General features: G+C 59.2%; 60 protein-coding genes and 5 tRNA genes (2 of these 65 cut by a window edge). 61 read left to right on the top strand and 4 right to left on the bottom strand.

What is annotated here, in order from left to right; all coding sequences use genetic code 11:
• The 59 genes from HY962_17620 to HY962_17330 all read left to right on the top strand — a co-directional run.
• Nucleotides 1–584 carry the 3' end of a hypothetical protein gene (locus HY962_17620; protein MBI5648751.1) on the top strand. Its footprint begins 1,684 nt before the window's first position, so 584 of the gene's 2,268 nt are visible here — the last part of the coding sequence; its start codon lies beyond the left edge, outside the window; the stop codon is at nucleotides 582–584.
• 80 nt (nucleotides 585–664) lie between these two features.
• Complete coding sequence (gene hutU / locus HY962_17615) at nucleotides 665–2,332, top strand: urocanate hydratase (GenBank protein MBI5648750.1); 1,668 nt, start codon at nucleotides 665–667, stop codon at nucleotides 2,330–2,332.
• 268 nt (nucleotides 2,333–2,600) lie between these two features.
• Nucleotides 2,601–6,191: a T9SS type A sorting domain-containing protein gene (locus tag HY962_17610; protein ID MBI5648749.1), complete on the top strand. Its 3,591-nt coding sequence runs from the start codon at nucleotides 2,601–2,603 to the stop codon at nucleotides 6,189–6,191.
• A gap of 294 nt (nucleotides 6,192–6,485) precedes the next feature.
• Entirely contained in the window at nucleotides 6,486–9,119 is a 2,634-nt protein-coding gene (locus tag HY962_17605) for a T9SS type A sorting domain-containing protein (protein MBI5648748.1), read from the top strand.
• Between the two features lie 241 nt (nucleotides 9,120–9,360).
• Nucleotides 9,361–12,144 carry a T9SS type A sorting domain-containing protein gene (locus HY962_17600; GenBank protein ID MBI5648747.1) on the top strand — a complete coding sequence of 928 codons (2,784 nt, stop codon included), beginning with the start codon at nucleotides 9,361–9,363 and terminating at the stop codon, nucleotides 12,142–12,144.
• Nucleotides 12,145–12,494: 350 nt separating this feature from the next.
• On the top strand, nucleotides 12,495–13,274 hold the full coding sequence (gene folP / locus HY962_17595; GenBank protein MBI5648746.1) for a dihydropteroate synthase: 780 nt from the start codon (nucleotides 12,495–12,497) through the stop codon (nucleotides 13,272–13,274).
• A complete protein-coding gene (locus tag HY962_17590; GenBank protein ID MBI5648745.1) occupies nucleotides 13,274–14,098 on the top strand; it encodes a TIGR00159 family protein in 825 nt (274 codons plus the stop codon). Before folP ends, HY962_17590 begins: the two co-directional genes overlap by 1 nt.
• A gap of 5 nt (nucleotides 14,099–14,103) precedes the next feature.
• Nucleotides 14,104–14,745 carry a protein-L-isoaspartate(D-aspartate) O-methyltransferase gene (locus tag HY962_17585; protein MBI5648744.1) on the top strand — a complete coding sequence of 214 codons (642 nt, stop codon included), beginning with the start codon at nucleotides 14,104–14,106 and terminating at the stop codon, nucleotides 14,743–14,745.
• Nucleotides 14,746–14,798: 53 nt separating this feature from the next.
• Nucleotides 14,799–15,737, top strand: a complete 939-nt coding sequence (gene miaA / locus HY962_17580; GenBank protein ID MBI5648743.1) for a tRNA (adenosine(37)-N6)-dimethylallyltransferase MiaA — start codon at nucleotides 14,799–14,801, stop codon at nucleotides 15,735–15,737.
• A 98-nt stretch (nucleotides 15,738–15,835) separates the two neighbouring features.
• Complete coding sequence (locus tag HY962_17575) at nucleotides 15,836–16,627, top strand: alpha/beta fold hydrolase (protein MBI5648742.1); 792 nt, start codon at nucleotides 15,836–15,838, stop codon at nucleotides 16,625–16,627.
• Between the two features lie 235 nt (nucleotides 16,628–16,862).
• Nucleotides 16,863–16,935, top strand: a tRNA-Thr gene (locus HY962_17570).
• 6 nt (nucleotides 16,936–16,941) lie between these two features.
• Nucleotides 16,942–17,024, top strand: a tRNA-Tyr gene (locus HY962_17565).
• A 35-nt stretch (nucleotides 17,025–17,059) separates the two neighbouring features.
• Nucleotides 17,060–17,132: transfer RNA gene (locus HY962_17560), tRNA-Gly, on the top strand.
• Nucleotides 17,133–17,139: 7 nt separating this feature from the next.
• A tRNA-Thr gene (locus HY962_17555) sits at nucleotides 17,140–17,212 on the top strand.
• A gap of 33 nt (nucleotides 17,213–17,245) precedes the next feature.
• Nucleotides 17,246–17,395: a 50S ribosomal protein L33 gene (gene rpmG, locus HY962_17550; protein MBI5648741.1), complete on the top strand. Its 150-nt coding sequence runs from the start codon at nucleotides 17,246–17,248 to the stop codon at nucleotides 17,393–17,395.
• 13 nt (nucleotides 17,396–17,408) lie between these two features.
• Nucleotides 17,409–17,481: transfer RNA gene (locus HY962_17545), tRNA-Trp, on the top strand.
• A 51-nt stretch (nucleotides 17,482–17,532) separates the two neighbouring features.
• Complete coding sequence (gene secE, locus HY962_17540; protein MBI5648740.1) at nucleotides 17,533–17,721, top strand: preprotein translocase subunit SecE; 189 nt, start codon at nucleotides 17,533–17,535, stop codon at nucleotides 17,719–17,721.
• 79 nt (nucleotides 17,722–17,800) lie between these two features.
• Nucleotides 17,801–18,328 carry a transcription termination/antitermination factor NusG gene (gene nusG / locus HY962_17535; protein MBI5648739.1) on the top strand — a complete coding sequence of 176 codons (528 nt, stop codon included), beginning with the start codon at nucleotides 17,801–17,803 and terminating at the stop codon, nucleotides 18,326–18,328.
• A gap of 20 nt (nucleotides 18,329–18,348) precedes the next feature.
• Nucleotides 18,349–18,774 (top strand): 50S ribosomal protein L11, encoded by a 426-nt coding sequence (gene rplK, locus HY962_17530; protein ID MBI5648738.1) that lies wholly within the window; start codon nucleotides 18,349–18,351, stop codon nucleotides 18,772–18,774.
• A 13-nt stretch (nucleotides 18,775–18,787) separates the two neighbouring features.
• Nucleotides 18,788–19,486, top strand: a complete 699-nt coding sequence (locus HY962_17525; GenBank protein MBI5648737.1) for a 50S ribosomal protein L1 — start codon at nucleotides 18,788–18,790, stop codon at nucleotides 19,484–19,486.
• A gap of 140 nt (nucleotides 19,487–19,626) precedes the next feature.
• On the top strand, nucleotides 19,627–20,157 hold the full coding sequence (locus HY962_17520) for a 50S ribosomal protein L10 (GenBank protein ID MBI5648736.1): 531 nt from the start codon (nucleotides 19,627–19,629) through the stop codon (nucleotides 20,155–20,157).
• Nucleotides 20,158–20,213: 56 nt separating this feature from the next.
• Entirely contained in the window at nucleotides 20,214–20,594 is a 381-nt protein-coding gene (gene rplL / locus HY962_17515; GenBank protein ID MBI5648735.1) for a 50S ribosomal protein L7/L12, read from the top strand.
• Between the two features lie 260 nt (nucleotides 20,595–20,854).
• Entirely contained in the window at nucleotides 20,855–24,619 is a 3,765-nt protein-coding gene (gene rpoB, locus HY962_17510; protein ID MBI5648734.1) for a DNA-directed RNA polymerase subunit beta, read from the top strand.
• Nucleotides 24,620–24,683: 64 nt separating this feature from the next.
• Entirely contained in the window at nucleotides 24,684–29,033 is a 4,350-nt protein-coding gene (gene rpoC, locus HY962_17505; GenBank protein ID MBI5648733.1) for a DNA-directed RNA polymerase subunit beta', read from the top strand.
• 216 nt (nucleotides 29,034–29,249) lie between these two features.
• Nucleotides 29,250–29,621 (top strand): 30S ribosomal protein S12, encoded by a 372-nt coding sequence (locus HY962_17500; protein ID MBI5648732.1) that lies wholly within the window; start codon nucleotides 29,250–29,252, stop codon nucleotides 29,619–29,621.
• 37 nt (nucleotides 29,622–29,658) lie between these two features.
• Entirely contained in the window at nucleotides 29,659–30,126 is a 468-nt protein-coding gene (gene rpsG / locus HY962_17495) for a 30S ribosomal protein S7 (GenBank protein ID MBI5648731.1), read from the top strand.
• Nucleotides 30,127–30,162: 36 nt separating this feature from the next.
• Nucleotides 30,163–32,259 carry an elongation factor G gene (gene fusA / locus HY962_17490; protein MBI5648730.1) on the top strand — a complete coding sequence of 699 codons (2,097 nt, stop codon included), beginning with the start codon at nucleotides 30,163–30,165 and terminating at the stop codon, nucleotides 32,257–32,259.
• Between the two features lie 64 nt (nucleotides 32,260–32,323).
• Nucleotides 32,324–33,535 (top strand): elongation factor Tu, encoded by a 1,212-nt coding sequence (gene tuf / locus HY962_17485; GenBank protein ID MBI5648729.1) that lies wholly within the window; start codon nucleotides 32,324–32,326, stop codon nucleotides 33,533–33,535.
• A gap of 72 nt (nucleotides 33,536–33,607) precedes the next feature.
• Nucleotides 33,608–33,916 carry a 30S ribosomal protein S10 gene (rpsJ, locus tag HY962_17480; protein ID MBI5648728.1) on the top strand — a complete coding sequence of 103 codons (309 nt, stop codon included), beginning with the start codon at nucleotides 33,608–33,610 and terminating at the stop codon, nucleotides 33,914–33,916.
• A 20-nt stretch (nucleotides 33,917–33,936) separates the two neighbouring features.
• Nucleotides 33,937–34,563: a 50S ribosomal protein L3 gene (gene rplC / locus HY962_17475; protein ID MBI5648727.1), complete on the top strand. Its 627-nt coding sequence runs from the start codon at nucleotides 33,937–33,939 to the stop codon at nucleotides 34,561–34,563.
• A gap of 10 nt (nucleotides 34,564–34,573) precedes the next feature.
• Nucleotides 34,574–35,203, top strand: a complete 630-nt coding sequence (gene rplD, locus HY962_17470; GenBank protein MBI5648726.1) for a 50S ribosomal protein L4 — start codon at nucleotides 34,574–34,576, stop codon at nucleotides 35,201–35,203.
• A 15-nt stretch (nucleotides 35,204–35,218) separates the two neighbouring features.
• Entirely contained in the window at nucleotides 35,219–35,506 is a 288-nt protein-coding gene (rplW, locus tag HY962_17465) for a 50S ribosomal protein L23 (GenBank protein ID MBI5648725.1), read from the top strand.
• 37 nt (nucleotides 35,507–35,543) lie between these two features.
• Nucleotides 35,544–36,383: a 50S ribosomal protein L2 gene (gene rplB / locus HY962_17460; GenBank protein MBI5648724.1), complete on the top strand. Its 840-nt coding sequence runs from the start codon at nucleotides 35,544–35,546 to the stop codon at nucleotides 36,381–36,383.
• Nucleotides 36,383–36,664, top strand: coding sequence for a 30S ribosomal protein S19 (gene rpsS / locus HY962_17455; protein ID MBI5648723.1), 282 nt, complete (start codon nucleotides 36,383–36,385; stop codon nucleotides 36,662–36,664). The genes rplB and rpsS overlap by 1 nt, the downstream gene beginning before the upstream one ends.
• Nucleotides 36,665–36,682: 18 nt before the next feature.
• Nucleotides 36,683–37,027: a 50S ribosomal protein L22 gene (gene rplV / locus HY962_17450; protein MBI5648722.1), complete on the top strand. Its 345-nt coding sequence runs from the start codon at nucleotides 36,683–36,685 to the stop codon at nucleotides 37,025–37,027.
• A gap of 15 nt (nucleotides 37,028–37,042) precedes the next feature.
• Complete coding sequence (gene rpsC, locus HY962_17445) at nucleotides 37,043–37,696, top strand: 30S ribosomal protein S3 (protein MBI5648721.1); 654 nt, start codon at nucleotides 37,043–37,045, stop codon at nucleotides 37,694–37,696.
• 39 nt (nucleotides 37,697–37,735) lie between these two features.
• Nucleotides 37,736–38,158, top strand: a complete 423-nt coding sequence (gene rplP / locus HY962_17440; GenBank protein MBI5648720.1) for a 50S ribosomal protein L16 — start codon at nucleotides 37,736–37,738, stop codon at nucleotides 38,156–38,158.
• Nucleotides 38,159–38,174: 16 nt separating this feature from the next.
• Nucleotides 38,175–38,378 (top strand): 50S ribosomal protein L29, encoded by a 204-nt coding sequence (gene rpmC, locus HY962_17435; GenBank protein MBI5648719.1) that lies wholly within the window; start codon nucleotides 38,175–38,177, stop codon nucleotides 38,376–38,378.
• A gap of 2 nt (nucleotides 38,379–38,380) precedes the next feature.
• The gene (rpsQ, locus tag HY962_17430) at nucleotides 38,381–38,662 is read left to right on the top strand and encodes a 30S ribosomal protein S17 (protein ID MBI5648718.1); all 282 of its coding nucleotides are present in this window, start codon (nucleotides 38,381–38,383) and stop codon (nucleotides 38,660–38,662) included.
• Nucleotides 38,663–38,676: 14 nt separating this feature from the next.
• Entirely contained in the window at nucleotides 38,677–39,045 is a 369-nt protein-coding gene (gene rplN, locus HY962_17425; GenBank protein MBI5648717.1) for a 50S ribosomal protein L14, read from the top strand.
• Nucleotides 39,046–39,074: 29 nt separating this feature from the next.
• Entirely contained in the window at nucleotides 39,075–39,401 is a 327-nt protein-coding gene (gene rplX, locus HY962_17420) for a 50S ribosomal protein L24 (GenBank protein ID MBI5648716.1), read from the top strand.
• A gap of 16 nt (nucleotides 39,402–39,417) precedes the next feature.
• A complete protein-coding gene (gene rplE / locus HY962_17415; GenBank protein MBI5648715.1) occupies nucleotides 39,418–40,062 on the top strand; it encodes a 50S ribosomal protein L5 in 645 nt (214 codons plus the stop codon).
• A gap of 41 nt (nucleotides 40,063–40,103) precedes the next feature.
• The gene (locus tag HY962_17410) at nucleotides 40,104–40,289 is read left to right on the top strand and encodes a type Z 30S ribosomal protein S14 (protein MBI5648714.1); all 186 of its coding nucleotides are present in this window, start codon (nucleotides 40,104–40,106) and stop codon (nucleotides 40,287–40,289) included.
• A gap of 48 nt (nucleotides 40,290–40,337) precedes the next feature.
• The gene (gene rpsH, locus HY962_17405; protein MBI5648713.1) at nucleotides 40,338–40,727 is read left to right on the top strand and encodes a 30S ribosomal protein S8; all 390 of its coding nucleotides are present in this window, start codon (nucleotides 40,338–40,340) and stop codon (nucleotides 40,725–40,727) included.
• 40 nt (nucleotides 40,728–40,767) lie between these two features.
• Nucleotides 40,768–41,307: a 50S ribosomal protein L6 gene (gene rplF / locus HY962_17400; protein ID MBI5648712.1), complete on the top strand. Its 540-nt coding sequence runs from the start codon at nucleotides 40,768–40,770 to the stop codon at nucleotides 41,305–41,307.
• Nucleotides 41,308–41,342: 35 nt separating this feature from the next.
• Nucleotides 41,343–41,720, top strand: a complete 378-nt coding sequence (locus HY962_17395; protein ID MBI5648711.1) for a 50S ribosomal protein L18 — start codon at nucleotides 41,343–41,345, stop codon at nucleotides 41,718–41,720.
• Nucleotides 41,721–41,754: 34 nt separating this feature from the next.
• The gene (gene rpsE / locus HY962_17390; GenBank protein MBI5648710.1) at nucleotides 41,755–42,273 is read left to right on the top strand and encodes a 30S ribosomal protein S5; all 519 of its coding nucleotides are present in this window, start codon (nucleotides 41,755–41,757) and stop codon (nucleotides 42,271–42,273) included.
• Between the two features lie 9 nt (nucleotides 42,274–42,282).
• Nucleotides 42,283–42,468 (top strand): 50S ribosomal protein L30, encoded by a 186-nt coding sequence (gene rpmD, locus HY962_17385; GenBank protein MBI5648709.1) that lies wholly within the window; start codon nucleotides 42,283–42,285, stop codon nucleotides 42,466–42,468.
• A gap of 34 nt (nucleotides 42,469–42,502) precedes the next feature.
• On the top strand, nucleotides 42,503–42,967 hold the full coding sequence (gene rplO / locus HY962_17380) for a 50S ribosomal protein L15 (protein MBI5648708.1): 465 nt from the start codon (nucleotides 42,503–42,505) through the stop codon (nucleotides 42,965–42,967).
• A 13-nt stretch (nucleotides 42,968–42,980) separates the two neighbouring features.
• Nucleotides 42,981–44,327 (top strand): preprotein translocase subunit SecY, encoded by a 1,347-nt coding sequence (secY, locus tag HY962_17375; GenBank protein MBI5648707.1) that lies wholly within the window; start codon nucleotides 42,981–42,983, stop codon nucleotides 44,325–44,327.
• A 22-nt stretch (nucleotides 44,328–44,349) separates the two neighbouring features.
• Nucleotides 44,350–45,135, top strand: a complete 786-nt coding sequence (map, locus tag HY962_17370; GenBank protein ID MBI5648706.1) for a type I methionyl aminopeptidase — start codon at nucleotides 44,350–44,352, stop codon at nucleotides 45,133–45,135.
• A complete protein-coding gene (gene infA / locus HY962_17365; GenBank protein ID MBI5648705.1) occupies nucleotides 45,128–45,346 on the top strand; it encodes a translation initiation factor IF-1 in 219 nt (72 codons plus the stop codon). The genes map and infA overlap by 8 nt, the downstream gene beginning before the upstream one ends.
• An 18-nt stretch (nucleotides 45,347–45,364) precedes the next feature.
• Nucleotides 45,365–45,478, top strand: coding sequence for a 50S ribosomal protein L36 (gene rpmJ, locus HY962_17360; protein ID MBI5648704.1), 114 nt, complete (start codon nucleotides 45,365–45,367; stop codon nucleotides 45,476–45,478).
• A 32-nt stretch (nucleotides 45,479–45,510) separates the two neighbouring features.
• A complete protein-coding gene (gene rpsM, locus HY962_17355) occupies nucleotides 45,511–45,891 on the top strand; it encodes a 30S ribosomal protein S13 (GenBank protein MBI5648703.1) in 381 nt (126 codons plus the stop codon).
• Nucleotides 45,892–45,948: 57 nt separating this feature from the next.
• The gene (rpsK, locus tag HY962_17350) at nucleotides 45,949–46,335 is read left to right on the top strand and encodes a 30S ribosomal protein S11 (GenBank protein ID MBI5648702.1); all 387 of its coding nucleotides are present in this window, start codon (nucleotides 45,949–45,951) and stop codon (nucleotides 46,333–46,335) included.
• Between the two features lie 28 nt (nucleotides 46,336–46,363).
• The gene (gene rpsD, locus HY962_17345) at nucleotides 46,364–46,993 is read left to right on the top strand and encodes a 30S ribosomal protein S4 (GenBank protein ID MBI5648701.1); all 630 of its coding nucleotides are present in this window, start codon (nucleotides 46,364–46,366) and stop codon (nucleotides 46,991–46,993) included.
• Between the two features lie 69 nt (nucleotides 46,994–47,062).
• On the top strand, nucleotides 47,063–48,067 hold the full coding sequence (locus HY962_17340) for a DNA-directed RNA polymerase subunit alpha (GenBank protein MBI5648700.1): 1,005 nt from the start codon (nucleotides 47,063–47,065) through the stop codon (nucleotides 48,065–48,067).
• A gap of 18 nt (nucleotides 48,068–48,085) precedes the next feature.
• A complete protein-coding gene (gene rplQ, locus HY962_17335; protein ID MBI5648699.1) occupies nucleotides 48,086–48,703 on the top strand; it encodes a 50S ribosomal protein L17 in 618 nt (205 codons plus the stop codon).
• 107 nt (nucleotides 48,704–48,810) lie between these two features.
• Nucleotides 48,811–49,404: a YihA family ribosome biogenesis GTP-binding protein gene (locus tag HY962_17330; GenBank protein ID MBI5648698.1), complete on the top strand. Its 594-nt coding sequence runs from the start codon at nucleotides 48,811–48,813 to the stop codon at nucleotides 49,402–49,404.
• A gap of 35 nt (nucleotides 49,405–49,439) precedes the next feature.
• Here HY962_17330 and polA read toward each other — a convergent pair whose 3' ends face one another.
• Nucleotides 49,440–52,148: a DNA polymerase I gene (gene polA / locus HY962_17325; protein ID MBI5648697.1), complete on the bottom strand. Its 2,709-nt coding sequence runs from the start codon at nucleotides 52,146–52,148 to the stop codon at nucleotides 49,440–49,442.
• A 167-nt stretch (nucleotides 52,149–52,315) separates the two neighbouring features.
• Here polA and HY962_17320 point away from each other — a divergent pair, with 167 nt between their 5' ends.
• Nucleotides 52,316–53,170 (top strand): SPFH domain-containing protein, encoded by an 855-nt coding sequence (locus HY962_17320; protein MBI5648696.1) that lies wholly within the window; start codon nucleotides 52,316–52,318, stop codon nucleotides 53,168–53,170.
• On the top strand, nucleotides 53,170–53,352 hold the full coding sequence (locus HY962_17315; protein ID MBI5648695.1) for an Arc family DNA-binding protein: 183 nt from the start codon (nucleotides 53,170–53,172) through the stop codon (nucleotides 53,350–53,352). The genes HY962_17320 and HY962_17315 overlap by 1 nt, the downstream gene beginning before the upstream one ends.
• On the opposite strand, the gene xth is transcribed toward HY962_17315, so the two are convergent.
• The 3 genes from xth to dnaX form a co-directional block, all read right to left on the bottom strand.
• Nucleotides 53,353–54,123, bottom strand: coding sequence for an exodeoxyribonuclease III (xth, locus tag HY962_17310; protein MBI5648694.1), 771 nt, complete (start codon nucleotides 54,121–54,123; stop codon nucleotides 53,353–53,355).
• Nucleotides 54,124–54,211: 88 nt separating this feature from the next.
• A complete protein-coding gene (locus tag HY962_17305) occupies nucleotides 54,212–56,779 on the bottom strand; it encodes a hypothetical protein (protein ID MBI5648693.1) in 2,568 nt (855 codons plus the stop codon).
• A gap of 72 nt (nucleotides 56,780–56,851) precedes the next feature.
• Nucleotides 56,852–57,671: the 3' portion of a DNA polymerase III subunit gamma/tau gene (gene dnaX, locus HY962_17300; GenBank protein ID MBI5648692.1), read on the bottom strand. Its footprint extends 680 nt past the window's final position; 820 of the gene's 1,500 nt are visible here — the last part of the coding sequence; its start codon lies off the right edge, out of view; it ends in the stop codon at nucleotides 56,852–56,854.

Below are 57,671 nucleotides of genomic sequence, written 5' to 3'. Positions count from 1 at the left end.
GCACCGCGGAGAAAATCACGGCGATGCAGGCGGCCGGTGTCGACTCCACATACGCAGGCCGGCTCGACGAGTACATCGAGCTTGCGGGCGAGAGTATACTCCAATGCCGCAGTCTCCCGCCGCAGTGGGGATTCGACGACGCCTATGTCGAAGGGCAGTACAGCCGCTTTGCGGCGATGCTGCCGGCCTCCCCGGTCCTCGCCCTCGTGCGCGCGCAGCTCGAAGCGGCACGCACGGGCGTCATCGCCGACGCCGACGCGTTTCTGCGCGGCGCACGGGCGCTGCGCAGCAGCCCCACACTCGCGGCCTATGCGGGAATCGGACTCGCAAGTCTGAATCTCCACGCGCCGGCCCGCGACGCGCTTCTCCTTGCCGTGCGGCTCGATACGGCCTTCACATTGCCGTACCTGTACCTTGCCGAATCCGAGCAGCGCCTCGGTGCCGCCTATCGCAACGACGCGATAGCACATGTGCAGCGTTTCCTTGCCACACCCGATGGCTGGCGCGTCTTCGGATCCTCCGCCCAACGCGATGCGCTCACCCGTCAGGGCCAGGCCTTGCTGCAGCAACTCTCCACTCCCTGACTCCACATCATCCTGTCCATTCTCACGCCTTCACCCCTTTACCCCTTTACGCCTTTACGCCTTCACACGGAAACACCATCATGGACCGCACCGACCCCATCCACGCACCACACGGATCAACCCTGACCTGCAAGGGCTGGCAGCAGGAAGCCGCCCTCCGCATGCTGATGAACAACCTCGATCCTGATGTGGCGGAACATCCTGAGCAGCTCATCGTGTACGGCGGCATCGGACGCGCGGCGAGGAATTGGGACGCGTACGACGCCATCGTCCGCGAACTGCGATCACTCGATAACGACGAGACGCTGCTTGTGCAGTCCGGCAAACCCGTGGGCCGCTTCCGGACGCACACCGACGCGCCGCGCGTCATCATCGCCAATTCGAATCTTGTCCCGAAGTGGGCGACCTGGGAGGAGTTCCGCCGCCTCGATGCACTCGGACTCATCATGTACGGACAGATGACGGCGGGATCGTGGATCTATATCGGCACGCAGGGAATACTGCAGGGTACATACGAGACCTTCGCATCGGTCGCGACAAAACACTTCGACGGCGACCTCGCGGGCAAGTGGATCCTCACTGCGGGACTCGGCGGCATGGGTGGCGCGCAGCCGCTGGCAGCAACGATGAACGGCGCGGTGTGCCTCTGCGTCGAAATAGATCCGTCGCGAATACAGAAGCGGCTCGACACAAAGTATCTCGACGTCTGGGCCAGGGATCTCGACGAAGCCGTCACCATCGTGCGGGACGCAGTGTCGAAACGGACGCCGCTCTCCGTCGCCGTGCTCGGCAATGCGGCCGAAATTTTCCCCGCCCTGCTGGAACGAGGGATGGTGCCCGACGTGCTTACAGATCAGACATCCGCGCACGACATGCTGAACGGATACGTGCCGATGGGCATGACCTATGATGACGCGCGCGCGCTCAGATCGGAGAATCCGGAGCTGTATATCCGTAAATCGAAGGAGACGGTCGTCGCGCATGTTCGCGCGATGCTCGCACTGCAGAAGGCGGGTGCGGTGACCTTCGATTACGGCAACAACATCCGCGGCGAGGCGCTCGCGAACGGACTCGCGAACGCCTTCGACTTCCCGGGCTTCGTGCCCGCGTACATCCGTCCGCTCTTCTGCGACGGCAAGGGACCATTCCGCTGGGCCGCTCTCTCCGGTGATCCGGCCGACATCCATCGCACCGACCGCGCGGTGATCGAGACTTTTCCCGACGACGTACAGCTCGTACGCTGGATAGAGAAGGCCCAGAGGCAGGTTGCATTCCAAGGCCTTCCGGCGCGTATCTGCTGGCTGGGCTACGGCGCGCGCGCGAAGATGGGACGTGTCTTCAACGATCTCGTCAGAAGGGGAGAAGTGAGTGCGCCCATCGTCATCGGCCGTGATCATCTCGACTGCGGATCCGTGGCATCCCCGAACCGCGAAACCGAAGCCATGCTCGACGGCAGCGACGCCATCGCCGACTGGCCCATCCTCAATGCGATGCTCAACTGCATAGGAGGCGCCACCTGGGTTTCGTTCCATCACGGCGGCGGCGTGGGCATGGGGTACAGTCTCCATGCTGGCATGGTGGTGGTAGCCGATGGTACGGAGGCCGCTGACCGCCGACTCGAACGCGTGCTTACCTATGATCCGGGCATGGGAATCATCCGGCATGCGGATGCAGGATACGAGCGCGCGATTGAAAATGCCCGTGAGTGGGGCGTGGCTGTTCCGATGCGCGACACGGTGGCAAAATAATTTAATGCGCCGTAAAAGGGGCGAATACACACGTTTTCGCCCTTTCCGCACATCGAGTATTTCTCCGAATTCCGCTTGCAAGTCTTTCGCACATCTCGTAGATTCCCCGTACTAGATCGTATTGTCACGCCCGTTCCGGACTGCCTCACGTATTTCGACGATCGTTTGACTGCTTTTTCACAGGCAGATATTCGGCATTGATCTTTCCGACGATTCCGATACCACATTACTCATCACCATTTCTCACAACTCAAAGGAGCTGCTCGCCATGAGGAAACGCTACGCGATCTCAGCGCTGGCCGCTGTGCTCTTCCTGATCATTGGCATGGTCTCCGCGCATGCGCAGACAACTGTCACGGTCGGAACGGGTACCTCGACGCAGGCGTACCCGATCGACACGTATTGGATGAACTGCGCGGACGAGACGATCTACACCAATTCCGACCTCACGGGCGGAGGATGGTCTGCCGCTGCTGGTTATTACATCTCCAACGTGCGCTGGTACATCGGCACGTCTTCGTCGTATTACGGCGGGACGTTAAAGATTTATCTTGAGAATACTTCCGCCACATCTCTGTCGTCCGGCAACTGGACTCCGACAGGGACGCTGGTGTGGTCAGGTAACCTGCCCTCACTCGGCACTACCGGATGGCTGAATTTCACGCTGCCTTCTTCGTTCTACTATAGCGGCGGCAATCTCCTCGTGCGCGCTGTCCGTGAAGACAACACGTACTACTATCCGTATGCCTATTTCCGCTACTCGAGCACAGGCACAACGCTGCACCGCGCTGCCGCGCAGGACGGATCGATGCCGACATATCTCTATTCGGACTACAGCAGGCCGAATATCCAGCTTGTCTTCCAGACGACGGGTCCGCCCGCCATCACCGTGACGTCATCGCCGCAGGGTTGCGCCACCACAGCGAATCAGACCGTGGTCGCCACGCTCTTCTCGCCTGTCGGCATCAGTGCCTCGGCGATCTGGTACAAGAAGAATTCCGGCAGTTGGACGTATTCCACTCCGACCTCGGTTGTTGGTACCACGTACACCTATACAATCAACCACGCCAATGTCGGTGGTGTTGCTGCGGGTGATCAGATCTCCTGGTACATCGGCGCCGCTGATGCAAACGGAACCCCGATTGTTGCGACTTATCCAGCGGGCGGCAGTGGCAACAGCCCCGCTCCAGGTTCGACTCCTCCGGCGACGGTCATGAAATACACCGTGCCCGGCAGTCTGCCGTACTCGGAAAACTTCGATCTCGGCCAGGGCGCCTGGACATTCGGCGGCTCGCAGGTTGGTGATTGGCGCGTTGGTGTTCCCGGCGGCGCGATCGGACCGACAGCGCTTTCCACGCCCAACGCACTTCTGTGTCAGAAAACACCTTCCTATGTCTATTCCGATGGCGCACAGTCGTGGGCGCAGTTCCCTCCGCTCAATTTTACGGGCCTCGTACAGGACCCCGTGCTGGTACTCAATCACAAGTATCAGACCGAAGGCTCGTATGACGGCGGTCGCGTGGAGTATTCCACGAACGGCGGTGTAACCTGGACCACACTCGGAACGGTGGCCTCGCCGAATGGCGTGAACTGGTACGACGCGGGAAGCGTGTACTCGTCCAACGGCCAGCCCGTATGGGTCGGAACCTACACCACGAGTTGGAAGCGCTCGGTGCACACCCTTACTGGTCTTGCAGGCCAGGCGTGTGTGCTTCTCCGCTTCTATTTCTGCAGCGACGGCTCCGTGTATTACGCGGGCTGGGGAATCGACGACGTTGCCGTCGGAAACTTCCCGCAGAAGGACATCGAAGTTGTGTCCGCGAACGTCAGCTATGCGACGGATCGCTGGGCGCAGGTGATCAATCAGTCGCATCCGGTGTCTGCAGTGGTTCGCACGAACGGCTGGGAAACTCCGCCGACGTCGATCACCCTTACCTATAAGGTCGGCTCCATGCCTGCTTCCGCCGCTGACGGCGTGTCGCAGACCTTCACCCCGACCTGGGCGGGCGGCCAGTACACCGCCAACTTCGCGACACCGTTCACACCGACCGCACTCGGCCCGGTGGTGGTGTACGTGAAGGCATTCTACACAGGTGACATGGCTGCCGGCAACGACTCCAAGGCATACACGATGAACGTGCAGCCGGTGGACGTCTACGGCTTCGAGGACTTCGAAGGTCTGAACAACGCGAACAACCCGAACGGCTTCCGCACGGGTTGGACAAGCATCAACAACGGCGGTCCGAACCCGTGGCTGATCTCTACGTGGGATAGGCCTTTCATCGCCGCCTGGGCAACTTATTTGAACACCGCGAACGATGTCAATCCCGATGATTACATGATCAGCCCGCCGGCGCTGCTTCAGGCCGGTTCAAGCTACCGCGTGCGCTTCAAATACCGTGGCCAGGTTGGCAATACAAACATCCGCCTTCTTTACGGCAAGACCGCAAATCCGGCACAGATGACCGTGCTCCACACGTGGAGCGTGCCGGTCTCGGCTACATGGACTGATGCCATCGGCCCGATAGGCGGAGTGGCGCCGTTTTTCAACACGGATCCGGCGGGTGCATCCAATTATTATCTCGCATGGCACATCTACGCGCCCATCACCAATGGTGGCGGTATCGGAATCGATGACATCATCCTCGATGTCAACCCGACTCCTCCGCCGAAAATTGGCTACGGCCTGCCTGGCACACCGAACGGCCAGCATGTCGACAACCCGGCAATTCCGCTGCAGGTCCTCGCGATCTACAAGAAGCCGGGCAAGATCGTGAAGACGTACGAAGTGGTCAGCACGACCTACAACTACGGTGCACCGGGCGACTTCCTCTGGGATGTCACAACATCGACGTCGTGGCTTAAAGTGACGAAGTCCATCGCGAATCCGACGCAGTATCTTGCGACGAATCCGTTCAACCCGGCACGTCCGCGTCAGCTCCAGACCTTCTCCCTTGAAGTGGATCCGACCAACCTTCTGCCCGGCACCTACACCGGCCAGCTCCTTATGTATGGGTCGTTGTACAACTCGCAGTATCCCGCGGGCATCAAGGCCACCAACGAAGTGTATCCTGTCACAGTGCAGCTCACCGTCATGGATGCCGGCTCCGGCGTTCCCGGCGCCGCGGGCAGCCTGCGCGCATGCCAGACGAACCTCACCGTTCGTCCGCAGCCGTACCTCTTCCTCGATCCGAAGACCAACCTTCCGTTCGCGGCAGTGACGGTTACTTCGGGCGCCATCCCCAGCATGTGCATCGAGGCCTTCCCGGGTATGCTCCCGGCGGGCATCGCGCGCTATCGCTACGTCGACCGCTACTTCAACGTCACCGCGGGCGGCACGGGTTGGACAGCCGATATCGACTGGTACTACACCGATACGGAAGCCGCCATGGGCGGTGTGACTGCTCCTGCGAAGCTCCGCAACATCCGCCAGCTCGTTTCCGGCGGTTCGTGGCAGGATCCGACCTCGGGCATAACCTCGACATCCTTCCCGAACATGTACTATGTGAAGGGCGCCGGGTACAATCCGACCAACATCGCGGGCAACCATTGCCTCGCGCACAACTGGGTACCGAAGCAGGGCGCCGACATGCCTGTCGCATTTGCTCTCGGCCAGAACTATCCGAACCCGTTCAATCCGACCACCAAGATCGACTTCTCCGTGGCTGAAGAGTCACACGTGAAGCTGACTGTGTACAACAGTCTTGGCGACGAAGTGGCCGTGCTCGTGAACGAAACCATGCAGGCAGGCGCATACAGCGTGCCGTTCGACGCTTCGGCGCTCCCGAGCGGCAGCTACATGTACCGCCTCACGGCCGATTCCTTCTCCGACACGAAGCGGATGCTTCTCGCGAAGTAAACGCCCCGCGTTCCAACACAAGGCCCGCCTTTCGGCGGGCCTTTTTTATTTCCCGCGGACCTTGCGCTCAACACTCCCGTTTTGTACTTTCCTCGTACAAATCTGCTCGTATTTCCATTTCCTTCGCGTTTCAACAGTGCGTCTCCCGCTCCTGCCGGGCGGGATGTTGTTTCCGCTTGTGATGTGACCCGTTCATCTCAGCACACTTGCTGCGGAACGGCTGCACGCGGGCGCGCGTTTCCGACTTTCGACTTTAGCGTCTCATTCCACACTCATCCACCTACAGGAGGGTTTATGATGAAGCTTGGTACACGGTCACTCAAACGCTCGTTGCTCTTTGCGATGTTGCTTGTTCCGCTCCTCGCGGGTGGCGCATTCGGAGCAACGTATTTTACTGAGGGTTTTGAAGGCAGTTGGACGACAAACGCACCTCCGGGGTGGTCGTACACGAATTCAAACTCCTACTGGGAGCGTGCAACCGGTGCATACATGTATTATACCGGCCAGACGATTCTTCCGAAAAGCGGTTCATACATGGCGTTTTATAACGCGTGGATCTATTCATCGGGATACAACGCCCTGATGATGTCACCCAACATCAACATCAGCGCGTCGACTCAGCCGCGTCTTACGTTCTGGGCGATCAGAGATCAGTACACTTATTCAGGATATCTCCAAGTGCGGATATCCAGCGATGGAGGTGCAAGCTGGGCAGTTCTCGCCACGATCAGCTCCGGTTCGGCTGCACTCGTGCAGTATGGTATCAGCATTCCCACGGCATACAAGACCGCGAATTTTAAAGTTGCGTTTTACGGCTACAGCGATTGGTACAACAACCTCGCCATTGACGACGTCGTGGTTGACGACGGGGCGCCGATCCTCAATTATTGCGCGGCAACGGGCAGTAGCGCCTGTTGTATGGGCATCGGCAACGTGACGTTTAACACGATCAACAACACGAGCGGTTATGCCATGCCGCAGTATTCGAACTACACCGCTCTCTCAACGACTGTCATCGTGGGTCAGACGTATAATCTGTCGGTCACCGCGTCGGGTCCGAATCCGCAGTACGGTATGGCGTGGTTCGATTGGAATCAGAACGGCAGCTTCGCGGACGCCGGCGAATCGTATGCACTCGGATATTTCAACATCTCGCAGACGCTTGTTGTCCCCATTTCCATCCCCGCCACTGCAGCTACGGGTCCGACACGCATGCGCATACGAACGGAATGGTACAACTACGGATATCCCCCGGCCTGCGGCACGGTCAGCTACGGCGAGTGTGAAGACTACACCGTCAATGTGCTGCCGGGCAGCAATACCATCAACGCGACGCCCGCGTCATTGACCTTCTCGGCGGAACACACAGCGCCATTGCCCGCCTCGCAGAATATCAACGTCTCCACCTCGCCGACGTCGTTTGCATGGACCGGAAGCACCATTCAGTCGCCTGTGTTCATGAGTATCAGCCCGACATCCGGGACGGGTGTTGGCACGGTTGCGACCTCGATCACGACCACAACGATTACACCGGGCACATACAACGGAACCGTGCGCTTCTCCTCTGCCATCTCCGGCAACAAAGATGTGCCTGTGACCTACGATCTGATCCCGCGTGTCGCCATCGCACCCGCGACCGACCCCGTCCTGATCAAGGTCGGCTGCACTACCGGTGGCACATATAACAAACAAGTCATGATCAACAACAGCGGCGGCAATTTCGGCGGCGGCGTCTTGAACTGGACGGCGACCTCGATGAGTCCAGACGTGACTGTCGCGACGCCGTCAGGATCACAGGGTCAAAACCTCTCATTCTCCGTGAACACCAACGGCATGACAAGCGGCAACACGTACTTCCGCACGATTCAGATGACCGGTGTGAACAGCGTAACCGGTATCCCCGCGTCGAATTCGCCGTACATGCTCACGATCAAGATCGAGGTAGAGCCGGCGGGTAATGTGCAGCAGTCGAAGACGGTGAACACCACATGGACCGCCTTCACGAATTCGAGCGGTCAGGTTGTTGCGGAACTCATGAGCTCTGTCACCATCCCCTCGCTTACTCTCAACGTCACCACGTGCACGATGCCGCAGGGCTTCTCGCGCCTCCGCTACGTACGCCGCTACTTCAGTATGTCGACCTCGGCTTCGGTGTCGAATCTCTCGGCGAGATTCTACTACAACGCGGGCGAGCTGTATCCGATGGTCACGAACCAGGCCGCACTCGCGGTGTGGCAGCAGATGGTGCTCAACGGCGCCTGGACATACCGCGGCGGCACAAGCTATCCGAACAGCTATTACGTCGAAGTGAGCGGACTTACCTCGCTGGCGGGCGTGTTCTCGATGGCGCAGCCCTGGTTCCCGAAGAATGTCGCCCTGTCGGCCACGGCAATGTACGACCGTGTTTCACGGAATGCAGTGCTGCAGTGGTCGTCGCGCGGCCTCGGCGCGGACGAGTGGGTGATTGAACGCACAACCGATGCAAATCTCGACGAAGCATCCTGGCAGTATGCCGGAGCGACCATGTCGAGCGCCAACGGTCAGTGCGCGTTTGTCGACAAGCTCTCGAACGACGGCACGTATTACTATCGCCTGATTTCCGTCGACAGCGAAGGCAACGACATCGTGTCTCAGCCGATCACACTCGTCGCAGCCTCGACACCCGAGGTGTTCGCACTCGAGCAGAACTACCCGAATCCATTCAATCCGACAACATCGATCCGTTTTGCCGTGCCGCAGACCGTACACGTGCGCCTGAAAGTGTACGACATGTTGTGGCGTGAAGTCACGACACTCGTCGACGAAGTCAAGCAGGCCGGTTCGTACAACGTGTCGTTTGATGCCACGACGATCCCGAGTGGCGCGTACTTCTACCGTCTCGATGCGGGCACATTTACCGACACCAAACGGATGAACGTGTCCAAATAATCGTGGAGCAGCACGAAGCTGCGGAGGCGCCCTGCGTGTGCAGGGCGCCTTCGCGCTTGATATCTGCTGCACACGCGTCATCCGCGCTCGGCCGCAGGATGCCGGATCTTCACGCGGATAACGGTGTTTCGTGTCCTCTTTTGCTTGACTTTCCCCCCATGAATAAGTAGCTTCCATGCATTACTCCCGCATATCTCGGAACGATAGTTCCATCTCTTTTTCCTTACCTCAGGAGGGTTTCATGAAACCAGTTCGACTGTTTCTCTTGCTCCTCGCACTGAGTACTGCCGCGGTGGCGCCACTCGCTGCGCAGACCGGCGGACCAGGCACACCGCCGTGGGAGTACTGGAGAACCACGCCGGTTCCCATCAACGACCTTATGACGGCGCAAAGCTCCATCGATATTCCCGACATGTTCAGCGTCATGGATTTGCAGGTCATGGTGGACATCGACCACGCGAACACCGCCGATCTGCGCATCGTGCTTGTGACTCCATCCGGTTCCTATATTCTTTCGCAGTTCAATGGCGGCTCCTACGACGACTACTCAAACACAGTCTTCGACATGACCTCCACGCCGTTCCCGTGCACAACGGCACCCGCCGCGACGGACGCCATCCCCGGCATCCCTGTCGCAGGCGTACCAACCGCGCGGTTCCACGGCGTCTATCAGCCCGAGCAGCGTTTCACCACCGGTGTGAATGTCATCGCCACGGGCACCTGGACGATCCAGGTCTATGATGCGGTCGGCAACGGCATCACGGGCGTGCTCGAGCAGTGGGGCCTTATTTTTAACCGCTATGGCAAGTACAAGGACGTGCGCTGGGGCTGGGATATCAATTTCCTCCTCAATTGCGGTACCGTGACCATGCCACGTTATCCGGTTCCTTTCGTCGACGATGTGACTGCGTATGCGCCCGGCGCGTGGTTCCCGTACAGCATACACGGCTGGCGTCCGCAGAACAGGCAGCTCCGCTACCTCTGGGCAATTCAGAATTCGAAACTGCAGTCCGATACAAAGTTCAACATCACGCAGAAGCTGCCCAACGGCACCGTGAACGGGCAGTCATCTTTTGATTACAACCTCGCGCCGAACCGCTATAACATGAGCGGCACATGGCCGACCGGCGAGCAGACTGGTATGTTGAATCTGGCCAGCGCGATATATCAGCGCGGCGACCTTTTCATGACACGCGACGACAATTACGTCACTCTTGAAACACAGATCACACCTGGTACCCTCGCGTACGACAACGGCGAGTCGACGAACAAGTACAACATCCCGCAGAGCGAATGCGATATGAGTGTGTACACGATCGCGGCCGAGCAGAAGCTTACGAGCATCGACATCTGGCACAGCACGGATGTGGAGCTCGAGCCCGCGGGATCGCCTGCACGCATCCTCGTTGCGGTCACGGGCACAACCGGGGGCATTCCCAACAACACCGCTCTTGCGGTTGCCGGTAATGGTATCGATCCGCTTCCGGAGCAGGGTGGCAAGTGGGTGACGTATGCGTTCAACACGCCGGTTACACTCCCCGCAGGCACGTATGCGTTCGGAATCTGCACCGCCGTGGCGCCGACAATCGGCGGCGTCGGAATGGGTGTCACGCAGGAAGGCAGCCCCTTCGATCCGGAAGGCGGTTTCAGCAAACTCTCCGGTTTCGGTGCGGAATTTTTCTCGCCGAACGGAGGATTGAACTGGTATCCCGAGGACTTCCGCTACTTCAGCGTGAAGATGATCCGTCCCAATTTCATTCTCGGTTCCGATGTCGGTGTGAAAAAGATCGAGATGCTCTCGAGCTTCAAGCCGCGCGTCACCTTCGGCTCCTACGCGCATCACCCGAATCTGCCGAACCTGATCACCATCGGCAAGGTGTACATCATCCGTAATTCGACGGGACAGACTGTCGGCTTCTCCGAACGCCGCGTCTACCTCCAGAACGCCCCGTACACTGCCACAGTCGACTTCGACGATTTCCCCGGACTCGCCGCCGGTGCCTATACGGTGAAGGTTGTGATCGAGCGTTCGGACGATGAGAACCTGACGAACAACATCTACATGCGGACGTACAACAAGACATTCGCGCCTGTGATCGTCCTGCACAACGGCACCATTGCTCCGGACCTTCGCGACCGCATTACAGCGTCGTTCGAAGCGACCGGCAACACCGTGGAATTTGCTCCAGTCGCGAGCGGACTGCCTTCCTCGGGCCGCGTCCTGTGGATCGGCGGCATGTCGCAGACCGAAGCCGCAAGCGCCCGCGCGTTTGCATCGATCGACGGCAACGAGTTCATGGTTCTTCCGAACAATGCGTACAGCGGTGACGTGCTCACGTCCGTGTATTCCGCAGTTGCGACACCGAACGAACTCGACGCGGTGAATCGCGCGTACGTGCAGCAGCAGACCTTCACGCAGCCCGCGTATCAGCTCAGTGAAGAAGTGGCGCGGCTCGCCGAGAATCCGGCGTCCCTCGCCATGGGTAAAACTCAGCAGGAAATCGACGAGAACGCGCGTAATATCGGGGCGGCATTTGATGACCTGAAGGTGCGTCTCGCGGCGATTTCCGCTCTCCCGAAGGCCGACATCAGCAACCGTCCGCTCTCGTTCGCCACGTCGAAAGACATCAGTGTCGAAGCAGCGCGCATCAACGACATCTCCATCGTGTCGATTGTTCCGCGCAAGTCGCTTGCTCCGCGTCCTGTCGTGGAGAGGATCAGCACTCCGAGCGAGTTCGAACTCACACAGAACTATCCGAATCCGTTCAATCCGACCACAAACATTGCATACAATCTCCCGAAGGATGCGCAGGTCACCATCCGCGTGATGGATCTGCTCGGTCGTGAGATCGCGACACTCGCGCAGGGCACACAAAAGGCCGGCGTGTACAATGTGACCTGGGACGGCATGACAACCGCCCGCGAATCCGTCGCAAGCGGCATCTATCTCTACCGCTTCGACGCGGCTCCGGCTGATGGCACGGCTCCGTTCAGTGCCACCAAGCGTATGGTGCTCGCGCGCTGATTCTCGTAGCTCTCGTATTTCTTCACACGGCCCGCATCTCGCGGGCCGTTTTTTTTCTCCCTCGTCACACATCGCACATCACACGTCACACGTCACACGTTTTCACGTGACCAAATGCAAGGTAGCAATGTGGACAAGTGGAAGGTAGCACGGTGGCCACGTGGAAAGTCGCGAGGCGGGAAGGTAGAAAAATGTAAGCTCTGTGTCGCCCGCCCCTCTCCCAACTCTCTCTTCCCTACTCCTCCGTCCCTCGTCCCCCGTCCCCCGTCCCCCTTCCCCCGCTGGATTCTCCCCGAAAATTTCCATAATCTTGAAAGATGATTTCATCTTCCTCCAACCGCTGCCTTCTTATGGGAATCGTGAACGTCACACCGGATTCATTTTCGGATGGCGGCCGCCTTCAGAGTGTTGAATCCGCGGTGGAACACGGGCTGTTGTTGGCAGAGGACGGCGCGGATGTGCTGGATGTCGGAGGGGAGTCCACACGGCCTGGCGCGCAGGATGTGTCGGTCGACGAGGAATTGCGACGGGTTATTCCTGTCGTGGAAGGACTGTCGCGCCACTCCGACGTTCCGATCTCCGTCGATACACGCAAGGCTGTCGTTGCCGACGAGGCGACACGTGCGGGTGCGCGGATCATCAACGACGTCAGCGCTCTCCGCTACGACCGGCGCATGGTTGATGTAGTCGCTGCACGCGGTACGGCTCTCGTGCTCATGCACATGAAGGGCGAACCCGGAACGATGCAGGACGATCCGCGGTACGCCGATGTCGTATCAGAAGTTGAGGCCTTTTTTCGCGATCGGCTCGCCGTCTGCGCCGAAGCGGGCATTACGGATGTCTGGCTCGATCCCGGCATCGGCTTCGGAAAGCGGCTCGAGGACAACCTCGCGCTGCTGCGGAATATCGAACGTCTTGCCGCCATCGGCCGACCCATTCTTGTAGGAACCTCGCGAAAACGCTTCCTCGGTGCCATCACCGGGCGCGAGGTAGGCGAACGCCTCCCAGGTACTATCGCGAGCTGTCTTGTGGCGCGAAGAAACGGCGCACGCATGCTGCGGGTGCACGATGTACGCGCTGTGCGCGATGCACTTCTTGTCGAAGACGCATTACTCGCAGAGGCCGCCTGATGCTGTTCAGACTCTGGTTCCTCGAAGTGCAGTGGACGGATGTGCTCGACATCCTCGCCGTCACCTTCGTGTTCTACCGCCTGTACCGCGCGATGCGCGGAACCATCGCGGTGCAGATATTCCTCGGTCTGCTCGTTATCATCGCGGGTTCCTTCGTGGCCCGGGCGCTGAATCTGCAGGCGATATCGTGGATATTGCGCACCATCACCGATCTCTGGGTCATCGCCTTCATCATCCTTTTCCAGCCCGAATTGCGGCGCCTGCTGCTGATGGTGGGGCAGGGGAGAATGATGTCGCGATTGTTCCGATACAGTCTGGGCGAAACCATCGACGAGGTCGTGGAAGCGTGCGAGGAGATGTCGCAGCGACAGATCGGCGCCCTTATCGTGCTCACGCGCACCACCGGCATACGCATGATCATCGAAACAGGCGTGCCGCTCCGCGCAGAGCTGAGCAAGCAGCTCCTGCTCTCGATCTTCAATCCCAAGGCCCCGCTGCACGACGGCGCGGTGGTTGTGACCGGGCGACTCGTGGAAGCCGCGCGTTGCACGCTGCCGCTCACCGCCACGCTGCACATCGACGGCTTTATCATGGGTATGCGCCATCGTTCGGCCGTGGGGATCAGCGAGCAGGCGGATGTAGTTGCCATTGTCGTGTCGGAGGAAACCGGCATCATCTCGCTGGCTCACGACGGGCGTCTCGTGCGCCGGCTGTCGCCGCAGGAACTGCGCGAGTCGCTGCGACGGCATCTGAACGTGGTGGATCGCGCGTCGTATGCCGACGGCGAGGCCGATACAACCGAGACGCTGCTCGACAGGGATTAATCGAGATGGCATTCAGCAGAAGGTTCGACGAGGAAAGAGCGGAGCTCGTGCGTGCTCTCGCGGGAAGAGGAATATCGGATCCGAAGGTCCTGAAAGCCATCGGCGACGTGCCGCGGCACCTTTTTGTGGGTGAATTGTGGCAGACGCGCGCGTACGAGGACAGCGCCCTCCCGATCGCCTGCAATCAGACGATTTCCCAGCCCTTCACCGTCGCCTTCATGACACAACTGCTCGAGATCCGCGCCGGCGACAAAGTGCTCGAAATCGGAACCGGCAGCGGCTATCAGGCGGCAGTCCTGGCCGCAATGGGCGCCCGCGTGTTTACCATCGAGAGGCATTTTGACCTTCTGGAGGACGCGCGCAGACTGTTTGATTCCATGCGCTATTCGATCGCCTCCAAGACGGGTGACGGCACTGTCGGGTGGAGCGAATTCGCGCCGTACAACAAGATCATCGTCACGGCAGGCGCGCCCGATGTGCCGCCGTCACTTGTCAAACAGCTCGCCGACGGTGGAATCCTCGTAGTGCCGGTAGGTGACCAGTCGACACAAACCATGGTGCGCGTGGAGAAGAGGGGAGACAAGGTCTCCGCGCAGCAATACCAGGGCTTCAAGTTTGTTCCCCTGCTCGGCAAGGAAGGATGGTGACGGGATTGCCGCCCGAAGACCTCCCGGCGCCGGTGGCGCCCCGAGCGCATCCCGTGCTCGTCATCGCGGGCCCCACCGCCTCCGGTAAAACGACCGTGGCCCTGGCATGCGCGGAGATTCTGGGTGGGGAGATCATCTGTGCCGATTCGCGGCAAGTGTATGAAGGACTCGCCATTGCCACGGCGAAACCATCGCCGGAAGAAGTGGCCCGCGTGCCGCACCATCTGCTGGGCTGCGTCCCCATTTCGCACACATACACGGCGGGTGCGTTTTTCCGCGATGCCCACGAGGCGATAGCGGAGATCACTGCGCGCGGGAGAATCCCCGTCGTTGCCGGTGGTACCGGATTGTACATTCGTGTCCTGCTAAACGGCATATTCGACGACGATGAAGCCGCGAGCAAGGCGGAGCGCGAAAAGCTCGAAAGTGAATTGCGGGAAAAAGGTCCGCTTCTCCTCTATCAGGAATTGCAGCGCCTCGATCCGGACGGAGCCCCATCCGTACCTATGACGAATCATCCGCGTCTCGTGCGCGCGCTGGCAGTGTGCCGTGCCACCGGCCGTCCATACTCCCAAGTGCGACGCGAAATGATGCAGGCACCCGGGATAGCGCCCTTTCAGTGCGGGATACGGTGGGAACGCAGCATACTCTACGCGCGCATCGACCAGCGTGTCGATTCGATGATCGCGGCGGGGCTGGTGGAAGAAGTGCGCGCGGCTCTCGGCAGCGGCGCCGATCCGGCCTGGACGGTGATGAACGCTGTAGGTATCGCCGAGGTTGTCGCGTACCTCTCGGGAGAGAGCAGCCGCGAGCGCATGATCGAACTGATCAAACAGCACACGCGGAATTTTGCGAAACGCCAGGGCACATGGTATCGGAGGGAAGCAGAAATGCGCTGGTACGACGCGGCGCATGATGCGGAGCTGCCGGCCCTTGCCGGGAAAATCGTTGCGGAATTTCGTGCCTTTTGTTCCAGTGCCCGCCTCCCGTGAGTCGATGGAGGCGGAGGGGACTGCTGACCTTCGGTCCCTGTGTTCAAAGTGCGGGATTGGGTATATTTCCTGACTAGGAACATTCAGGAGATAGATCCATGCGCGTTTCTCTTATTCTGGCCGCGCTTTGCGCGGTGTGTTTTACCAATTGCGAGTCGGGTACGCCGAAAAACGGCGAAGGCAAGGATCTGGCCCGTTTGGAGTCGGTGCGCGCGGAGGCGAAGATTCCGCCAAGGCAAAAAGCGGTTGAAACAGTGACCTTCACAAGCGCCGACGGCGTGGTACTCGAGGGCAGTTGGTTTGCACCGACGTCAGACGCGGCGCCGGCTGTACTGTGCCTGCATCAGTGGAGAAGCGACCGGTCGAAGTATGCGTCCTTCGCGGCCCAACTGCAGAAGGAAGGATACGCGGTGTTGACGCTTGATCTGCGCGGTCACGGCGGTTCGAATGCAAAAAGTGACGGCAGCGTCGTCGCGCCTGATCGCGTGGCACTTCCCGACGTCAAAGCCGCCCTCGCCTTCCTCCGTGCGCAAAAGACCGTTGATCCTTCTCGCATTGGGATTGTCGGCGCATCATACAGCAGTTCCAACGCCCTGCTTGCCGCGGCCGACGACGCCGGAGTGAAGACGCTGCTGCTGTTGAGTCCCGGCATGAACTACTTCAACGTTCTGCCTATTGAAGCCGCAGTGAAAAAATATACGGGGTCGATGCTTGCCGTGGCCAGCGCGAAGGATGTGCGTTCCGCCGATGCCGTAAAAAAAATCAGCACGCTCGCGCCCTCAAAATCCACAGCGCAAATGTATGACGATGCAGGCCACGGCACCGATATGTTCGACGCCAAGGTGGGACTCGAACGTGTGCTCATCACTTTTCTCGGCACACATCTGTGAAGCGGCGGGTGCACGACCTGGTGGCACGAATCAGCCAGGATAATGCACCCCAATCATCCTGACGGGTGTTGTATCATGGCGTAAAAAAAACCGCCGCCCGTCGCGGAACCGCTAAAATCAGCCCTTTTGAGAGGGTGACGCCCCGGGGCTTGAATTTTTTTCTTTCATAAGTTTGACTTTCCAAGTTTTTACGATATATTAGCGGTCCTGGCCCCTATTTTTGGGGAAAGCGCCTGCTGGCGTAGCTCAGTTGGTAGAGCAGCTGACTTGTAATCAGCAGGTCACCAGTTCGAATCTGGTCGCCAGCTCCCGTTGCAGAGGTACCGAAGTGGCCAACCGGGACAGACTGTAAATCTGTTGACTAATGTCTTCGAAGGTTCGAATCCTTCCCTCTGCACTAGCCCCGGCCCACCGGCGGGGTTTTCCCCACCCGCGGGAGTAACTCAGTTGGTAGAGTCACAGCCTTCCAAGCTGTTGGTCGCGGGTTCGAGTCCCGTCTCCCGCTCACCATCGCTCACGTAGCTCAGTAGGTAGAGCACTTCCTTGGTAAGGAAGAGGTCACCGGTTCAATCCCGGTCGTGAGCTCAAGAAAAGCAAGAACCCTGGAGGTAGACACCCATGCGCGACATCATCACCCTCGAATGCACCGAATGTAAACGGCGCAATTACACGACGACGAAGAACAAACGCAAGCACTCGGGCCGCATCGAGCACAAGAAGTACTGCCCGTGGTGCAACAAGCATGTGACGCACAAGGAGACGAAATAATCGTCTCGCTTTTACGTGAGTAGCTCAACTGGCAGAGCAGCGGTCTCCAAAACCGCAGGTTGGGGGTTCGAGTCCCTCCTCACGTGCGACCCCCCGGGCAACGAGCCAGTGATCCACCCTCAGGAACGGCTGCAGTCATGAAAGAAAAAATAATCGCGTTCGTCAACGACGTCATCAAGGAAATGAAAAAAGTCACGTGGCCGACGCGTGACGAGCTGAAGGAATCGACCATGGTTGTCCTTGTGGCCACGATTGTCTTCGCGATCTTCGTTTCCGGTGTCGACTGGCTCCTTACGACCATTTTTAATCTCCTGCTTGGCGCCTGAGTCAGGACAGACACCCATGACCCACACCGAGGATATGACGGATCCGGGCACGACCGGCGAAGTTCCGCAGACCGAGCACATGCGCTGGTATGCGATCCGCTCGTATTCCGGTCACGAGAAAAAAGTAAAGGCGTACATCGAGCACGAAGTGCGCATGCGCGGTCTCGAAGACAAAATCGCCTATGTGGTTGTGCCTGAAGAAAAAGTGTACGAGATGCGCGACGGCAAGAAGCGCACCAAGACGCGCAATTTCTATCCGGGCTATGTGCTGATCCAGTGCGTGCTCGACACGCAGACCAAACACCTCATCCTCGAGGCGCCATCGGTCATTTCCTTTGTCGGTCCGAAAAACACCCCTGTTCCTCTCCGCAAGGAGGAGGTCGAGAGGATTCGCGGACGGATGGAGGAGAAGAAGGACGTCGAGACACCCGAGATGCAGTTCCGCGTCGGTGATCCCGTCAAGGTGATCAGCGGCCCGTTCAATACGTTTAGCGGCTTCGTGCAGGAAGTAAATCAGGAGAAGCAGAAGCTGAAAGTCATGGTGTCGATCTTCGGCCGTAAAACGCCCGTCGAACTCGATTTCAATCAAGTGGAATTCGATACATAATTCTGTAGAGGCTCACCCGTATGGCGAAGAAAATCGTCGGATATATCAAACTCCAGATCCCCGCAGGGGCAGCGAATCCAGCGCCTCCCGTGGGTCCCGCGCTCGGTCAGAAGGGCGTCAACATCATGGAGTTCTGCAAGCAGTTCAACGCGCGCACGCAGGACAAGGCCGGTCTGATCATCCCGGTCGTCATCACCGTCTTCGGCGACAAGTCGTTCAGCTTCATCACAAAGACGCCGCCCGCCGCGACGTTGCTCATCCGTGCCGCGAAGCTCGAGAAGGGCTCGGCGGAACCGAACCGCAACAAGGTCGGCAAGGTCACGATGGAGCAGGTCCGCGAGATCGCCGAACTGAAAATGCCCGATTTGAACGCGCACACCGTGGACGCCGCGGTCCGCATGGTTGCCGGCACCGCCCGCAGCATGGGCCTCACGGTCGAAGGATAGAGGAGATTTTCTGATGCCACTGACCAAACGAATGAAAACGCTGGCTCCGCTCGTCGAGAAGACGAAGGAGTACACGATCACCGAGGGCGTCGAGCTTCTGAAGAAGACGGCCAAGGCGAAATTCAACGAATCCGTCGATATCGCCGTGCGACTCGGTGTCGATCCGAAAAAATCGGACCAGATGGTCCGCGGTACCGCGTCGCTGCCGCATGGTATCGGCAAGGACGTGCGTGTGCTCGTGCTGACCAAGTCCGGCAAGGAACAGGAAGCCAAGGACGCGGGCGCCGAACACGTTGGTTTTGACGAGTACATTCAGCGCATCCAGGAAGGCTGGACCGACGTCGACGTCGTGATCGCCACGCCGGATGTCATGGGTGAAGTCGGAAAGCTCGGAAAGATTCTTGGAACGCGCGGTCTCATGCCGAACCCGAAGTCGGGTACGGTGACGAACGACGTGGGCCAGGCCGTGAAGGAAGTCAAGGCCGGAAAAATTTCGTTCCGCGTCGAAAAGGGCGGAATCGTGCACGCGATGGTCGGAAAGGCCTCGTTTGACGCCGACAAGCTCGTCGACAACATCAAGTCGTTCATCTCCACACTGAACCGTCTGAAGCCGACCGCGGCGAAGGGCATATACATCAAGGGTGTGACGATCTCCAGCACCATGGGCCCCGGCATCCGCATCGACAAGCTCGAAGCCGCAGGCCTGCATTAAATCGACAGCGACAGATAGAACACGTTTCGATACAGAATTACGCACCTGGCCTACATCCGGCCGACTACGCACTCAATGCTTCTACATTGTGCACACCCGGTAAATCCCGAGGGTAATCCCATCCCGTTTTCGAGGAACGCATGAATAAACAGCAGAAAGCCGACATCATCAAGGACGCGACCGAACGCCTGTCGCGCGCCAACGGCTTGTACCTCGTGAACTTCTCGGGTATGACGGTGTTTCAGGCGAACAACCTGCGCCGCGAGTTTTTCAAGCTCGAGGCGGATTACATCGTCATCAAAAACACCTTGCTCAAGCGAGCCCTGCAGGAAATCGGAGGATACGACGACGTATACCCGTATCTCGTCCAGCAGACCGGCTTGGTGGTCTCGTACAACGACCCCGTCGCTCCCGCGCGTATTCTGGAAAAGTTCAACAAGGACAATGCCCAGAAACCGGCGGTCAAGGTGTGCGTCATCGAGAAACAGGTCTTTGACGGCTCGCGCCTCAGCGAGATCGCAGCGCTGCCGTCGCGCAACGACCTGATCGCAGGCATCATGGGAGCGCTCAACGCGCCGGCCCAGGGTATCGTCGGCGCAATCAACGCCGTTATGAGCGATATCGTGTATGCGATTGACGCAATCGAGAAGAAGAAATCACAAGCTGCGTGACGTACATCCGACTTTTGAACAATCTCAATTTTCAGTCCCTGTGAGGAGATACAACAATGTCAGTTATTGACGAAATCGTCGAAAAAATCGAGAAACTTACGCTTCTTGAAGCTTCCGAGCTCAAGAAGGCACTCGAAGACAAGTTCGGCGTTACCGCCTCCGCTCCGATGATGATGGCGGGCCCGATGCCCGGCGCCGCTGCCCCGGCAGCCGAAGTGGAAGAGAAGACCGAGTTCAATGTGGAGCTCACCGCTGCAGGCACGAACAAGATCAACGTGATCAAGGTTGTGCGCGCGGCGACGAGCCTTGGACTCAAGGAAGCCAAAGACCTCGTGGACGGTGCACCGAGCGTCGTGAAGGAAGCCCTTCCGAAGGCCGATGCCGAGAAGCTGAAAAAGGAACTCGAGGACGCCGGCGCGACCGTCGTTCTGAAGTAAGGTGCATCCAACAGCGTCAGGTTCGATCATTCCGCATTCTCGATCGGGTCGACACGCTCACGGAGCATCGACATCTCTCTGCGACAAGTTCGGGTCGGCGTAAGCGTCGGCCCGATCTTGTCGTTTTGTCACGCCATCCCGACCGCGCGGGAATGGCCACCACTTGAGACGGCAGCCACCACTCACGAAGGAGCACAGCATTGGCCACGAAAGCAGCGACCGCGACCCCTGAGGTTCTTTCATCTCTCGGGTTGACCCCGATCGGACATGGGCGCTATAGCTTCGGACGGATCCGCCAGGTCATCGAATATCCGAATTTCCTCGACGTCCAGAAGGAATCCTACGAACAATTTCTGCAGGAGCGTGTGCCTCCGGCGCAGCGCACATTGACCGGGCTGCAGCAGGTGTTCGTCACCAATTTTCCCATCACCGACGCGCGCGAAAACTACATCCTCGAATTCATCGAGTACTTCATCGAAAAGCCGAAGTACTCCGTTAATGAATGCCAGGAGCGCGGTCTGACCTATGCCGTGCCGCTGAAGGCACGGCTGCGGCTTTCGAGCAAATCCGACAATCCGTCGAGCCAGGATTTCCTCGAGACCGTTGAACAGGAAGTGTATCTCGGCAACCTGCCGTACATGACCGAGAAGGGCACGTTTATCATCAACGGCGCGGAACGCGTGGTCGTCAGCCAGTTGCACAGGTCGCCCGGCGTGTTCTTCGGCGAGTCCCTGCATCCGAACGGCACAAAAATGTTCAGCGCCCGCGTGATTCCGTTCCGCGGCAGTTGGGTCGAATTTGCCACCGACATCAATTCGGTCATGTACGCGTACATCGACCGCAAGAAGAAATTCCCCGTCACAACACTGCTGCGTGCCCTCGGCTATTCCACGAACCGCGAACTGCTCGAACTTTTCGAACTCGTGGAGGAACTGCCCATCTCGCGTGCGAAGGTGGACCAGTCCATCGGCGCCATCCTCTGCGAGGAGGTCATCGACGAAAAGACGGGCGAGCTGCTCGTGCAGGCCGAGACGGAGCTCGACGAAGATCTCGTCATGTCGCTGCTCGAACACGGCGTCAAGAAGGTGCGCGTGTACAAGACCGACAGCGAGAACGCGCTCGTCATCGCCAACACGATCCATAAAGATGAATCGCGCAGCGACGAAGAAGCTCTCGAGATGATCTACAAGCAGTTGCGTTCGGGTGACGCTCCCGATCTCGACACTGCCCGCGGACTCATCGACCGCCTCTTCTTCAACCCCAAGCGCTACGACCTCGGCGTCGTCGGCCGCTACCGCCTCAACCGCAAGCTCAAGCTGACGGTCGAGCCCGAAGTCACCACACTGACCCGCGACGACATCGTCGCGATCGTCCGCTTCCTGATCCGCCTGATGCAGGCGCAGGAGTCCGTGGACGACATCGATCATCTGGGCAACCGCCGCGTGCGTACCGTTGGCGAACAGCTCGCGGCGCAGTACAACGTCGGCGTCTCGCGCATGGCGCGCACCATCAAGGAGCGCATGAACATCCGCGACGTGGAATCGTTCACGCCCGCCGATCTGGTCAACGCGCGTACGATCTCGAGCGTGGTGAACGCGTTCTTCGGAACGAACCAGCTCTCGCAGTTCATGGATCAGACGAATCCGCTTTCGGAACTGACACACAAGCGCCGCATGTCGGCGCTCGGTCCCGGCGGTCTCACCCGCGAGCGCGCGGGCTTCGAAGTGCGCGACGTGCACTACACGCATTACGGCCGCCTCTGCCCGATCGAGACGCCGGAAGGCCCGAACATCGGCCTTATTTCGTCGCTGTGTATTCACGGACGTGTCAACGACTTCGGCTTCATCGAGACGCCGTACCGCGTGGTCAAAAACGGCAAGGTCACAACGGAAATCGTGTATCTCTCCGCAGAGGAAGAGGACACGGCGGTCATCGCGCAGGCGAATGCCGAGCTGAAACCCGACGGCGCTTTTGCGTCCGACAAGGTGAAGGCGCGCTACCGCGGAGATTTCCCGGTGGTTGCAAAGGACGAAGTTGCGTACATGGACGTGGCCCCGAATCAGATCGTGAGCCCGGCCGCTGCGCTGATTCCCTTCCTCGAGCATGACGATGCAAACCGCGCGCTCATGGGATCGAACATGCAGCGCCAGGGCGTGCCCCTGCTGCGTCCCGAAGCGCCCGTGGTCGGCACGGGTCTCGAGGAGAAGGTTGCCCGCGACTCATACGCCATGATCATCGCCGAATACGATGGCGAGGTGCTCTTTGTGGATGCGAACCGCATCCGTGTCAAATACAATATCGGCCGCTCGGCCGAAGACACACTCGCGAATTTCGACGCGCAGGGTGTCGCGGAATACGAGCTGATCAAGTTCTTCCGTACGAATCAGGACACGTGCATCAACCAGCGTCCGATCGTCAAGCCGGGCCAGTCGTTCAAACAGGGCGATGTGCTCGCCGACGGCAGCTCGACGCAGAGCGGCGAACTCGCCCTCGGACGCAACGTGCTCGTGGCCTTTATGCCGTGGCGCGGTTACAACTTCGAGGACGCCATCATCGTCAGCGAACGCCTCGTCGCGGAGGACATCTTCACGTCGATTCACATCGAGGAGTTTGAACTCCAGGTGCGCGACACGAAACGCGGCGAAGAGGAACTCACGCGCGAAATTCCGAACGTGTCGGAAGAAGCGACAAAGGACCTCGACGAAGACGGCATCGTGCGCGTTGGCGCGGAAGTACGCGAGAACGACATCATCATCGGCAAGATCACGCCGAAGGGCGAGTCCGACCCGACACCGGAAGAGAAGCTTCTCAAGGCCATTTTCGGCGACAAGGCGGGCGACGTAAAAGACGCCTCCCTGAAGGCGCCTCCGGGCATGAAGGGCATTGTCATCAAGACGAAGCTGTTCAGCCGCAAGAAAAAGGAGAGCGATCAGAAGAAGGAGGAGAAGCGCCGCTACGATCTTCTCGAGTCGGATTACGACCGCCGGAAACAGCAGTCAGTCCGCCTTCTGGCCGACAAGCTCACATCGCTGCTCGAAGGCCAGAAGCTTGCGGGTGTCCGCGATGTGGAAGGCAAGAGCGTCATCCGCGGCGGCACGGTTGTGAAGGACGACACGTTCCACACGCTGCTCGACGCGGTCGAGACGCTTGATCCGTCGCAGGACTGGACCGAGACACCGAAGCTCAACGCGCTCGTCCGCCGCATGTACGCCAACTACACCGTGTCGCGCAAGGAAATCGATGACGATTACAAGCGTGAGAAGGGCAAGATCCAGATCGGTGATGAATTGCAGCCGGGTATCGTGCAGTTGGCGAAGGTGTACATCGCGAAGAAGCGCAAGCTCTCGATCGGCGACAAGATGGCCGGCCGGCACGGAAACAAGGGTGTCGTGTCCAATGTGGTACCCGTGCAGGACATGCCGTTCCTCGCGGACGGCACCCCGGTCGACATCGTCCTCAACCCGCTGGGCGTGCCCTCGCGAATGAATCTCGGACAGTTGTACGAAACCGCCCTCGGATGGGTCGGCAAGCGTCTCCACTGCAGCTTCGCCTCCCCGATTTTCGACGGCGCCGCGTGGACGGAAATCCGCGATCTGATGGGCGCCGTGGGGCTGCCCATGACAGGCAAAACCGAATTGCATGACGGCCGCACCGGTGAGAAGTTCGACCAGCCGGTCACCGTCGGTTTCATCTACATGCTGAAACTCTCCCACCTCGTGGACGATAAAATCCACGCCCGTTCTATCGGACCGTACAGCCTCATTACGCAGCAGCCGCTCGGCGGCAAGGCGCAGTTCGGCGGCCAGCGTTTCGGCGAGATGGAAGTGTGGGCGCTCGAGGCCTACGGCGCGGCGCACGTGCTGCAGGAAATCCTGACCGTAAAGAGCGACGACGTGCAGGGACGCGCGAAGGTGTACGAAGCCATCGTCAAAGGCGAGAACCTCCCCGAACCGAACGTTCCCGAATCCTTCAATGTGCTCGTCCGCGAGCTGCAGGGACTCGGACTCGAAATCAAGATCGAGTGATCCTTTTTTCGGCCCGCGACCACACGATACCGGTGATGAATGAAGAACCGATTGGAGACTGACGATGCCGTTTAAAACACAAGACGCCGTAAAGAAGAATTTCACGAAGATCTCGATCAGCCTCGCATCGTCCGATGCGATACTCGCCCGTTCCTACGGCGAGGTGAGCAAACCCGAAACGATCAATTACCGCTCCTTCCGTCCTGAAAAAGACGGATTGTTCTGCGAAAAAATATTCGGTCCTGTCCGCGATTGGGAATGCCATTGCGGCAAGTACAAACGTATCCGCTACAAGGGCATCATCTGCGACCGCTGCGGCGTCGAGGTGACACAGAAATCGGTGCGCCGCGAGCGCATGGGCCATATCTCCCTGGCCGTGCCCGTCGTGCACATCTGGTATTTCCGTTCGTTGCCCAGCAAGATCGCGAATATCCTCGGCCTTTCGTCGAAGGAACTCGAGCGTATCATCTACTACGAGAATTACGTTGTGATCAATCCTGGTCCGACGAGTTTCCCGCGCCCCTTCGGCGCGCTCGATGAAATCCTCAACGACGACGATCCCGAGAAAGTCGACAAGGCGCTTTTCCGCAACGACATCACGCTGTTGACGGAAGAGGAGTACCTCGACATCCTCGCGGGCCTCGATCCGTCGAATCAGGATCTCGACGACGATGACCCGAACAAGTTCATCGCGCTGATCGGCGGCGACGCCATCAAGCGCCTCCTGCGCCTGATCAACATCGAAAAGCTTGGCGACCGTTTGCGCTATCAGATCAGCGTCGAGACCTCGCAGCAGAAGAAGCAGGAAGCGATCAAACGCCTGCGCGTCGTGTCGGCCTTCATGACCGAAGAGATCGAGCCGCGCAACAAACCCGAGTGGATGGTGCTCGACGTGATCCCCGTGATCCCGCCCGAACTGCGCCCGCTCGTGCCTCTCGAAGGCGGACGTTTCGCAACCTCCGATCTGAACGATCTCTATCGCCGCGTGATCATCCGCAACAACCGACTCAAACGCCTCATCGACATCAAGGCGCCTGAGGTGATCCTCCGCAACGAAAAGCGCATGCTTCAGGAGGCCGTCGACTCGCTGTTCGACAACAGCCGCCGCGTGAACTCCGTGCGCAGCGAGAACAACCGCGCGCTCAAATCGCTTTCCGACATGCTTAAGGGCAAGCAGGGGCGCTTCCGTCAGAACCTTCTCGGCAAGCGCGTCGACTACTCCGGCCGTTCGGTGATCGTGGTCGGTCCCGAGATGAAGCTGCATCAGTGCGGTCTGCCGAAGGACATGGCGGTGGAGCTGTTCAAGCCCTTCATCATCCGCAAGCTCATCGAACGCGGTATCGTGAAGACCGTGAAGAGCGCGAAGAAAGTTGTGGACAAAAAAGGTCCGGAAGTCTGGGATATTCTCGAGAAGATCATCGACGGCCATCCGGTGCTTCTGAACCGCGCACCGACGCTGCACCGCCTGGGCATTCAGGCCTTCCAGCCGCTGCTCGTGGAAGGTAAGGCGATCCGTCTGCATCCGCTGGTCTGTACCGCGTTCAACGCCGACTTCGACGGCGATCAGATGGCCGTACACGTCCCGCTCTCGTTCGACGCACAGCTCGAGGCGATGATCCTCATCCTCTCCGCGCACAACATCCTCTCGCCGCAGAACGGCGCGCCGATCGCGATCCCGAACCAGGAAATCGTGCTCGGGTGTTATTACCTGACCAAGGCGCTTCCGGGCGATCGTGGCGAGGGCAAGGTGTTTTCGTCGATGGATGAAGCCGTCATCGCGTACGACCAGAAACGCGTCGGTCTGCATGCCCGCGTGAAAGTGCGCGTGGCGGTGCCGGTCGAATTGCGTCGCGACGGTCGCGCGCAGCAGATGGTGGACACGACCATGGGTCGCATCATCTTCAACCGCATCGTGCCCGCCGAGATCGGGTTCATCAACGAACTGCTGACGAAGCGCCGTCTTGTGCAGATCATCGGAGGCATTTTCCACCGCCTCGGCAATCTGCGCACCGTGCGTTTCCTCGACGATCTCAAGGATCTCGGATTCGGATACGCGACTGCCGGCGGGCTGTCCATCAGCATCTCCGACGTGGAAATTCCGGATGAGAAAAACGTGCTCATCGACAAGGCGCAGTCCGATGTCGAAAAGATCATGCAGCAGTATCAGCGCGGTTTCATCACGAACGGCGAACGCTACAACAAGGTGATCGACATCTGGACGCGCACGACGAACCGCGTCGCGGACAAACTCTTCGACACGTTGCAGAACAGCCAGAACGGATTCAACTCGCTGTACATGATGATGGACTCCGGCGCCCGTGGTTCGAAGGAACAGGTGCGCCAGCTTGCCGGTATGCGCGGTCTGATGGCGAAGCCGCAGAAGACACTCACCGGTCAGACGGGTGAAATCATCGAGAACCCGATCACCGCGAACTTCCGCGACGGTCTCTCCATTCTCGAGTACTTCATCTCGACACACGGTGCGCGCAAGGGTCTCGCCGACACGGCTCTCAAGACCGCCGATGCGGGATACCTCACGCGTCGTCTCGTTGACGTGGCGCAGGACATGGCCGTGACCGAGTTCGACTGCAACACAATCCGTGGTGTGAGCGTCGAAGCTTTGAAGGAAGGCGAGGACATCAAGGAGCCACTGCACGAGCGCATACTCGGGCGCGTGTCGCTGCTCGACGTTCGCGAACCGCTGTCCGGCGAACTGCTCGTCAGCGCCGGTGAAATGATCGATGAAGACCGCGCAGGAGCCATCGCGCGCACATCGATCGAATCCGTGGTCATCCGTTCCGCTCTCACCTGTGAAGCCAAGCGCGGCGTCTGCGCGCGTTGTTACGGACGCAACCTCACGTCGAGCCGTCTGGTCGACGTGGGCGAGGCCGTCGGTATCATCGCCGCGCAGTCGATCGGCGAGCCGGGCACGCAGCTTACCCTGCGTACCTTCCACATCGGCGGTACTGCAAGCCGCATCGCGGCGCAGTCGCAGATCTCGACACGTTTCGAGGGACGCGTGCAGTTCGAAGGCCTCAAGTACGTCACGCATTCCGACGAGGATGAGGAGAAGTACATCGCGGTCAATCGCAACGGCGTGATCAACATCCTCGATCCCGACAACCGCGTAATCTCGAAATACGACGTACCCTACGGTGCGTCCATCGTGGTCAACGAAGGTCGCAGCGTGGCGAAGGGCGAAGTGCTGTACGAATGGGATCCCTACAATGCAACCATCATCGCCGAACACGACGGCGTGGTGCAGTTCGCGGATCTCTTCGAAGGACGCACGTACCGCGAGGAACCCGACGAACAGACGGGCCACATCCAGAAAGTCGTAACCGACACGAAGGACAAGGCGTTGAATCCCATGATTCAGATCGCCGATTCCAAAGGCAACGTGCTTGTGTCGTACAACACCCCCGTGCGCGCGCACCTTACCGTCGAAAACGGCCAGAACGTTGTTGCCGGTACCGTGCTCGTCAAGATTCCGCGCGAGATCGGAAAGACGCGCGATATCACGGGCGGTCTGCCCCGCGTGACCGAACTCTTCGAGGCGCGCAGTCCGCAGAATCCTTCCATCGTCAGCGAGATCGACGGCGTTGTGAATTTCGGTGCGATGAAACGCGGCTCCCGCGAAATTATCGTGACCAGTCACGACGGTTCCGACATCCGCACATATCTCGCTCCCATCGGCCGCCACGTGCTTGTGCAGCTCTACGACCACGTGCGCGCGGGCGAGCCGCTCACCGACGGCGCGGTGAATCCGCACGACATCCTGCGCATCAAGGGCGCCGGTGCGGTGCAGGAATACCTGGTGAATGAAATCCAGGAAGTGTACCGCATGCAGGGCGTGAAGATCAACGACAAACACATCGAGATCATCGTCCGCCAGATGTTGCAGAAGGTGCGCATGATCAACCCTGGTGATACACGCTTCCTCGAGGGTGATGTTGTCGAGCGTTTCCGCGTGGTGGAAACCAACCAGGAACTCGCGGACAAGGTCATCATCACGGCGAAGAACGACTCGAAATACAAGCGCGGCCAGATTGTTCCCAAGAAGAAGATCCGGGAAATCAATCTCGAGCTCAAGAAGAAGGGCAAGGAAGGTGCGGACTACCGCGATCCGGAGCCCGCGAGCTACGAACCGATCCTTCTGGGCATCACCCAGGCCTCGCTGACGACCGAAAGCTTCATTTCCGCAGCATCCTTCCAGGAGACCACGAAAGTGCTCACAGAGGCCGCCATTGAGGCCAAAGAGGACAATCTGATGGGCCTGAAGGAGAACGTCATCATCGGTCACCTCATTCCGGCGGGCACGGGCTTGAAGAAATTCAAGAACATCGTGGTTGTCTCGGCGGACGAGGAAATGGATAGCCTCGTGGAAGCGGAGGAATTCGTTACCGCGAAATAACGAGAGACGCGGGGCGGATTTTTCGCGAAATTTGCCCCGCGTTTCTTTTTTTTCTGAGCCCAAGCCCTTATCTACGGCTCTTTTTAGGGAACGGGGGACGGAATCGTACCATCCCTCTTGACATTTTCACGAAAAATTCTTACGTTAATAAGCTCTTGCGAGTTTTTTTCGACTCCAACGCATTTTTCCGCCATTCAACGAACGAAGGTTTCATCAGTGCCGACGATCAGTCAACTCATCCGAAAAGGCCGCGAAGTGGTCACGGTAAAAAGCAAGGCCCCGGCCCTGCAATCGTGCCCCCAGAAGCGCGGCGTCTGCACGCGTGTCTATACGACAACACCCAAGAAGCCGAACTCGGCGCTCCGCAAGGTTGCCCGCGTCCGTCTTTCCAACGGCATTGAGGTGACCGCGTACATCCCCGGTGAAGGCCACAACCTTCAGGAGCACTCGATCGTCCTGATTCGTGGCGGCCGTGTGAAGGACCTTCCGGGCGTGCGCTACCACATCATCCGTGGCACCCTCGACACACAGGGCGTGCAGAACCGGAAACAGGCGCGTTCGAAGTACGGCGCGAAGAGACCCAAATAGTAATCCTCGTCCATCGACACACCATCGGACACTTGTCATGAGAAAGAAACGCGCAGAACGCAGGATACTTACGCCAGACCCGAAATTCAACGACACCCTCGTGTCGCGGTTCATCAATAACCTGCAGTTGCAGGGCAAGAAGACGACCGCGCAGCGCATTCTGTACAGCGCGTTTGATGTGATCGAGGAGCGTACAAAGCAGCCCGGGTACGAGATTTTCCGCAAGGCCGTGTTCAACGCGCAGCCCTTGATCGAAGTCCGCGCCCGCCGAGTCGGCGGTGCCACGTACCAGGTCCCGATGGAAGTGCGCGCTGAGCGCCGCACCGCCCTCGCGATCCGCTGGCTTCTGAATGCATCCCGGTCGCGCGCCGACAAGTCGATGACGCGCCGTCTCGCAGCCGAACTCATCGCCGCCGCCAACAACGAAGGCGGGGCAATCAAGAAAAAAGACGACGTACACCGTATGGCTGAGGCCAACAAGGCGTTCGCTCATTTCAAGTGGTAAACCCGGACGCCAGCTCCCCGAACTGAAACACCCTCCATGGCAAAGCGCGAATTCACACTCGAAAAGACCCGCAACATCGGTATCATGGCGCATATCGATGCAGGGAAAACCACCACGACGGAGCGCATCCTGTTCTATACGGGCGTGCTGCACCGCATGGGCGAGGTGCATGACGGCGCTGCCACGATGGACTGGATGGAGCAGGAAAAGGAGCGCGGCATCACGATCACGAGTGCCGCAACCACGTGCTTCTGGCGCAACAACCGTATCAATATCATCGATACACCGGGTCATGTCGACTTCACCGTCGAGGTCGAGCGCTCACTCCGTGTGCTCGACGGCGCCGTGGCGCTGTTCTGCGCCGTTGGAGGTGTTGAGCCGCAGTCGGAAACCGTCTGGCGTCAGGCGGATAAGTACCGTGTGCCGCGTCTCGCCTTCGTCAACAAGATGGACCGTGTCGGCGCCGATTTTTATCACGCCGTGGAAATGATGCGCCAGCGTCTCGGCGCAAACGCCATCCCCATAGATCTTCCCATCGGACAGGGTGAAACCTTCGTCGGCACGCTCGACCTCATCACGATGCAGGCGCGTATCTACCACGAAGAGAGCTTCGGCAACACCTGGGACGAGATTCCCATACCGACCGACCTGCAGTCTGCCGCGCACGAGTATCGCACGAAGATGCTCGAAGCCGTGGCCGACGTCGACGACTCGCTGCTCGTGAAGTACCTCGACGGCGAGGAGATCAGCCCGACCGAGATCATGCGTGTTCTCCGCGAGGCGACGATACAGATGAAAATCGTGCCCGTGACCTGCGGTTCGTCCTTCAAGAACAAGGGCGTGCAGCGGTTGCTCGATTCCATCGTCGAGTTCCTCCCGTCGCCTACCGACGTCGGTACGACCATCGGTCATCACGTGAATCTGACCGATCACGTCGAGCGTCGTCCCGCCGATGATGAGAAATTCTCGGCCCTCGCATTCAAGGTAGCCACCGATCCGTACGTGGGAAAATTGATCTTTTTCCGTGTGTACAGCGGGGCGGTCAACGCCGGTTCCTACGTGTACAATTCGATTTCCGGCAAAAAAGAGCGTATCGGGCGCATCCTTCGCATGCATGCGAACCATCGCGAGGACGTGGAAACCGCCTACACGGGCGACATCTGCGCGGCGATCGGACTCAAGTTCACGAAGACCGGCGACACGCTGTGTGATCAGGGTGATCCCATCGTGCTCGAAAAAATGGAATTCCCGGATCCCGTGATCGACATCGCCATCGAGCCGAAAACAAAGGCCGATCAGGAGCATCTCTCCGAGGCCATTCAGAAGCTCGCCGACGAGGATCCGACGTTCAAGGTCCGTTCCGACCAGGAGACAGGCCAGACCATCATCAGCGGCATGGGCGAGCTGCATTTGGAAATTCTCATCGACCGCATGAAGCGTGAGTTCGGTGTCGAGGCCAATGTCGGCAAGCCGCAGGTTGCGTACCGTGAATCCATCCGCAAGAAGGTGGAGGCCGAGGGCAAGTTTGTGCGCCAGAGCGGCGGCCGCGGCCAGTTCGGTCATGTATGGATCGAAATGGAGCCCAACGAAAAGGGCAAGGGATACGAGTTCATCGACGGCATCGTCGGCGGCGTCATTCCTCGCGAGTATATTCCCGCAGTGTCCGAAGGTATCCGCGAATCCATGCGCAACGGCGTGCTGGCCGGATACCCGGTGGAAGACATCAAAGTGCGTCTGTTCGACGGTTCCTATCACGATGTCGACTCGTCCGAAATGGCTTTCAAGATCGCCGGTTCGATGGCGTTCAAGGAAGCCGCTCGCAGGGCGGAGCCGGTGATTTTGGAGCCGATATTCTCCGTCGAGGTCGTCACTCCCGAGGAGTATATGGGGAATGTTGTGGGCGATCTCAATTCGCGGCGCGGCCGTATTGAAGGCATGGGCACGCGCAGCGACGCGCAGGTGGTGAAAGTGCTGGTTCCGTTATCCGAGATGTTCGGGTATGCGACCACGCTGCGCTCCATCTCGCAGGGCCGCGCCCTGTACACCATGCACTTCAGCCACTACGAAGAAGTGCCGAAATCGATCCAGGAACAGATCATCGAAAAGTTCCAGGGCAAAAAGGCAAGCAAGTAACGGTCGGCACACCAGAGAATTCGTTCACAACAATACACCAGACAGTCAGAGGAGCTATACCACCATGGCAAAAGAGAAATTCGAAAGGACGAAACCCCACGTCAACATTGGGACCATCGGCCACGTCGATCACGGCAAGACCACGTTGACGGCTGCCATCACGATGACACTCTCCCGCCAGGGTCTTTCGGAAGTTCGCACGTTCGATTCCATCGACAACGCGCCCGAAGAGCGTGAGCGCGGTATCACCATCGCGACGGCGCACGTCGAGTACCAGACGGCCGAGCGCCACTACGCGCACGTCGACTGTCCCGGTCACGCCGATTACGTCAAGAACATGATCACCGGCGCAGCGCAGATGGACGGCGCGATCCTCGTCGTCGCGGCCACCGACGGCCCGATGCCGCAGACCCGCGAGCACATCCTTCTTGCCCGCCAGGTGGGCGTGCCCCGCATCGTGGTGTTCATGAACAAGGTCGACGCAGTCGACGATCCCGAGCTTCTGGAACTCGTCGAACTCGAACTTCGCGAACTGCTCAGCTCGTATGAATTCCCCGGCGATGAGATTCCCATAGTGCGCGGCAGCGCGCTCCGCGCCCTCGAGGCCGGTACGGATGCTTCGACCCCGCTCACCGACGAGCGTTTCGTCTGCATCACCGAGCTCATGGCCGCCTGCGACAGCTACATCCCCATACCGCAGCGCGAAGTGGACAAGCCCTTCCTGATGTCGATCGAAGACGTGTTCTCGATCACCGGCCGCGGCACCGTGGGCACCGGTCGTATCGAGCGCGGTCGCGTGCATGTCCAGGACGAAGTCGAACTGATCGGCCTCGGCCACCACAAGAAGAGCGTCGTGACGGGCGTTGAAATGTTCCGCAAGGAACTCGAAGAAGGTATGGCCGGTGACAACGTCGGTCTGCTTCTCCGCGGCGTCGACAAGACCGAGCTCGAGCGCGGCATGGTTATCGCGAAGCCGGGCAGCATCACCCCGCACAAGAAATTCCTCGCGCAGGTGTACGTGTTGAAGAAAGAAGAAGGCGGCCGCCACACTCCGTTCTTCAACAACTACCGTCCGCAGTTCTACTTCCGTACGACCGACGTGACTGGCGTTGTCCAGCTTCCCGAAGGCACGGAAATGGTCATGCCCGGTGACAACGTCGACGGCATGCTCGTGGAACTCATCACGCCGATCGCCATGGAAGAAGGTCTCCGTTTCGCCGTGCGCGAAGGCGGCCGTACCGTGGGCGCAGGCGTCGTCGCGAAGATTGTCGAGTAAGAAAAGGAATGTGATTGGCGGGTCGTTCGAACGGCCCGCCAATCTTCATCAGAAGACAGAGCAGGAACACCCGTGGCACAGCAGAAAATTCGCATAAAGCTCAAGTCGTACGACCATCATCTCATCGACAAATCGGCCGAGAAGATCATCAAGACCGTGAAATCGACGGGCGCTGTCGTGTCGGGTCCGATTCCGCTTCCTACGAAGCGATCAGTATACACGGTGCTCCGCTCGCCCCACGTCGACAAGAAGTCGCGCGAACAGTTTGAAACACGGTCGCACAAGCGGCTCATCGATATTTTCAACTCCACACAGCGCACGGTGGACAGCCTCATGAAGCTGGAACTCCCCGCAGGCGTTGATGTGGAAATCAAGGTGTAATCAGGACGGACGGACCAGCCATGCCTGGATTGTTAGGAAAAAAACTCGGAATGACAAGCATCTTCGATGCGAAAGGGAAAATGATTCCCTGTACCGTGATCGAAGCGGGTCCCTGCACCGTGTTGCAGATTCGCACGAAGGACAAGGACGGCTATAATGCCGTGCAGTTGGGCTTCGGCGAGCGACGGGAAAAGAACGTCACGAAACCGGCCATGGGCCAGTTCCGGAAACTGCATCTGCAGCCGTCCCGGCACATCCGCGAGTTCAAGGGCTTCGAGCAGGGCTCGTTGAATCCCGGTGACGCGGTGACCGTGAGCATGTTCGCCGAAGGCGACAAGGTCACGATCGCGGGCAGGTCGAAGGGCAAGGGTTTCCAGGGCGTCATGCGTCGTCACGGCTTCGGCGGTGTCGGTGGCACGACCCACGGCCAGAGCGACCGCCTTCGTGCGCCCGGTTCCATCGGCGCCAGCTCCTATCCGTCCCGTGTTTTCCGCGGACAGCGGATGGCGGGCCGCATGGGTAACGCGCGTGTCACGTACAAGAACTTGAAAGTCGTGCGCGTGATCCCGGAATCGAACGTGATTCTGGTCAAGGGCGCGGTGCCCGGCGCGAAGCAGGGCCTCCTCGAGATTCATAAGCAGGCGTAACGGGATCAACATGAAAGCGCAGAGTTACAGCACAAACGGAAGCCAGGGGCAGGAGATCTCGCTCAACGACGAGATCTTCGGAATCGAGCCCAACGCGCACGTGGTCTATCAGGCCGTCCGCGTTCATCTGGCGAATCGCCGTCAGGGCACACATCAAACCAAGGAACGTTCCGACGTCAGCGGCGGCGGCAAGAAGCCGTGGCGACAGAAGGGCCGCGGTACCGCACGCGCGGGTTCCTCACGTTCACCATTGTGGGTTGGCGGCGGCACGATTTTCGGACCGCGTCCGCGCGACTATCGCATGAAGCTGCCGATGAAGGTGCGTCAGATCGCCCGCAAGTCGGCCTACGCCATGAAGGCGCAGGACAAGCAGCTTATGGTCATCGACGATTTTACGGTGAATGAGCCGAAGACGCGCGAAGTATTCGCGATTCTGAAGGCGCTCTCCCTCGATGCGCGCAAGACGCTGCTCATCGTGCCCGCATACGACGCCAATCTCTGGCGCGCGGGTCGGAACATCGCAACCTTGAAAATAGTCGAGGCTTCGCGCGCGTCCACCTACGACATTCTGAACAATCAGATGCTTCTGATTCAGAAGAGCGCCTTGCCTGTCATCGAATCAAGCTTCACCAGAATCTAGGACGGAAGAGCGAGCATGAGTACCATCATCAAACGTCCGATACTGACGGAGAAGATGACGCTGCTGGGCGAGAAGCGCCAGTACGCGTTCGAAGTCGCCATCGATTCCAACAAGATCGAGATCGCAAAGGCGATCGAGAAGCGCTTTTCCGTGAGTGTCACGAGCGTCCGGACTATCCGCTATCGCGGAAAGACCAAGGTGCACTTCACGCGCAAGGGCCGTTTCTCCGGAAACCGCGCCTCGTGGAAGAAGGCGATTGTCACACTGGCGGAAGGCCAGACCATCGAGTTGCTCGAGGGATAAGCGGTCAATTACGATCCAGATTGCAGAGGATATAACCGTGGCTATACGAAAATTACGACCGATGACTCCCGCGACGCGATATTATTCTATCGCGACGTTCGAGGAATTGACGCGAAGCACGCCCGAAAAATCGCTGCTCGCTCCGCTCTCCAAGAGCGGTGGCCGCAACGCGAAGGGCCGCATCACCTCGCGCCATCGCGGCGGCGGTCACAAGCGCATGTATCGCATCATCGATTTCAAGCGCAACAAGATCGGCGTTCCCGGAACGGTGACGACCATAGAATACGATCCGAACCGCTCGGCGCGCATCGCTCTCGTGACCTACAAGGACGGCGACAAGCGGTACATTCTTGCGCCGCAGTCGCTGCGCGTGGGTGAAGTGATCGAATCGGGTCCGACCGCGGAAATCAAGGATGGCAATACGTTGCCGCTCCAGAACATTCCGCTGGGCACCTTCATTCACAACATCGAGCTGAAGCCCGGCAAGGGTGGCCAGATCGCGCGTAGCGCGGGCAATTCGGCTCAGATCGTTGCGAAGGAAGGCGAGTACGCGCAGGTGCGTCTCCCGAGCGGCGAAGTGCGCATGGTGCGTATGAACTGCATGGCTACCATCGGCATAGTGAGCAACAGCGATCACGAGAACATCAGCTACGGCAAGGCCGGCCGCATGCGCTGGCTTGGCGTGCGTCCGCAGACCCGCGGTATGGCGATGAACCCGGTCGATCACCCGATGGGTGGCGGCGAGGGCAAGTCCAAATCCGGCGGCGGCCGCCAGCATCCCGTGTCGCCTTGGGGTCTGTACGCCAAGGGTCAGAAGACACGCAAGAAGAAGAATCAGTCCAACAAGTATATCATCAAGTCGCGGAAGAAGAAGTAATGGCTCGTTCACTCAAGAAAGGTCCGTTTGTGGACGAGAAGCTGTTCGCGAAGGTGGAGCAGCTCAACGCCACGAATCAGAAGCGCGTCGTGAAGACTTGGGCGCGTCGTTCGACCATTCCGCCCGATTTTATCGGGCATACCTTCGCGGTGCACAACGGCAACAAGTTCATTCCGGTGTACGTGCAGGAAAACATGATCGGGCACAAGCTCGGCGAGTTCGCACCCACCCGCATTTTTCGCGGGCATCCCGGAACAAAAGCAGAAAAAGCATCCCGTTAATCAGGTGGCACAATGGCATTGGAAGCACGCGCAATAAAGAGATTCATCCCCGGCTCGCCGCGAAAAATGCGGCTTGTCGCTGACCTGATCCGTGGCAGGAACGTCGAGGATGCAATCAACATTCTGCACTTTTCGCCCAAGCACGCTTCAAAGGTGTGCGAGGTAACACTTCGTTCGGCCATCGCAAATCTCCAGAATGCGAAGGACACCGGGCGTCTCGATCCGCACAACGTCTTCGTTAAAACGGTGATGGTGGACGGCGGCCCCATGGCGAAACGTGTACTGCCGGCTCCGATGGGCCGCGCGTACCGGGTCCGCAAACGGACAAATCATCTTACAATCGTCGTTTCCGAAAAAGAGTAGGCATCAGGAGGATCCTTGGGTCAGAAGACACATCCGGTCGGTCTCCGATTGGGCATCGTCCGGGAATGGGACGCGAACTGGTACGAAGAGCGCACTTTCGCTTCCAAACTGGAAGAAGATCTCATGATCCGGAATTATATCCGGAATCGCCTCAAGAAGGCGGGCATTTCGCGCGTGGTCATCGAGCGGACGCCGAAGCGCGTCGTACTGGCCATCCACACTTCTCGGCCGGGCGTTGTCATCGGCAAGAGCGGCAAGGAAATCGCGCAGCTTGAGGAAGAACTGAAGAAAGTGACGAATAAGGATGTCAAAATCCTGATCTCCGAGATCAAGCGTCCGGAACTCGATGCCTATCTGGTGGCGGAGAATATCGCCACGCAGCTCGAGGGCCGCGTGTCGTTTCGCCGCGCGATGAAAGCCGCGATTACGTCGGCGATGCGCATGGGCGCCGAAGGCGTGCGTGTCATGTGCGCCGGCCGACTCGGCGGTGCGGAAATGTCGCGCACGGAGCAGTACAAGGACGGGCGCATTCCACTGCACACGCTGCGCGCCGATATCGACTATGCCGTCACCACGGCCCAGACCGTCTACGGCTCGATCGGCGTGAAGGTGTGGATCTGCAAGGGCGACGTGATCGGGAACAGATTTGCCGGGACCGCGACGCGATAAAGGCGCGGAGCAAGGCACAGGAAAGCGAGGAATCAACCCATGTTAATGCCGAAAAGAGTAAAATTCCGCAAGGCGCAGCGCGGCCGCATGAGCGGTAAAGCGTTCCGCGGCTCGAGCATCGCCTTCGGATCATTTGGAATCAAGGCCCTGGAGCCGGGCTGGATCACCAGCCGTCAGATCGAAGCGGCGCGTGTTGCTCTCAACCGCACGATGAAGCGCGACGGACAGGTTTGGATCCGCATTTTCCCCGACAAGCCCGTTTCGAAGAAGCCGCTCGAAACTCGTATGGGAAAAGGTAAGGGCGCGCCCGAATTCTGGGTGGCCGTTGTGAAACCGGGTCGTGTGATGTTCGAGGTGGGCGGCGTGACGTCCAAGCTCGCTCACGAAGCGCTACGCCTCGCGGCGCACAAGCTGCCCCTTAAAACGAAGATCGTCACGCGCCCCGATTACGTCGGCGAATAATAGGACCGATCGCAAGATGAAAGCCACAGAAATACGACAAATGCCCACGCCGGAGCTGCTGGAACGCCTCACGCAGGAAGAGGAAAATCTCGCGCGCATGCGTTTCCAGGTCTCCACGAGCCAGCTCACCAACACCGCACAGATCCGTATCCTGCGCCGCGACATCGCGCGCATGCAGACGGTGCTGAGCGAACGGAAAAGCAGCGGAGAAGAGAAGTAACCATGGCACCCGAGACCGCCACCACGACAGAAAAACGCGCCTTCCGCAAGACGCGGACCGGCATCGTCGTTTCGACGAAAATGAACAAGACGATCACCGTCTCCATCGAGCGCCAGGTGCCGCATCCTCTGTACAGGAAGTACTTCAAGAAAACGAAGAAGTTTCTTGCACACGATGAACACGAAACTGCCGCATTGGGCGACAAGGTACTCATCATGGAGACGCGTCCCCTGAGCCGGCACAAACGCTGGCGCCTGGTTCGAATCGTCGAACGTGCACGCTAAGGAGGGGCCGAATCATGATCCAGGAAGAAACCAATCTCGTCGCAGCCGATAATTCCGGCGCAAAACGTATCCGTTGCATCCGCGTACTCGGCGGTTCAGGCCGTCGCTACGCCACGGTGGGTGATGTGATCGTCGTCTCCGTGAAGTCCGCCATCCCCGGCGGCGGCGTGAAGAAGGGCGAAGTGTCGAAGGCCGTCATCGTGCGCACGAAGAAGGAATACCGCCGTCCGGACGGTTCCTACATCCGCTTCGATGAAAACGCCGCGGTGCTCATCAATCAGAACCTCGAACCGCGCGGTACCCGCATTTTCGGACCGGTCGCCCGCGAACTTCGTGAAAAACAGTTCATGAAAATCGTTTCGCTCGCGAACGAGGTTCTCTGACACGCCCGCAAGACACAGGAAGAGTTCTCATGAATATCAAGAAAAACGACATGGTGATGATCATTGCCGGCAATTCGAAGGGCAAGACCGGCAAGGTGCTGCGTGTGTTCCCCGAAAAGCAGCGGATCATCGTGGAAGGTGTGAATCTCGTGAGCCGTCATCGCCGGCCCTCGCAGACGAACCCTCAGGGCGCCATCACGCGCCAGGAAGCACCCATTCACGTATCCAACGTGATGCTTCTCGATCCAAAGTCGAACACACCGACGCGCGTCGGCAAGGCCCAGATCATCGACGACAAGACGGGCAAAAGCAAGTTCGTGCGCCGAAGCGTCGCCAGCGGCGAAACCATCGACTAATCCCTAGACTACGATCATGGCTGAGACCAAAAAAGACAAAAAGTCCGCTGCGGCAAAACCCGCGGCAAAGACGAAGAAAGAGGTCGAGCACGGCGACGATCCTTCGGGAACTCCCCGTCTCTTCGAGCGGTATAAAACGACCATCGTGCCCGAGCTGATGAAGCGCTTCGGCTACTCGAGCGTGATGCAGGTGCCGGAACTCGAAAAGATCTCCCTGAACATGGGCGTCGGTGACGCAGTGCAGGATGCAAAGCTTCTCGACCAGGCGTTGAACGATCTCGAACAGATCTGTGGTCAGAAGCCGGTCATCACGAAGGCGAAAAAGAGCATCTCGAATTTCAAGCTGCGAGAAGGTATGCAGATCGGCGTGCGCGTCACGTTGCGTCGCGCGCGCATGTATGAATTCCTCGACCGCTTTATCGGGACGGCGATCCCGCGCATCCGCGATTTCCGCGGCGTGTCCGACAAATCCTTCGACGGGCGCGGCAATTACACGCTCGGTGTGAAGGAACAGATCATTTTCCCCGAAATCGACGTCGACAAGATCAGCCGGATTTTCGGAATGGACATCACCATCGTGACCTCGGCGAAGACCGACGAGGAAGCAATGGCCTTGTTGCAGGCCTTCGGCCTCCCGTTCCGGAAAAAGGAAGTCGCCTGACATCATCCATCGCCAATACGGATTAAACAGAGGAATTCATCGTGGCGCGTTTATCCTTGCGAGTCAAGCAGAAGCGGAAACAGAAATTTCCCGTCCGGGAGTACACACGCTGCCAGCGTTGCGGACGCGCGCGCGCGTATTACAGAAAGTTCGGCTTGTGCCGTCTCTGTTTCCGCGAGCTCGCGCTTCAGGGGTTGATCCCCGGCGTCCGAAAGGCGAGCTGGTAAGCGCAGGTTCATTCAGGAACGGAACAACCCAGGAACGGAAAAGAGACCATGACAGACCCGATTGCCGACTACCTCACACGCATCCGCAATGCCGTTCGTGCCCGCCACAAATCGGTCACGATCCCTGCGTCGCTGGTGAAGAAAAGCATCACGCACATCCTGTACGAGCAGGGCTACATTGCCGGATATTCCGTCATTGAGCACGCGGTTCAGGGCGCGATCAAAATTTATCTCAAGTACTCCGACGGCCGCTCGGCGATATCCGGACTCGAGCGTATCAGTACGCCCGGCCTTCGCAAGTACTCCGGAGTGGACGAGCTGCCCCGCACCCTCAACGGGCTCGGGTTGACTATCGTCTCCACGCCCAAGGGCGTGATGACAGACGCGCAGGCCCGCGGGCAGCACGTCGGTGGCGAAGTCCTGTGCAGGATTTGGTAACGGATCATCGAGAGCATTCAGCGTTCAGAGGAGTACGAGCGTGTCACGAGTTGGTAAAAACCCAGTAACCATCCCATCGGGCGTGAAGATCACCCGCTCCGACGCCGTCATCACGGTGAAGGGGCCCAAAGGCGAACTCACCTTCGACATTCATCCCGACATCATTGTCGACGTGCAGCCCGAAGCCGTCACAGTCACTCGCCCGAGTGACGTGAAGGAACACCGGTCTCTGCACGGAGCAACCCGCGCCGTGATCCAGAATATGGTCACCGGTGTGACGCAGGGCTTCAAGCGCAATCTCGAACTCGTCGGCGTCGGTTACCGCGCCGAAATGAAAAGTGATCGCCTGTTCCTGTCTCTCGGGTTCTCGCACCAGATAGTCTTTATCCCTCCGAAGGGAATCGCGGTCGCAGTGCCTGCTCCAACAAGCATCTCGATCGAAGGGATCGACAAGCAGCTCGTCGGCGCTGTTGCGGCGAAGATCCGCTCCTTCCGTCCGCCCGAACCCTACAAGGGGAAGGGTGTGAAGTATGAAGGCGAGCATATCCGCCGCAAGGCAGGCAAGACGGCCAAGTCGTAAACCCCGTATCGGAGAAGCCACGCAAAGAGGAACGTATGATCAGAAAGTCAATCAAGAAACGGGTGTCCACCAGGGACAAGCGCCGCGTGCGGATTCGGAAGAAAGTCGTCGGCACGCCCGAGTGTCCGCGTCTGTCTGTCTATCGCAGTCTCAAGCACATGTACGCACAGTTGATCGACGATACCGCCGGCAGGACTCTGCTCACGGTTTCGACGCACAGCGAAATGGTGCGCGCACAGCTCAAGGAACTCAAGGGCAAGGCGGCCGCGGCAAAAGCGGTGGGCATGGCTCTTGCGCAGGAAGCACTGGCGAAGAACGTTTCCACAATCGTGTTCGATCGCAACGGGTACCTGTACCACGGCCGCGTCAAGGCGGTGGCTGACGGGGCGCGCGAAGGCGGCCTCAAGTTTTAACGGAAACGCTGACACAAATCCCAAGGAGTGATCGTTGAGTAAAGTCAGGGCAAGCGAGCTCGAACTGAAAGAAAAGCTCGTGCAGATCAAGCGCGTCGCAAAGGTCGTGAAGGGCGGTCGCCGCTTCAGCTTCAACGCCATCGTCGTGGTCGGAGACCAGAACGGTCACGTCGGCATCGGTCTCGGCAAGGCGAACGAAGTAACCGACGCCATCTCGAAAGGCGTCGAGGATGCGCGCAAGAACGTGATGAAAGTGCCTGTCATCCGCGGGACCATCCCCCACATGGTCACCGGGAAATACGGCGCAGGCAAAGTCATCCTCAAACCGGCGACACCCGGAACGGGTCTGATCGCGGGCGGCGGCGTCCGGGCCGTGCTCGAATCCGCCGGCATTCAGGACATCCTGACGAAATCGCTCGGCAGCTCGAATCCGCACAACGTCGTGAAAGCGACGATGGCCGCGCTGTTGAACCTCGTCGATTCGCGCACTATGGCGCACCGCCGCGGCACGGGCATCACGCAGGTGTTTCAGCAGGCGCCCAAAACCGCATAAGGTGACAACATGGCCAAGCTGAAAATTACACAGACCAAAAGCATCATCGACCGCCTCGAAAATCAGAAGCGGACGATCAAGGCGCTTGGACTCGGCCGACCGAACTACTCGGTTGTGCATAACGACTCCCCCCAGATCCGCGGAATGATCCGCACCGTCGCGCATCTCGTGACGGTTGAGGAACTGCCGGAATAAGACTGGATACCACGCTAGCAGGATATCATCGATCATGAATCATCTCGGAAATCTCCACTACGCCGACGGCTCCCGTAAAAAGAAGAAGCGCATCGGCCGCGGTCAAGGCAGCGGTCGCGGCGGAACGTCGACCAAGGGCCACAAGGGCGCCCAGTCGCGTGCGGGTTACAAGCGCAAGCTCGGCTTCGAAGGCGGCCAGATGCCTTTGCATCGCCGGCTCCCGAAGTTCGGCTTCACGAATCCCAACCGTCAGGAATACGTGCCCGTGAACGTGTCACGGCTCGAGAAACTGCACGCGGACGGCAAGATCGCGGACGGTATCATAACACCGGAACTTCTCTATTCGCTCGGCATCGTGTCGACCAGGCGTTCGCTTGTCAAGATCCTCGGTAACGGCGATCTGGCCAGCAAGCTCACCGTAACGGCGCATGCATTCAGCGCATCGGCGAAAGAGAAGATTGAAGCGGCCGGCGGAAGCGCCACCGTAGTCACAGCGTAATCGCGGAATTCCCATGGCTGGATTTGCGGAAACATTTCGGAACATGTTCAAGATACAGGAACTGCGTCAGCGGATCCTGTTCACCATCGCCCTGCTTATCATTGTGCGCTTCGGCGCGCATGTCACCCTCCCGGGCGTCAACGCCTCGGCGCTCGCGAGTCTCATCGAATCGCAGCAGGGCCAGGGCGGCGGCCTCTTCGGACTCTTCGACCTCTTTGTGGGCGGCGCGTTCAAGAACGCTGCCATCTTCTCGCTCGGCATCATGCCGTACATCACCGCCTCGATCATCATCCAGCTTCTCGGCGCCGTGGTGCCGTATTTCCAGAAGCTGCAGAAAGAGGGCGGCGAAGAGGGCAGGAAAAAGATCACCCAGTACACGCGGTATGGCACCATCGTCATCGCGGCGCTGCAGGGCTGGGGCGTCAACGTGCGCCTTCAGAATATGACCCTTCCGAACAACGGCATGCCCATTGTCCCGCCTGAAGTGCAGGGCATCTTCTTCGCGATCTCCACCATGATCGTGCTTGCGGCCGCAACGATGTTCCTTATGTGGATAGGAGAGCAGATCACCGACCGGGGTATCGGCAACGGTATCTCACTCATCATTTTTATCGGCATCGTCGCGCGTCTCCCGCATGCGACCATCGCCGAATTTGCACGCGGCGAGAACATCATCATCGAGATCATCATCATCATCGCGATGGTGTTTATCACCGCGGGTGTGATCATGGTGACCCAGGGCACGCGGCGCATCCCCGTGCAATACGCGAAACGTGTTGTCGGACGAAAGGTGTACGGTGGTGTGACCCAGTACATTCCCCTGCGTGTCAACACCGCAGGCGTCATGCCTATCATCTTCGCGCAGTCCATCATGTTCATCCCCGAAACGATCACGATGTTCTTCCCCGAGAGTGAGTTCATGCAGACGATCGCGATCTGGTTCCAGATCGACTCCGTGCTGTATGTCGTGCTCTACGCGACGATGATCGTGTTCTTCACCTACTTCTACACCGCCATCTCGTTCAATCCTCAGGATGTGAGCGACAACATGAAGAAGCAGGGTGGATTTATTCCCGGCATTCGTCCGGGCGGTCACACGCGCGATTACATCGAGAACATTCTGACGAAGATCACACTTCCCGGATCCGTATTCCTCGCCCTTATCGCGGTGCTTCCCTCGTTCATGATCCGTCTGAACGTGACACCCGAATTCGCGCATTTCTTCGGCGGCACCAGTCTGCTGATCGTCGTAGGTGTTGCCCTCGACACACTCCAGCAAATTGAATCGCATCTTCTGATGCGGCATTACGACGGCTTCATGAAGAGCGGCAAGATTCGCGGCCGACTCGGAAGAAGCTGAGCTATCCGGTTACTACATCCACATGATTCATCGCAAGAACCAGAAAGAAATCGACCTCATGCGCGAGAGCTGCCGCATCGTCTCGGATGTGCACCGCCTCCTTGCCCCGCTTTGCAAGGCGGGCGCGCGTTTGTCGGATCTGGATGCGATGGCCGAGGACTTTATCCGCGCAAATGGCGGGCGTCCGGCATTCAAGGGGTATCCCGCGCCGTCCCGTTCGGTCTCCGCTTTCCCGTCCACTCTGTGCGTCTCAATCGATGATGAAGTCGTGCATGGAATCCCCGGGGAGCGCGTGATTCAGGACGGCGAGATGGTTTCGATCGATGTGGGCGTGGAGAAGAACGGCTGGTACGGCGATGGCGCCATGACCGTGATCGTCGGCAAGGGCACGCCCGAGAAGGAGCGCCTGCTTGCGGTGACACGCGAGTCGCTGTTCCGCGGCATTGAATGCGCGGCCCCGGGCAAGCGTCTCGGCGACGTTTCGGCGGCGGTACAGGCGCATGTCGAGGAGAACGGGTTCTCGGTGGTGCGCGACCTCGTGGGCCACGGCATAGGCAAGAATCTTCACGAAGATCCGCCCGTGCCGAATTTCGGCCGCGCGGGAACCGGACCCGAATTGCAGCCCGGCATGACGCTGGCCATCGAACCGATGGTGAATTACGGCGGCTATCAGGTGCGGATCGCGTCGAACGGATGGACGGTGCTCACACGTGATGCCTCCGCCTCGGCGCATTTCGAACATACCGTGCTCATCACCGACAACGGTGCGGTGACGCTCACGGATCATTTTACGAGAGACAATGGCTAAGCAGGGACACATCACCGTCGACGGCGTCATCATCGACACGCTCCCGAACGCCATGTTCAAGGTGCGGCTCGACAACGGGCATGAAGTGCTCGCGCATGTGTCGGGCAAGATGCGCATGAATTTCATCCGCATCCTTCAGGGCGACAAAGTGACGGTGGAACTATCGCCGTACGATTTATCCAAAGGCAGAATCACGTACAGGTACAAATAGGAAGCAGCTGGAGACGTTATGAAAGTTCGTTCCTCCGTCCGCAAAATCTGCGACAAATGCAAAATCATCCGCCGGCAGGGTGTCGTGCGCGTGATTTGCGAAAACCCCAAACACAAGCAACGGCAAGGATAATCCGTTTACCGAGATTCTAGAAGGAGTGACGCGTGGCACGTATTGCAGGAGTCGACTTACCGAAGAACAAACATGCCGTAATCGGCTTGACCTACATCTATGGCATCGGGCGGTCGACAGCGGAGAAGATTCTCACTGAGGTGAAGGTTCCTCTCGACAAGAAGGTGGACTCTCTCACCGACGATGAAGTGAGCGCCATCCGAAACATCATCACCGCGATGAAGGTGGAGGGCGCAGCGCGCAGCGAGCAGCAGATGAACATCAAGCGTTTGATGGACATCGGTTGTTATCGCGGATTGCGCCATCGCCGTGGTCTGCCCGTTCGCGGACAGCGGACGCGCACGAATTCCCGCACGCGCAAGGGCCGCAGGAAGACGGTCGCCGGCAAGAAGAAAGCCGCGGCGAAGAAGTAGTCCCGCGCCGCGAAGAACGGATCATAGACGCAATGAAGGATACCAACAGGAGCTGTCGTGGCTAAATCTGTACGTAAAACAAAAAAGAAAATCCAGGTCGATACCACCGGCCGCGTGTATATCAAGGCGACGTTCAACAACGTGCTTGTCACGCTGACCGATGTGTATGGCAATACGATTTCCTGGTCCTCCGCAGGGAAACAGGGATTCAAGGGCTCGCGCAAGAACACGCCGTTCGCAGCGCAGGTGTCGGCCGAAGCCGCCGCAAAAGAGGCCTACGACCTCGGATTGCGGAAGGTGGAAGTGTTCGTGAAGGGGCCGGGATCCGGCCGTGAAGCGGCGATCCGTTCACTTCAGACCTCGGGTCTGGAAATCATGGCGATCCGCGACGTCACGCCGATACCGCATAACGGCTGCCGCCCGCCGAAGCGCAGAAGAGTGTAACATCTGAAGATCTAGGAGTAGAGACTGCATGGCACGATACCATGACGCGAGTTGCAAGCTGTGCCGCCGTGAACGGCAGAAGCTGTTTTTAAAGGGCACGAAGTGCCTGTCCGCAAAATGTCCGCTGGAGAAGCGTAATTATCCTCCGGGACAGCACGGACAGTCGCGGCGCACCAAGATCTCCGAATACGGAGTTCAGTTGCGCGAAAAGCAGAAAGTGCGGAAAACGTACGGGCTGAATGAGCGACAGTTCCGTCTGTATTTCGAGAAGGCGTCGCGCCAGAAAGGCATGACGGGTTCCAACCTCGTCAAAATGCTTGAACGGCGGCTCGACAATACCGTCTATCGCCTCGGCCTTGCACCGTCGCGCAAGTCGGCGCGCCAGCTCATCCTTCACCGCCATTTTGTTGTGAATTCGCGTTCGGTCAATATCCCGTCGTTCCTGCTTTCCCCGGGCGATGTGATCCAGGTTGTCGCGAGCAGCAAGAGCATGGAGATGATTCACGACTCCATGAAGCGCGTGCGCGACACGCAGATGCTCCCGTGGTTGAGTCTCGACAAAGCCAACCTGAGCGGCACGTTCCTGAACGTTCCGGAACGCGCCGACATTCCGCTGCAGGCCAACGAGCAGCTCATCGTCGAATTGTACTCGAAGTAACCGGCGTCGACCGCGCACGCGGGTGAGAATGTCGAATCACGCAGAACCCACCAGGAGATTCATCCACCAATGACCATGACCACGATTCAGATGCCGGACGGCATCGTCCTGGACGACGCGAGTTACTCCACCACGTTCGGACGTTTCGTCATCCAGCCCCTCGAGAAGGGCTACGGTGTAACGATCGGGAATTCGTTCCGCAGGGTTCTTCTTTCATCGTTGACCGGGTCGGCGATTGTCGCCGTCCGGATTGACGGCGTCATGCACGAGTTTTCCACGATTCACGGAGTCGTGGAAGATGTCACCGAGATCGTGTTGAACCTGAAGGAAATCCGTCTCAAGCCGATCAATCCGAAGGCCAACAAAATCACCATCTCGCTCCGCGGCCCGCACACGTTTACTGCGGCCGACATTCAGGCGGCATCGCCGGAGTTCGAGATCCTCAACCCCGAGCAGTATATCTGCACACTCGGGAGCGAGGCAAAATTCGACTTTGAAATTCGCATCGGCCGGGGCCGCGGCTATGTTCCCGCAGACGAGAACAAGCTGCCCGACCACACCATCGGCATCATTCCGGTGGATGCGATTTTCACACCGATCAAGAATGTGCGCTACGTGATCGAACCGACACGCGTCGGGGGCAGCACGGATTACGACAAGCTCACGCTTGAAATTTCTACCGACGGATCGATCACACCCGAGGACGCGCTTTCCCAGGCGGCGCAGATCCTGCTCGATCACGTGCAGATGTTCATCAACTTCGACATCTCGAAGAAGGATCAGGATACCGACAAGCAGGAAGACGACGAAGTTTCCCGCGTGCGGAAGATCCTCCTCACGACGGTCGACGAACTGGAACTTTCGGTGCGCTCGCACAACTGCCTGAAGGCCGCCAATATCAAGACGCTTGCCGATCTCGTCCGCCGCGAGGAGGCCGAAATGCTGAAGTTCCGCAACTTCGGCCGCAAGTCGCTCTCGGAACTGCACGAAATCGTCGAGCAGCATGGCCTCACCTTCGGGATGGACGTCGAGAAATATCTGAAAGACTATACACCTCAAGAACCCGCTTCATAAGTCCAACGAGTCGTTCGCATGAGACATAATAGAGAAGGCCGTAAGCTCAACCGCACCGCAAGCCATCGCCGCGCGCTGCTCTCCGCCCTGTCCACGGCCTTGATCAAGCACAAGAAGATCACGACCACGACGGCGAAGGCGAAGGAAACGCGCCGCATCATTGAACCCATCATCACCCGCGCGCGCGACGCGTTTCTCGAGGAGAAGAAGTCGGGCGAGGTGAATGTGCATGCGCGCCGCGTTGTTGCACAGTTCATTCGCGACAAAGACGCGGTGAAGATCCTTTTCTCCGAAATCGCGGAGAAGGTCGGCAAGCGCCCGGGCGGATACACCCGCGTGCTCCCGCTCGGAAACCGCCTCGGTGACGGATCACCGATGTCGATCATCGAACTCGTCGACTACAACGAGGCGCAGGACACGAAGAAGCGCAAGGCGCGCGTCGAGCGTTCGAAGCAGGCACAGGCACGCCGCAAGGTCGTCGACGAGAAGAAGAAAGACGGCCCAGCCGCCGCAGCACCCGCAGCAGCAGCGGCATCCGTCGAGGAAGTTCCGGTTGTCGACGAAGCGCCGGTCGCCGATGCTCCGGAAGCAGAGGAGCCGCAGGCCGACGCTGCCGCCGAAGAGCCGAAATCATAACTGGAAAAAAGTGAATGCCACAGGGCCGTAGAGCTTCTTGCTCACGGCCCTGTTTTTATGCGAGGTAACCGGATGTTGTGGCACGTTGAGTACGGATGGGTATCCCCATGACGGCTGTGTTTGAAACAAGCGCGGCGAAGGCCACGCAGTTTCCCGTCTCCGACGTGCCTGAAATCGTGTTTGTCGGACGGTCGAATGTGGGCAAATCGTCGCTGCTCAACGCGCTCACGGGGAAGGCCGGACTCGCAAAGGTAAGCGCAACGCCCGGGAAGACGCAGTTGATCAACTTCTTCCGCATCGACAACACGATGCGTTTTGTCGATCTGCCCGGGTACGGGTATGCAAAAGTGAGCGCCTCGATGCGCAGCGCATGGAGCGCGCTGATCAGCAGCTACTTCGACGCCTCGAGGCCCATCGCACTGGTTCTGCAGCTCGTCGATTCCCGCCTTCCGCTGCAGGCCTCGGATGCGGACATGATTGCATGGTTTGTCGCGCAGCAAATGCCGCTGCAGATCGTCCTCACAAAAGTCGACAAGCTGAATCAATCGCAGCGCGCCACACAGGGACGGACGTTGCTCGCCGCAATCCGCGAGTTGGGGTGCGGATCAACGCTGCTCGGTTTCTCGGCGCTCAAGGGCATCGGAAAACCGGAGCTGATCCGCACCATTCTCACCGCCGCGAGCGCGCCCCGGTATCGATAAAAGCCGAGTGCGCTGACCACACGCCGGCAGCGCCGTTAGTGCGCTTCCAGCCAGTTCCGCCCGGTGCCCGCTTCGACCTCGATCGGAACGCGAAGCATCATCGCCGTCTTCATGCGCGCGGCAACGAGCGACTGCAGTTCCTCGAGTTCCTCGAGAGCGGCCTCGAAAACCAGTTCGTCATGAACCTGGAGCAGCATGCGCGAGCGCAGCTTTCTCGCTCTCATGTCGCGCTGGATGTTGATCATCGCGATCTTGATCATATCGGCGGCGGTGCCCTGAATGGGAGCGTTGATCGCCATCCGTTCGGCGAACATCCTGACGTTGCGGTTTTTATTGTTGATGTCGGCGAGGTAACGCCGCCGCCCCATGAGCGTTTCGACATACCCGTTCTTGCGCGCGAATCCGATGGTGCTCGCGATGTACTCGTTGATTTTCGGGAAGCGTTCAAAGTACACGTCGATGAGATCCTTTGCGTCGGCGTTTGGTATGCCGAGCCGCTGCGCGAGGCCGAAGGCGCTGATGCCGTAGAGGATGCCGAAGTTGGTCGTCTTCGCGACACGCCGCATCTCGGCCGTCACCTCCTCGGGCGGAACGTTGAACAATGTCATCGCGGTGCTGCTGTGAATATCGGCACCGCTTTCGAACGCCGCCAACATCCCCTCGTCACCCGATATCTCCGCCGCAAGCCGCAGTTCGATCTGTGAATAATCGGCCGACAGAAGCAGCATGTCGTCGCCCTCCGCGATGAAAGCGCGGCGGATCTCGCGTCCCGCCTCCGTGCGTATCGGGATGTTCTGCAGATTCGGATCGGTGCTGCTGAGCCGGCCTGTGGCTGCGACCGCCTGATTGTACGACGTGTGCACTCGGCCGGTTCGCGGATTGACCATTTTAGGGAGCGCGTCGACGTAGGTCGATTTGAGCTTGGTAAGCTGGCGGTACAGCAGTATCTCGTCGACGATGGGATGTTTGCCCTGAAGCGACTCGAGCACCGAAACGTCGGTCGAATACCCGGTCTGCGTCTTTTTTCCCGCGGGCAGTCCGAGTTTGTCGAACAGAATCACTCCGAGCTGTTTTGTCGATCCGATATTGAACTCCTCGCCCGCGTGTGTGTGGATGCGTGTGGTTGCGCCGTCTATCATTCCCTCCATCTCTTTCGAGATGTCGGCCAGGGCATCGGTATCGATCTTGATGCCCGCTTCCTCCATCGCGCACAACACCGACACCAGCGGGAATTCGATATCCTCGAGCAGCTTCTCCTGGCCTGTCGCGGCGATGTCGCGGCGCATCGCATGAGCGAGCTGCAGTGTGATGTCCGCATCCTCGGCGGCGTATTCCGCAACCACATCCACCGGCACGTCGGCCATGGACTTCTGATTTTTTCCGGATCCTATCAAGGCGGAGATCGGAATCGGCGTGTATCCCAGCATACGTTCCGCGAGGCCGTCCATGGAGTGTTCGCCGTCGGGACTCAGTATATACGAGGCGATCATCGTGTCGTATATGGGTGTCTCCGCCGTCACACCCGCGCGATGGAGGACGAGATAATCGAATTTGAGATTGTGCCCGATCACCGTGCGCGTGCCGTCGAAAAGAGGAGCCACTGCCGCGGCAATATCCGCACTCGAAAGTGCCGTGTTCGCCGGGACATACCACGCCTTGCCGGGAATCGCCGAAAACGACATCCCCACCAGGTCGCAGGCCAGGGCGTTCGTACCCGTAGTTTCGGTGTCGAAACAGAATTCGCTCGTGCGCGAAAGCTCGTGTACCATTGCGGCCAGGGCCTGCGCACTGTCGACGGTGACGTACTCGTGCCGCACCGTGGATGCGGCGCGAAGCGCGGAAGTGGGGGCGGGCTCCGAGTCGGTTCCGGTTTCGGGAGTGTCGTCGAGGCGGAGCAGAAAACGCTTCAGCTCGAGTTCGGTGAAGAGTTCACGCAGCAAAGCGACATTGCGCGGCTTCGCGCGCAACTCGTGGGGATCCACATTCACCGGCGCGTCGACGTCGATGGTCACAAGCTCGCGTGATAGATAGGCCATGTCGCGCTGCTCGAGCAGCTTTGTGCGCACACTCACCTTCTGCACGGCGTCGATGTTTTCGTACAAGGCGGGAATGGATCCGAACTCCTGAATCAGCGGTATGGCGGTTTTTTCGCCGATGCCCTTGACGCCGGGGATATTGTCGGAAGCGTCACCGATCAATCCGAGCACATCGATCACCTGGTCGGGGCGCACACCGAACTTTTCGCGTACACCCTCAAGGCCCACGCTCTCCCAGACGTCCGAGGTCTTACCGGGCCGCAGAATGCGCGTCGTATCGCTGACAAGCTGCATGTAGTCCTTGTCGGGCGTGACCAGCACACATTCGAGGCCTTCACGCTCGCCACGCTTCGCGAGTGTGCCGATAATGTCGTCGGCCTCCCAGCCCGGCATCTCGATTACAGGAATGCGGTATCCCTCCACGATGCGCTTGAGGAAGGGCAATTGCTCCACCATGTCGTCGGGCATCTTCTCGCGCGTGGCCTTGTACTCGACATAGCGTTCGTGCCGAAACGTGGGCTCCTTCGTATCGAACGCGACGACGATGTGATCGGGTTTTTCCTCGGAGAGGATTTTTTCCAGCGTGCTTACGAAGCCGAAAACGGCGCTGGTGTTCATGCCTTTCGAGTTGATGAGAGGCCTGGAAATAAAGGCGAAATACGCGCGGTACGCGATCGCCATGCCATCTATGAGGTAGAAACGTTCCATATCATCGTCCTGTGAATCCGGTAAGATACGGAATGGGAAGACAGGACGCAGTCCGGTACACGCGGGATGTTCTGCCGGAATCACATCCTGCGCGACGGATGAAACTTGCGTAGTATTCCCGCGTATGATATCATTGTAATATCACTTTCATATCTGGAGTCAGTTGTATGAAACAGTCTACTGAAACCGCCGCAGTTCGCATGAACGGCTTTTTGTTCGTCGTGTTGTTCATTGCGCTGATCGGTGCGGGAGTGGTGAGTGTGCTTTTCCTGTCGGTGGCGCTCGCGATAATCCTGTGGGTGGCGGCATTGTTCATCATGCCCGGATTTTTTATCGTGCAGCCGAACGAGGCGCGCGTGCTGGTGTTCTTCGGCAAATACATCGGCACGGCACGCGACGACGGCTTTCACTGGGCCAATCCCTTCGCCATCAAAAAGCACGTGTCACTGCGCGTGCGGAATTTCAACAGCGAGCGCCTGAAAGTGAACGACGCCGCGGGTAATCCGATCGAAATCGCCGCCGTTGTTGTGTGGCGCGTCACGGACTCGGCGAAGGCCCTGTTTGATGTGGAGAAGTACGAAAACTTCGTCGCGATACAGAGCGAAACCGCCCTTCGAACTATGGCGATGCACTACTTCTACGACAGCGACGAACAGCCCGGTGATGTGTCACTGCGCGGCAATCCCGACGAGGTGGCGGATTCCCTGCGCAAGGAACTGCACGTCCGGCTCTCGCAGGCGGGTGTCGAGGTGATGGAGGCCCGCATCAGCCATCTCGCCTATGCGCCGGAAATAGCGCAGGCGATGCTGCGCCGCCAGCAGGCGCAGGCGGTTATCAGCGCGAGGAAGAAAATCGTGGACGGCGCCGTGGGCATGGTCGAGATGGCGCTGCACCGCCTCAGCTCCGAAAACATCGTTGCCCTCGATGAGGAGAAAAAGGCGACGATGGTCAACAACCTGCTCGTCGCACTGGTTTCGGAACAGGCGACACAACCGATCATCAACACCGGCACTGTGTATTGATGGCTGAGAAGAAGCAGATATTGCTCCGCCTCGACAAGGAGATTTACGACGGTCTGCGCCGCTGGGCCGACGACGACATCCGCAGCGTCAACGCCCAGATCGAGTACCTGCTTCGTGAAACACTTCGCCGCGAGGGTCGGTTGCCGAACCGGCCCTCGCGGTCGAAACGTGCGGACGATTGATCACGCTTTGACGACGAGCACGACGGGCGCGTGGTCGGAGCCCTCGACATTGGCTTCGATCGAGGCGCTCTTGAGTTTTTTCTCGAGATCGGGCGTGGTGATGAAGTAATCGATGCGCCAGCCCGCGTTGCGTTCACGCGCGCGTGTGCGCATGTCCCACCAGGAATACTGGTCCACCTCGTCGGGGTGGAAATGCCGGAACGTGTCGATGTAGCCGAGCGAAAAGAGACGGTCGAGCCAGGCGCGCTCTATGGGCATGAATCCGGACGTCTTCTCGTTTTCCTTCGGATTCTTGAGATCGATTTCGCGATGCGCGGTATTCACGTCGCCGCAGATTACCAGCGGCCTCCCCTCGGCGCGTTCGCGTTCGAAGTGCTCGAGAATCTCGTCGTAGAATTCGAGCTTGTAACGGAGGCGTTCGGCGCCCCGTCCTCCGTTTGGAAAATAGATGTTGTAAAGCCGGAAGTCCGGATAGTCCGTCGCGAGTATGCGCCCCTCGGTATCGCGCGGCAGGATCTCGGTGCCGCGCAGCACGCGCTGTGGCTTCTTTTTGGTGAAGGTTGCGACGCCGCTGTACCCGCGCTTTTCGCCGGCGTGCCAGTACGTGTAGTACCCCGGCGGGGTGATGAGGGTTTCGTCGAGCTGGTCTTCGTGCGCCTTGGTTTCCTGCAGGCAGAGCACGTCGGGCGTCTGTTCCTCGAGGTATTCAAAGAACACGTTTTTTTTGACCACGGCGCGGATGCCGTTGACGTTCCACGAGACGAGTTTCATGCCGCGTCCTTTCCTTCACTGGTTGCGGGGAATGCCGCACCGCCTCCTGAAAAGGAGGCGGTGCATATATTCGGATGAGTGTGTCTGATTATTGCTGCGGTTTCTTTCCGCCCGAGCGTCGGCGGCCGCCGCGACTGCCGCGCGATCCGCGTTTCTTGCCCGAGCCATGTTCCTTCTGGCCCGCCTCGGGGGCGGATCCGTCGGGTGCTGCCGGAATGTCGGTCGTTGCGGATTCCGCATCCGGCACGCCTGCGGTTACCTCGACTCCGCGGGAGCGGTCGTCCGAGACGTCCATATCGTAGCCGCCGTAGCGCGTGGTCTGAATCGTCAGCTCACCCATGCGGTCCTCGGTCGTGTCGGTGTGTTTCGTCGCGGAGGGCTCGGCATGTTTTGCGGCGGGAGTTTCGGCAGGTGCCTTCTCACGGCGGTCATCCTTCTCATGGCGGTCATCCTTCTCACGGCGGTCATCCTTCTCGCGTCGGTCGTCCTTCTCGCGTCGGTCATCCTTCTCGCGTCGGTCGTCCTTCCGTCTGTTGTCCTTGCCGCCCTTGCCGCGGTTCCGTCCCCCGCGGTCGCGATCGGCCTTCGATTCGGCTTCAGCGGGAGCTGCGGCTTCAGGGGATGTTTCAGTTTCGGCGGGAGTCTCGGGTGTTTCCTGACCGCGCGGCCGTCCGCCGTCTTTCCCGCGTTTGTCGCGGTTTCTCTTGTCGCCGCGTCGGTCGTCGTCGCGTTCCTTGCGCGCAGGTGTTTCGCCGCCTTCGGCTGCGGGAGCTTCCGTTTCGCCGAGCAGCGCCTGTGCGGCAGCGGCCTGGGCCTTACGAGCAGCTTCTTCCTCCTGGCGCTTGCGGCGTTCCTCGCGTTCCTGGGCCTGGCGGCGCTGGCGTTCCTCTTCCTGTGCATAGTATTCCTGCTTGCGCCGCTCCGCCTCGTCATGCACCGAGTCGAGATACGTGTGCAGGGTCACGGTGTTTTTGACCGTGGTGACCGGCAGCGGGACGCGGCGGTGATAGGGCGAGTCGGAACTGGCATAGAGGAAGTGCCCGTCTTCGTACGCAACAGCCGGGCGTATCAATTCCGTCGACATGTTCAGAAGCTGCGCGACCAGAGGCGGCTCGTCGGTGAACGTGATGGGGCCGATAAAATAGGAATGAATCTTTCTCGCAAGCGCGCGGTCGATCGATCCCGCACTCTCGAGGGAGAGGCAGAACCCGAGTCCGTGCCGACGCCCGTTTGCGAGCAATGCCTGCATAAGGTCCACAAAACGATCCGCACCCGACTCGCGGTAGGAGCCGCCGTTGCGCGGCACATACTCGTCGACATTGTTGAAGATGAAGAGCACGGGGACGCGGATTTTCAGTCGCTTGAGACGTTCGTCCACGAGCGTCTGCACAAGCGTGCCGATAAACCGCAGGATGTCGGTGGTCTTCTGCCCCTGCACGACGAGCAGGCTCGAACGGGAGTCGTCGTTGAGTTCGGAGACGACGTCCTGGATGGACTTCCGGGCGTTCGACGGCACATCCTTCGAATAGGTCTCGTTCGCCGCCTGAATCTCCGCGCGCAGATCATAGAGTGTGCGGCGGATTCCGTGGCTCTTTGTGTCGGCACTGAACTCGTCGATCATCTCGAGGATGTCGCGCATGTTCTTTTCGCCGAAGCGTTCGTTGCCATAGGAGTCGACGATGCCGTTGATCACACCCGAGATGAAGGATTCCACGTCGGACTCGACGCCGTCGAGAATGTCGATGCGGATATCGTTGAGGAACTGACCGATGGTCTGTTCGTTCGGGCGGTAGATCGCGATCTTGTTGGCGCGGAAGAGCGTCGAAACCGCAAAGCTGAGATCCTGCCGGCGCGATTCGATCATGGAGGGAAGGACCATCATGTCGAGATAGTCGAGCGTGGCGCGTTTGTACGCGGAACGGTCGGACGGATTCTTCATCGACAGGTACACGCTCTGCGGCACAAACTTGTCGTTCAGGCAGAGGATCGACGACTGGTCCATTCCGTTAAGCAGCGGGAGCAGCGACATGGTGCCCTGATTGTTCACATCGCAGTACACGACGTGAATCGGTGTCGTGCCCTTGCTGAGCAGCGCGCTGAGCAGGGATGTGGTGATCGTGGTGCGCGCGCGCGGGCGGGCGCTGATCACCGCGATATTGCCGCGCACTAGTGTCGACATGTCGAGCCCGACTTTCACGGTGGGATTCGTGGCATAGGTGCCTATGTCGATGCGCGAGCCGTTTTCTTCGGAGCGGCTTTCAGGTGCGATCTGGTGAATGACGCTCGTGGTGGTCTGATCGTCGAGCACGACGGCGTTGGCGCCCACGGTGGGGAAGGTGTCGGCGGCCTCGATGATCGGAGCTTTTTTTGCGCCCTGATCGAGAAGCTCGAGACCAAGCGGCATGGCGGTACATCGAAGCGTCAGTCCGCCTTTCGGTTTTTTCGCCTCCTCCACCGGAAAGGCGTCGATCATCTGCAAAATGGAGTAGCGCTGTTTTTTCGGCGCCGAGTAAACGTTTTCAACGGCGACGAGCGTGCCGCTCTGAATCGCCGTGAGAAATTCCAGCGGTACTGTGAGGTCGATCACGCATTGGAATAGCGATTGATCATTCGGAAGCAGTTGTGAAACTGCGCCGGTAATTTGTGTCACGAACATGGGAGACGTCCGGGTATGGAAGGTGATGTCGACAAACAATGACTGTAATACAACGAACGCGTCACGCGTACTTCAGCGGGCATCGGGAATGATGACGGCGCCGAGCGAATCGATCAGCGTTTGCACGAGCGGGTGCACGGGGGCGGCCGGCTGCGGTGCGTCGAGAGTGTGTTGCGGCGTCGGCGGCGGAGGAGCCGGGTGTGCGTCGCGTACTGGTGAGGATGGTCCCTTGAGAAGTTCTGCGTACCGCTGCTCCTTCTCGCGCAGGGCGCGCAAGGCGTCGTCGCCCTGGGCCGAACGCGCGGGAGCGGCATTGTGGTGCTGCGGTGCTGCCGGCGCGGGTGCCGCGGGTGCGGAGGCGGCGGAGGTCCGACCGACGCTTTGCGATGGTGCCGCGGCAGGGGCGGGACGCGATACAGCCGAGGCCGGCTTTTCCGGTTTGCCGCCCTGTGCGGAGGGCGGCAGCAGCGAACTGATCAGGATGGTGGAATCCATCTTAATCATGGTGATGAGCGCAATTTCGAACTTCACTCGGGGTTGAGGACTGAAACGCAGCGCCTGCATCGCTTCGGCAGTCAGCTTGAGCAGTCGCAGCAGATCGCCCTCCGGGAAACGTTCCGCGGTTGCGGCATACCGTTTTCGGTATTCGTCCGACGCTTCGATCAGGCGCGTGTCTCCCGTCGACCGCACGACAAGCAGGTTGCGGAAATGTTCTTCCAGGCCCACGAGAAAATCCTGGATGTCGTGACCGTGCCCGACAACGTCTTCGACGAGCGCGAAGCCGCCCGCCGTGTCTTGCGAGCTGATCAGATCGGTCACATGGAAATACACATCCTCATCGACGGTGTGCAGGACGGTGCGCACCATTTCCGCGGTGAGGTTCGATCCGCCG

This window comes from Ignavibacteriota bacterium, from assembly GCA_016218045.1.
Lineage (GTDB): Bacteria > Bacteroidota > Ignavibacteria > SZUA-365 > SZUA-365 > JACRFB01.
This window is presented reverse-complemented; position numbering and strand designations above follow the sequence as displayed.

Coding starts and splice junctions, on each gene's coding strand:
- hutU (MBI5648750.1), top strand. CDS start 665: ATGGACCGCACCGACCCCATCCACGCACCACACGGATCAACCCTGACC.
- HY962_17610 (MBI5648749.1), top strand. CDS start 2,601: ATGAGGAAACGCTACGCGATCTCAGCGCTGGCCGCTGTGCTCTTCCTG.
- HY962_17605 (MBI5648748.1), top strand. CDS start 6,486: ATGATGAAGCTTGGTACACGGTCACTCAAACGCTCGTTGCTCTTTGCG.
- HY962_17600 (MBI5648747.1), top strand. CDS start 9,361: ATGAAACCAGTTCGACTGTTTCTCTTGCTCCTCGCACTGAGTACTGCC.
- folP (MBI5648746.1), top strand. CDS start 12,495: ATGGGAATCGTGAACGTCACACCGGATTCATTTTCGGATGGCGGCCGC.
- HY962_17590 (MBI5648745.1), top strand. CDS start 13,274: ATGCTGTTCAGACTCTGGTTCCTCGAAGTGCAGTGGACGGATGTGCTC.
- HY962_17585 (MBI5648744.1), top strand. CDS start 14,104: ATGGCATTCAGCAGAAGGTTCGACGAGGAAAGAGCGGAGCTCGTGCGT.
- HY962_17575 (MBI5648742.1), top strand. CDS start 15,836: ATGCGCGTTTCTCTTATTCTGGCCGCGCTTTGCGCGGTGTGTTTTACC.
- rpmG (MBI5648741.1), top strand. CDS start 17,246: ATGCGCGACATCATCACCCTCGAATGCACCGAATGTAAACGGCGCAAT.
- secE (MBI5648740.1), top strand. CDS start 17,533: ATGAAAGAAAAAATAATCGCGTTCGTCAACGACGTCATCAAGGAAATG.
- nusG (MBI5648739.1), top strand. CDS start 17,801: ATGCGCTGGTATGCGATCCGCTCGTATTCCGGTCACGAGAAAAAAGTA.
- rplK (MBI5648738.1), top strand. CDS start 18,349: ATGGCGAAGAAAATCGTCGGATATATCAAACTCCAGATCCCCGCAGGG.
- HY962_17525 (MBI5648737.1), top strand. CDS start 18,788: ATGCCACTGACCAAACGAATGAAAACGCTGGCTCCGCTCGTCGAGAAG.
- HY962_17520 (MBI5648736.1), top strand. CDS start 19,627: ATGAATAAACAGCAGAAAGCCGACATCATCAAGGACGCGACCGAACGC.
- rplL (MBI5648735.1), top strand. CDS start 20,214: ATGTCAGTTATTGACGAAATCGTCGAAAAAATCGAGAAACTTACGCTT.
- rpoC (MBI5648733.1), top strand. CDS start 24,684: ATGCCGTTTAAAACACAAGACGCCGTAAAGAAGAATTTCACGAAGATC.
- rpsG (MBI5648731.1), top strand. CDS start 29,659: ATGAGAAAGAAACGCGCAGAACGCAGGATACTTACGCCAGACCCGAAA.
- fusA (MBI5648730.1), top strand. CDS start 30,163: ATGGCAAAGCGCGAATTCACACTCGAAAAGACCCGCAACATCGGTATC.
- tuf (MBI5648729.1), top strand. CDS start 32,324: ATGGCAAAAGAGAAATTCGAAAGGACGAAACCCCACGTCAACATTGGG.
- rplC (MBI5648727.1), top strand. CDS start 33,937: ATGCCTGGATTGTTAGGAAAAAAACTCGGAATGACAAGCATCTTCGAT.
- rplD (MBI5648726.1), top strand. CDS start 34,574: ATGAAAGCGCAGAGTTACAGCACAAACGGAAGCCAGGGGCAGGAGATC.
- rplW (MBI5648725.1), top strand. CDS start 35,219: ATGAGTACCATCATCAAACGTCCGATACTGACGGAGAAGATGACGCTG.
- rpsS (MBI5648723.1), top strand. CDS start 36,383: ATGGCTCGTTCACTCAAGAAAGGTCCGTTTGTGGACGAGAAGCTGTTC.
- rplP (MBI5648720.1), top strand. CDS start 37,736: ATGTTAATGCCGAAAAGAGTAAAATTCCGCAAGGCGCAGCGCGGCCGC.
- rpmC (MBI5648719.1), top strand. CDS start 38,175: ATGAAAGCCACAGAAATACGACAAATGCCCACGCCGGAGCTGCTGGAA.
- rpsQ (MBI5648718.1), top strand. CDS start 38,381: ATGGCACCCGAGACCGCCACCACGACAGAAAAACGCGCCTTCCGCAAG.
- rplN (MBI5648717.1), top strand. CDS start 38,677: ATGATCCAGGAAGAAACCAATCTCGTCGCAGCCGATAATTCCGGCGCA.
- rplX (MBI5648716.1), top strand. CDS start 39,075: ATGAATATCAAGAAAAACGACATGGTGATGATCATTGCCGGCAATTCG.
- rplE (MBI5648715.1), top strand. CDS start 39,418: ATGGCTGAGACCAAAAAAGACAAAAAGTCCGCTGCGGCAAAACCCGCG.
- rpsH (MBI5648713.1), top strand. CDS start 40,338: ATGACAGACCCGATTGCCGACTACCTCACACGCATCCGCAATGCCGTT.
- HY962_17395 (MBI5648711.1), top strand. CDS start 41,343: ATGATCAGAAAGTCAATCAAGAAACGGGTGTCCACCAGGGACAAGCGC.
- rpmD (MBI5648709.1), top strand. CDS start 42,283: ATGGCCAAGCTGAAAATTACACAGACCAAAAGCATCATCGACCGCCTC.
- rplO (MBI5648708.1), top strand. CDS start 42,503: ATGAATCATCTCGGAAATCTCCACTACGCCGACGGCTCCCGTAAAAAG.
- secY (MBI5648707.1), top strand. CDS start 42,981: ATGGCTGGATTTGCGGAAACATTTCGGAACATGTTCAAGATACAGGAA.
- map (MBI5648706.1), top strand. CDS start 44,350: ATGATTCATCGCAAGAACCAGAAAGAAATCGACCTCATGCGCGAGAGC.
- infA (MBI5648705.1), top strand. CDS start 45,128: ATGGCTAAGCAGGGACACATCACCGTCGACGGCGTCATCATCGACACG.
- rpmJ (MBI5648704.1), top strand. CDS start 45,365: ATGAAAGTTCGTTCCTCCGTCCGCAAAATCTGCGACAAATGCAAAATC.
- rpsD (MBI5648701.1), top strand. CDS start 46,364: ATGGCACGATACCATGACGCGAGTTGCAAGCTGTGCCGCCGTGAACGG.
- HY962_17340 (MBI5648700.1), top strand. CDS start 47,063: ATGACCATGACCACGATTCAGATGCCGGACGGCATCGTCCTGGACGAC.
- rplQ (MBI5648699.1), top strand. CDS start 48,086: ATGAGACATAATAGAGAAGGCCGTAAGCTCAACCGCACCGCAAGCCAT.
- HY962_17330 (MBI5648698.1), top strand. CDS start 48,811: ATGACGGCTGTGTTTGAAACAAGCGCGGCGAAGGCCACGCAGTTTCCC.
- polA (MBI5648697.1), bottom strand. CDS start 52,148: ATGGAACGTTTCTACCTCATAGATGGCATGGCGATCGCGTACCGCGCG.
- HY962_17320 (MBI5648696.1), top strand. CDS start 52,316: ATGAAACAGTCTACTGAAACCGCCGCAGTTCGCATGAACGGCTTTTTG.
- HY962_17315 (MBI5648695.1), top strand. CDS start 53,170: ATGGCTGAGAAGAAGCAGATATTGCTCCGCCTCGACAAGGAGATTTAC.
- xth (MBI5648694.1), bottom strand. CDS start 54,123: ATGAAACTCGTCTCGTGGAACGTCAACGGCATCCGCGCCGTGGTCAAA.
- HY962_17305 (MBI5648693.1), bottom strand. CDS start 56,779: ATGTTCGTGACACAAATTACCGGCGCAGTTTCACAACTGCTTCCGAAT.